The organism is Vibrio xiamenensis (assembly GCF_900100015.1).
Classification (GTDB): Bacteria; Pseudomonadota; Gammaproteobacteria; order Enterobacterales; family Vibrionaceae; genus Vibrio; species Vibrio xiamenensis.
This window is the reverse complement of the sequence record NZ_FNDD01000013.1, coordinates 55,654-113,324: the sequence shown is the minus strand read 5'-3', so window position 1 is coordinate 113,324 and position 57,671 is coordinate 55,654. Positions and strand designations below refer to the sequence as shown.

General features: G+C 47.6%; 50 protein-coding genes (1 of these 50 running past the window's edge). 23 read left to right on the top strand and 27 right to left on the bottom strand.

Annotation, left to right across the window (positions count from 1 at the left end; all coding sequences use genetic code 11):
* Positions 1-52: 52 nt before the first annotated feature.
* Positions 53-322 carry a DUF3624 domain-containing protein gene (locus BLS03_RS12320; protein ID WP_093274215.1) on the bottom strand — a complete coding sequence of 90 codons (270 nt, stop codon included), beginning with the start codon at positions 320-322 and terminating at the stop codon, positions 53-55.
* A gap of 428 nt (positions 323-750) precedes the next feature.
* The gene (locus BLS03_RS12310; RefSeq protein ID WP_093274210.1) at positions 751-1,485 is read right to left on the bottom strand and encodes a glutathione peroxidase; all 735 of its coding nucleotides are present in this window, start codon (positions 1,483-1,485) and stop codon (positions 751-753) included.
* A 162-nt stretch (positions 1,486-1,647) separates the two neighbouring features.
* Between BLS03_RS12310 and oxyR the strand changes: the two genes are divergently transcribed.
* Complete coding sequence (gene oxyR, locus BLS03_RS12305; RefSeq protein ID WP_093274208.1) at positions 1,648-2,535, top strand: DNA-binding transcriptional regulator OxyR; 888 nt, start codon at positions 1,648-1,650, stop codon at positions 2,533-2,535.
* A 99-nt stretch (positions 2,536-2,634) separates the two neighbouring features.
* On the opposite strand, the gene BLS03_RS12300 is transcribed toward oxyR, so the two are convergent.
* The gene (locus BLS03_RS12300) at positions 2,635-5,217 is read right to left on the bottom strand and encodes a penicillin-binding protein 1A (protein WP_093274205.1); all 2,583 of its coding nucleotides are present in this window, start codon (positions 5,215-5,217) and stop codon (positions 2,635-2,637) included.
* Positions 5,218-5,358: 141 nt separating this feature from the next.
* Here BLS03_RS12300 and pilM point away from each other — a divergent pair, with 141 nt between their 5' ends.
* From pilM to BLS03_RS12230, 14 genes are all read left to right on the top strand, one after another.
* Positions 5,359-6,294: a type IV pilus biogenesis protein PilM gene (pilM, locus tag BLS03_RS12295; RefSeq protein WP_093274203.1), complete on the top strand. Its 936-nt coding sequence runs from the start codon at positions 5,359-5,361 to the stop codon at positions 6,292-6,294.
* A complete protein-coding gene (locus tag BLS03_RS12290; protein WP_093274200.1) occupies positions 6,278-6,850 on the top strand; it encodes a PilN domain-containing protein in 573 nt (190 codons plus the stop codon). Before pilM ends, BLS03_RS12290 begins: the two co-directional genes overlap by 17 nt.
* Complete coding sequence (locus BLS03_RS12285; RefSeq protein WP_093274198.1) at positions 6,847-7,428, top strand: type IV pilus inner membrane component PilO; 582 nt, start codon at positions 6,847-6,849, stop codon at positions 7,426-7,428. The genes BLS03_RS12290 and BLS03_RS12285 overlap by 4 nt, the downstream gene beginning before the upstream one ends.
* Positions 7,425-7,919: a pilus assembly protein PilP gene (locus BLS03_RS12280; protein ID WP_093274195.1), complete on the top strand. Its 495-nt coding sequence runs from the start codon at positions 7,425-7,427 to the stop codon at positions 7,917-7,919. Before BLS03_RS12285 ends, BLS03_RS12280 begins: the two co-directional genes overlap by 4 nt.
* 35 nt (positions 7,920-7,954) lie before the next feature.
* On the top strand, positions 7,955-9,670 hold the full coding sequence (locus BLS03_RS12275; protein WP_093274191.1) for a type IV pilus secretin PilQ: 1,716 nt from the start codon (positions 7,955-7,957) through the stop codon (positions 9,668-9,670).
* Between the two features lie 173 nt (positions 9,671-9,843).
* Positions 9,844-10,362 (top strand): shikimate kinase AroK, encoded by a 519-nt coding sequence (gene aroK / locus BLS03_RS12270; RefSeq protein WP_093274188.1) that lies wholly within the window; start codon positions 9,844-9,846, stop codon positions 10,360-10,362.
* Positions 10,363-10,391: 29 nt separating this feature from the next.
* Entirely contained in the window at positions 10,392-11,480 is a 1,089-nt protein-coding gene (aroB, locus tag BLS03_RS12265) for a 3-dehydroquinate synthase (RefSeq protein ID WP_093274186.1), read from the top strand.
* 139 nt (positions 11,481-11,619) lie between these two features.
* Positions 11,620-13,221 carry an AAA family ATPase gene (locus tag BLS03_RS12260; protein WP_093274183.1) on the top strand — a complete coding sequence of 534 codons (1,602 nt, stop codon included), beginning with the start codon at positions 11,620-11,622 and terminating at the stop codon, positions 13,219-13,221.
* Positions 13,222-13,291: 70 nt separating this feature from the next.
* Positions 13,292-14,164, top strand: coding sequence for a Dam family site-specific DNA-(adenine-N6)-methyltransferase (locus BLS03_RS12255; RefSeq protein WP_245696672.1), 873 nt, complete (start codon positions 13,292-13,294; stop codon positions 14,162-14,164).
* 78 nt (positions 14,165-14,242) lie between these two features.
* A complete protein-coding gene (rpe, locus tag BLS03_RS12250; RefSeq protein ID WP_093274181.1) occupies positions 14,243-14,914 on the top strand; it encodes a ribulose-phosphate 3-epimerase in 672 nt (223 codons plus the stop codon).
* A 62-nt stretch (positions 14,915-14,976) separates the two neighbouring features.
* Positions 14,977-15,669, top strand: a complete 693-nt coding sequence (locus BLS03_RS12245; RefSeq protein WP_093274178.1) for a phosphoglycolate phosphatase — start codon at positions 14,977-14,979, stop codon at positions 15,667-15,669.
* Between the two features lie 111 nt (positions 15,670-15,780).
* A complete protein-coding gene (gene trpS, locus BLS03_RS12240; RefSeq protein ID WP_093274176.1) occupies positions 15,781-16,797 on the top strand; it encodes a tryptophan--tRNA ligase in 1,017 nt (338 codons plus the stop codon).
* A gap of 342 nt (positions 16,798-17,139) precedes the next feature.
* Positions 17,140-19,803 (top strand): ExeM/NucH family extracellular endonuclease, encoded by a 2,664-nt coding sequence (locus tag BLS03_RS12235; protein ID WP_093274174.1) that lies wholly within the window; start codon positions 17,140-17,142, stop codon positions 19,801-19,803.
* A 313-nt stretch (positions 19,804-20,116) separates the two neighbouring features.
* A complete protein-coding gene (locus tag BLS03_RS12230) occupies positions 20,117-21,529 on the top strand; it encodes a sugar porter family MFS transporter (RefSeq protein ID WP_093274172.1) in 1,413 nt (470 codons plus the stop codon).
* A 93-nt stretch (positions 21,530-21,622) separates the two neighbouring features.
* Here BLS03_RS12230 and fis read toward each other — a convergent pair whose 3' ends face one another.
* The 6 genes from fis to aroQ all read right to left on the bottom strand — a co-directional run bounded on the left by fis (position 21,623) and on the right by aroQ (position 26,400).
* A complete protein-coding gene (gene fis / locus BLS03_RS12225; protein ID WP_000462885.1) occupies positions 21,623-21,919 on the bottom strand; it encodes a DNA-binding transcriptional regulator Fis in 297 nt (98 codons plus the stop codon).
* Positions 21,920-21,942: 23 nt separating this feature from the next.
* On the bottom strand, positions 21,943-22,911 hold the full coding sequence (gene dusB, locus BLS03_RS12220) for a tRNA dihydrouridine synthase DusB (protein WP_093274169.1): 969 nt from the start codon (positions 22,909-22,911) through the stop codon (positions 21,943-21,945).
* Between the two features lie 138 nt (positions 22,912-23,049).
* Positions 23,050-23,937: a 50S ribosomal protein L11 methyltransferase gene (prmA, locus tag BLS03_RS12215; protein WP_093274168.1), complete on the bottom strand. Its 888-nt coding sequence runs from the start codon at positions 23,935-23,937 to the stop codon at positions 23,050-23,052.
* 131 nt (positions 23,938-24,068) lie between these two features.
* On the bottom strand, positions 24,069-25,412 hold the full coding sequence (accC, locus tag BLS03_RS12210) for an acetyl-CoA carboxylase biotin carboxylase subunit (protein ID WP_093274165.1): 1,344 nt from the start codon (positions 25,410-25,412) through the stop codon (positions 24,069-24,071).
* Positions 25,413-25,426: 14 nt separating this feature from the next.
* Positions 25,427-25,885 carry an acetyl-CoA carboxylase biotin carboxyl carrier protein gene (gene accB / locus BLS03_RS12205; RefSeq protein WP_093274162.1) on the bottom strand — a complete coding sequence of 153 codons (459 nt, stop codon included), beginning with the start codon at positions 25,883-25,885 and terminating at the stop codon, positions 25,427-25,429.
* Between the two features lie 62 nt (positions 25,886-25,947).
* Positions 25,948-26,400: a type II 3-dehydroquinate dehydratase gene (gene aroQ, locus BLS03_RS12200; RefSeq protein WP_093274158.1), complete on the bottom strand. Its 453-nt coding sequence runs from the start codon at positions 26,398-26,400 to the stop codon at positions 25,948-25,950.
* Between the two features lie 459 nt (positions 26,401-26,859).
* On the opposite strand from aroQ, the gene BLS03_RS12195 reads away from it, so the two are divergent.
* Positions 26,860-27,648 carry a hypothetical protein gene (locus BLS03_RS12195; RefSeq protein WP_093274155.1) on the top strand — a complete coding sequence of 263 codons (789 nt, stop codon included), beginning with the start codon at positions 26,860-26,862 and terminating at the stop codon, positions 27,646-27,648.
* Between the two features lie 122 nt (positions 27,649-27,770).
* On the opposite strand, the gene acs is transcribed toward BLS03_RS12195, so the two are convergent.
* The 3 genes from acs to BLS03_RS12180 all read right to left on the bottom strand — a co-directional run bounded on the left by acs (position 27,771) and on the right by BLS03_RS12180 (position 32,385).
* Positions 27,771-29,720 (bottom strand): acetate--CoA ligase, encoded by a 1,950-nt coding sequence (gene acs, locus BLS03_RS12190; protein ID WP_093274152.1) that lies wholly within the window; start codon positions 29,718-29,720, stop codon positions 27,771-27,773.
* 191 nt (positions 29,721-29,911) lie between these two features.
* The gene (locus BLS03_RS12185; RefSeq protein ID WP_093274149.1) at positions 29,912-30,547 is read right to left on the bottom strand and encodes a 3'-5' exonuclease; all 636 of its coding nucleotides are present in this window, start codon (positions 30,545-30,547) and stop codon (positions 29,912-29,914) included.
* Positions 30,548-30,558: 11 nt separating this feature from the next.
* Positions 30,559-32,385, bottom strand: a complete 1,827-nt coding sequence (locus BLS03_RS12180; RefSeq protein WP_093274145.1) for a DUF294 nucleotidyltransferase-like domain-containing protein — start codon at positions 32,383-32,385, stop codon at positions 30,559-30,561.
* A gap of 179 nt (positions 32,386-32,564) precedes the next feature.
* Here BLS03_RS12180 and BLS03_RS12175 point away from each other — a divergent pair, with 179 nt between their 5' ends.
* Complete coding sequence (locus BLS03_RS12175) at positions 32,565-33,758, top strand: 3-phenylpropionate MFS transporter (protein ID WP_093274141.1); 1,194 nt, start codon at positions 32,565-32,567, stop codon at positions 33,756-33,758.
* Between the two features lie 93 nt (positions 33,759-33,851).
* Positions 33,852-37,292, top strand: a complete 3,441-nt coding sequence (locus BLS03_RS12170) for a hybrid sensor histidine kinase/response regulator (RefSeq protein ID WP_093274139.1) — start codon at positions 33,852-33,854, stop codon at positions 37,290-37,292.
* Between the two features lie 29 nt (positions 37,293-37,321).
* Here the strand turns inward: BLS03_RS12170 and BLS03_RS12165 are convergent, their stop codons facing one another.
* The 9 genes from BLS03_RS12165 to BLS03_RS12125 form a co-directional block, all read right to left on the bottom strand.
* A complete protein-coding gene (locus tag BLS03_RS12165; RefSeq protein ID WP_093274136.1) occupies positions 37,322-37,804 on the bottom strand; it encodes a hypothetical protein in 483 nt (160 codons plus the stop codon).
* Between the two features lie 96 nt (positions 37,805-37,900).
* Positions 37,901-39,628, bottom strand: coding sequence for a sodium:solute symporter family protein (locus BLS03_RS12160; protein WP_093274134.1), 1,728 nt, complete (start codon positions 39,626-39,628; stop codon positions 37,901-37,903).
* Positions 39,629-39,640: 12 nt separating this feature from the next.
* Positions 39,641-39,904 carry a DUF4212 domain-containing protein gene (locus BLS03_RS12155; protein WP_093274128.1) on the bottom strand — a complete coding sequence of 88 codons (264 nt, stop codon included), beginning with the start codon at positions 39,902-39,904 and terminating at the stop codon, positions 39,641-39,643.
* Positions 39,905-40,108: 204 nt separating this feature from the next.
* Positions 40,109-40,732, bottom strand: a complete 624-nt coding sequence (locus tag BLS03_RS12150; RefSeq protein WP_093274125.1) for a MarC family protein — start codon at positions 40,730-40,732, stop codon at positions 40,109-40,111.
* A gap of 183 nt (positions 40,733-40,915) precedes the next feature.
* Positions 40,916-41,554: a response regulator transcription factor gene (locus BLS03_RS12145; protein WP_093274122.1), complete on the bottom strand. Its 639-nt coding sequence runs from the start codon at positions 41,552-41,554 to the stop codon at positions 40,916-40,918.
* Positions 41,555-41,710: 156 nt separating this feature from the next.
* On the bottom strand, positions 41,711-43,564 hold the full coding sequence (locus tag BLS03_RS12140) for a protein-disulfide reductase DsbD (RefSeq protein ID WP_093274272.1): 1,854 nt from the start codon (positions 43,562-43,564) through the stop codon (positions 41,711-41,713).
* Between the two features lie 189 nt (positions 43,565-43,753).
* Entirely contained in the window at positions 43,754-45,061 is a 1,308-nt protein-coding gene (locus BLS03_RS12135) for an anaerobic C4-dicarboxylate transporter (protein WP_093274120.1), read from the bottom strand.
* A gap of 133 nt (positions 45,062-45,194) precedes the next feature.
* Positions 45,195-46,646 (bottom strand): aspartate ammonia-lyase, encoded by a 1,452-nt coding sequence (gene aspA / locus BLS03_RS12130; RefSeq protein WP_093274114.1) that lies wholly within the window; start codon positions 46,644-46,646, stop codon positions 45,195-45,197.
* A gap of 180 nt (positions 46,647-46,826) precedes the next feature.
* A complete protein-coding gene (locus BLS03_RS12125; protein WP_093274110.1) occupies positions 46,827-48,740 on the bottom strand; it encodes a sensor domain-containing diguanylate cyclase in 1,914 nt (637 codons plus the stop codon).
* A 202-nt stretch (positions 48,741-48,942) separates the two neighbouring features.
* Between BLS03_RS12125 and BLS03_RS12120 the strand changes: the two genes are divergently transcribed.
* Positions 48,943-49,449 (top strand): FxsA family protein, encoded by a 507-nt coding sequence (locus BLS03_RS12120; RefSeq protein ID WP_093274107.1) that lies wholly within the window; start codon positions 48,943-48,945, stop codon positions 49,447-49,449.
* Between the two features lie 64 nt (positions 49,450-49,513).
* On the opposite strand, the gene BLS03_RS12115 is transcribed toward BLS03_RS12120, so the two are convergent.
* The 4 genes from BLS03_RS12115 to BLS03_RS12100 form a co-directional block, all read right to left on the bottom strand.
* Positions 49,514-49,990: a tRNA (cytidine(34)-2'-O)-methyltransferase gene (locus tag BLS03_RS12115; RefSeq protein WP_093274103.1), complete on the bottom strand. Its 477-nt coding sequence runs from the start codon at positions 49,988-49,990 to the stop codon at positions 49,514-49,516.
* Between the two features lie 77 nt (positions 49,991-50,067).
* Entirely contained in the window at positions 50,068-50,679 is a 612-nt protein-coding gene (locus tag BLS03_RS12110; protein ID WP_093274101.1) for a superoxide dismutase, read from the bottom strand.
* Positions 50,680-50,784: 105 nt separating this feature from the next.
* Positions 50,785-52,170, bottom strand: coding sequence for an envelope stress sensor histidine kinase CpxA (gene cpxA / locus BLS03_RS12105; protein WP_093274098.1), 1,386 nt, complete (start codon positions 52,168-52,170; stop codon positions 50,785-50,787).
* Positions 52,170-52,865 carry a response regulator gene (locus BLS03_RS12100; protein WP_093274096.1) on the bottom strand — a complete coding sequence of 232 codons (696 nt, stop codon included), beginning with the start codon at positions 52,863-52,865 and terminating at the stop codon, positions 52,170-52,172. Before BLS03_RS12100 ends, cpxA begins: the two co-directional genes overlap by 1 nt.
* Before the next feature lie 175 nt (positions 52,866-53,040).
* Here BLS03_RS12100 and BLS03_RS12095 point away from each other — a divergent pair, with 175 nt between their 5' ends.
* The 3 genes from BLS03_RS12095 to pfkA all read left to right on the top strand — a co-directional run bounded on the left by BLS03_RS12095 (position 53,041) and on the right by pfkA (position 55,847).
* Complete coding sequence (locus tag BLS03_RS12095; protein WP_093274094.1) at positions 53,041-53,586, top strand: CpxP family protein; 546 nt, start codon at positions 53,041-53,043, stop codon at positions 53,584-53,586.
* 111 nt (positions 53,587-53,697) lie between these two features.
* Positions 53,698-54,618: a CDF family cation-efflux transporter FieF gene (gene fieF, locus BLS03_RS12090; protein WP_093274091.1), complete on the top strand. Its 921-nt coding sequence runs from the start codon at positions 53,698-53,700 to the stop codon at positions 54,616-54,618.
* Positions 54,619-54,884: 266 nt separating this feature from the next.
* Positions 54,885-55,847 (top strand): 6-phosphofructokinase, encoded by a 963-nt coding sequence (pfkA, locus tag BLS03_RS12085; RefSeq protein ID WP_093274088.1) that lies wholly within the window; start codon positions 54,885-54,887, stop codon positions 55,845-55,847.
* A gap of 66 nt (positions 55,848-55,913) precedes the next feature.
* Here the strand turns inward: pfkA and BLS03_RS12080 are convergent, their stop codons facing one another.
* Entirely contained in the window at positions 55,914-56,432 is a 519-nt protein-coding gene (locus BLS03_RS12080; protein ID WP_093274086.1) for an MgtC/SapB family protein, read from the bottom strand.
* Positions 56,433-56,514: 82 nt separating this feature from the next.
* The gene (gene epmB / locus BLS03_RS12075; protein ID WP_093274084.1) at positions 56,515-57,537 is read right to left on the bottom strand and encodes an EF-P beta-lysylation protein EpmB; all 1,023 of its coding nucleotides are present in this window, start codon (positions 57,535-57,537) and stop codon (positions 56,515-56,517) included.
* Positions 57,538-57,571: 34 nt separating this feature from the next.
* Between epmB and efp the strand changes: the two genes are divergently transcribed.
* Positions 57,572-57,671: the start of an elongation factor P gene (gene efp, locus BLS03_RS12070; protein ID WP_093274081.1), read on the top strand. 467 nt of this gene lie beyond the right edge of the window; the window shows 100 of its 567 coding nt (coding positions 1-100); its start codon is at positions 57,572-57,574; its stop codon lies beyond the right edge, outside the window.

The following is a 57,671-nucleotide window of genomic DNA, read 5'->3' as shown; positions in this document are numbered from 1 at the left end:
TTGTATCTATCACTTGTCTGTTTTTCAGGCCTTATTTCTAGGCTAATATCGCTCACTCTTGGTCATCCTGATTGCTCAGTCCGCGCCGTTTTCGCAGTGGCAGAATCACAAACCGCATCCACAGATGTAAAAACAGCAATGCGTTGAAACCAAAGCCAGCGACCAGCAGCGCGATGGATTGAATCGACTTAGGCTGCTCGCGAAACGCAAACCACCATACTAACCAGCAGATGACCGACAGCGCAGTGAGTTGATCCATACAGCGCTGACAGCGACCAATTTTTTTCCAAAACCAATGGGTTTGACAGTGTGGGCAAGTCATAAATGGGTAGGGTTAGAAATAGCGATGTCACCATGCTAGCAGACAAGTGTGTGAGTGTTGATGGGGGATGGGGGTTTTTGTTGCAATATCTAACCGAAATCGCGATAAGCGGCAGCAAAAAGAATTCCCTCAACACTTCAGGAGAGAGTAACAGAGTGTTGAGGGACTTCTACCTGAGACACAACTGGCTATCGAAACCACAACAAAGGCAGTGTGCGAACCTTTGTGGCGAGATAGCACTTGGCGTTCAGGCCCCACAGCAGTGCAGTGCATACACTTAGTTCGTTGAAGAGAAGCTTCTGCAGGGACAAACCAGTAACAGCCTGTAGAAGCTTCTACTTCAAACTCGATGGTTTCCGCGGCGTAAAAGGTGGCCTCAAACGAGGCCGTTACGCCAGGGGAACGTAAATCTCAATGTGATTGTAAATCTAAGTATGGTTTAGTAGGGCGTCGAGTTCATCACTTCCGCCGACGTGCTGACCACCAATAAAAATTTGCGGTACGCTGCTGCGTCCAGATACCGCATTGAGTGTGATGGCAGTGACGTTTTTGCCCACGACCACTTCCTCATACTCTAATTTATGCTTGCTGAGCGTCTGTTTCGCTTTGATGCAAAACGGGCAATCCGGCTTAGTAAACAGCGTAATGGGCTCTTGAGTTTGGTGCTCCGGTGCAATATAGCTGAGCATGGTATCGGCATCGGAAACCGCAAACGGGTCGCCCGGTTGATCGGCCTCGATAAACATTTTTTCGATGACGCCATTTTTAACCAGCATGCTATAGCGCCAAGAACGCTGACCAAATCCAAGTTTGTCTTTATTGACCAGCATTCCCATCGCTTGGGTAAACTCGCCATTACCATCAGGGATGAAATCGATGTTGTCGGCTTGTTGGCTTTCTTTCCAAGCGTTCATGACAAACGTATCGTTCACCGAGACACATAGAATCGCGTCGACGCCGTGCTGCTGGAATGTGGCAAACAACTGGTTGTAGCGCGGCAGATGGCTGGCTGAGCAAGTGGGCGTGAATGCGCCAGGCAAACTGAACACAATAACGGTTTTGTCTTTAAACAGTTGCTCTGTGGTGACATTGACCCATGCATCGTGTTGGCGAATGGGAAATGTAACCTGAGGGACGCGCTGTCCTTCTTTCGATGCAAACATGTTTAAGTCCTTCACTTGTTTATTGTTTATGCTACTAACCGAGATTTTTGCCACAACCTTAGGTGCGAAACCTTTGGCTTGGCGACATTATCGAAAAAAGTCTTTGATAGCTCTAATCGTTTGGTGCTATGGTTTTGATAGCTTTTTTCTATGGATATGGCAATGAACATTCGAGACTTTGAATATTTGGTCGCTCTTGCAGAGCACAAACATTTTCGCAAAGCGGCGGAAGCTTGTTTTGTCAGTCAGCCAACACTGAGTGGACAGATTCGCAAGCTGGAAGATGAATTGGGGACCGCGCTATTGGAGCGCAGCAGTCGCCGTGTTTTGTTTACCGAAGCGGGTTTGCAGTTGGTGGATCAGGCTAAGCGTATATTGACCGAAGTGAAAACCTTCAAAGATATGGCGAGCGGTCAAAGCGGAGAAATGACAGGTCCGATTCATATTGGCTTCATTCCAACCTTAGGTCCGTATATCCTGCCACTGATCATTCCTTATCTAAAAGAGCATTTTCCGCAGCTGGAACTGTTTCTTCATGAGGCGCAAACCAAGCAGTTAGTGCGCGAGTTGGAAGATGGTCGCCTTGATTGCGTGGTATTGGCATCAGTGGCTGAAACTGAGCCATTTAAAGAAATTCCAATTTACGATGAGCCGCTAAGTATCGCGGTGCCATGCGACCATGAATGGGCGGAACTCGAACGCGTCAATATGGAACAGCTCAAAGGGCGTACTGTGTTGTCATTGGGCGATGGTCACTGTTTACGTGATCAAGCTTTGGGCTTTTGTTTTGCTGCCGGTGCTAAAGATGATGAGCGCTTTAAAGCCACCAGTCTTGAAACGCTACGCAACATGGTAGCGGCGGGCGCTGGGATTACTCTGTTGCCTAAGTTGTCGCTGCCACACGAAAAACGCAAAGATGGCGTGTGCTATTTAGAAGCGTTTAATCCGCAGCCTTCACGTAGTATCGTATTGGCTTATCGTCCTGGTTCACCACTGCGTTCGCGTTATGAACAGCTGGCCTCTGTGATTCAGAGTCGCCTGATTCAATAACATCAATGGTGTGATCGCCACTGCAGCGATTTAAACGCGAATAAAAAGGGTTGGCAATCGCCAACCCTTTTTGGTGTTTGAACCATGATATTGCTAGGATTAGAACAGCTCTTCTGATGGTGATTCAGAGTAGATGCTGTCGGTAATATCGTCGCTTTGATACTCAGTTGGCTCAGTGCCTTCTTTAAAGTATTCAAACATCGAACTGCTGTCCGATTTCTTCGACAACAGACCTGAATCGCGGTCAATGCGCGCACGCACAATGTGCGGCGGAATTTGTTTGCTTTTCTCTGGGGTATTCGCCAATGCAACGCGCATAAAGTCAATCCATGCCGGTTGAGCGGTTTTCGCCCCTGCTTCGGCGCCAGAGATTTGGTCTTTGCCTAAGTTGGAGTTTGGTGTTGTACGGCCAAGTGCACGGTTATGGTTATCAAAACCTACCCATGCTGAAGCTACAATGCCAGGGCCGTAGCCGTTATACCAAGCATCTTTAGAATCGTTAGTGGTACCAGTTTTACCACCGATATCGCGGCGATCCAGCGCTTGAGCACGCCAACCTGTACCGTTCCAACCCGTACCATGGCTCCAGTCGCCGCCACCCCAAATATTGCTAAACATCATCTCACGAACCAAGAACGCGGTTTGCGGTGAAATCACTTGCTTGGCATGTTGTACTACTTCGCTATTGATATCTTGCTCGTTAAAGTCGCCTTGTTGAGTCACGCTTTGATCGCAGTTATCGTCACGGCAGATGGTGTTGACTTGCTCTTTGTAGTCGATTTCGCCAAATGGTGTTTCAACGCGGTCGATGTAGTGTGGTTCTACGTAGTAACCGCCGTTGGCAAAGACCGAAATACCTTGCGCCATTTTAACTGGCGATAAGCTACCCGCACCCAGCGCGATGGTTTCTGAGCGTGGTAAACGTGATTTATCAAAGCCGAAACGAGTCAGGTAGTCACGAGTTTTGTCCAAACCTACCGCGCGCAACACGCGAACGGCCATAACGTTTTTCGATTGTGCTAAGCCGATGCGAAGACGAGTCGGGCCGCCGTAAGTTGGTGGCGAGTTTTTCGGACGCCACGCTGTACCTTGGCTCTCATCCCACTGGTTAATCGGTGCATCGTTGATCAAGCTTGCCAGTGTCATACCGTTATCCAGCGCTGCTGAATAAATGAACGGTTTGATACTTGAGCCGACTTGACGTTCAGACTGAGTCGCACGGTTGAACTTATTGTGGACGAAGTTAAAGCCACCGACCAAAGCTTCAATCGCGCCGTTTTCTGGGTTCATTGCCACAAATGCTGTATTCGCATTTGGTACTTGGCTTAAACGCCAGTGAATCGGAGCTTGTTCGATGGTTTCGCCGTTGTCTTGGCGCTGTTCTAGCTCTTCTTCTTCCACATCGGCGACTTGTGGCTGTTGGTTTTCGTCGATAGCGACGGTTTCACCACGTACCCAAATTTGTTCGCCGACTGCGATAATTTCGCTGCTGTCACTTGGCGCAGGACCTTGACGATCATCGGTGAGGAATTTACGCGCCCACTTCATGCCGTCCCAATCCAGCGTCTGTTCGCCGTGATTTTTCACCCATACTTGGGCGCTTTTATCGCTTACAGCGGTAACCACGGCAGGAACCAATTTGCCGTAAGTTGGCACGCTTTTCAGGTGCTGCTCAATCTCTTCAGTCGACATTGGTGTTTGATCTGCTTTCCACAGCACTTTCTCTGCGCCGCGGTAGCCGTGACGTTCGTCATAGCTAATCAGGTTGTTCACCGCGGCTTTGTTAGCAGCAGCTTGCATTTTTGAATCGACAGTGGTGTAGATGCTAAGACCTGAGTCATACACATCGTCACCATAATGTTCAACCGCCCAAGCGCGCGCCAATTCTGCTACATAAGGTGCGTGAAGTTGAATTTCAGCGCCGTGGTAGCGAGAAACGAGCGTCTCTGCTTTCGCTTGTTGGTACTCTTCCTGAGTGATGTATTTCTCATCCAACATACGACCTAACACCACGTTACGGCGGTTGGTGGCACGCTCAAGAGAGTACAGCGGGTTCATGCTTGATGGTGCTTTTGGTAAACCAGCGAGAGTGGCAATTTCACTCAGGTCGAGATCTTTTAAGTCTTTACCAAAGTAAACGCGAGCTGCAGCGCCAAAACCGTAGGAACGATAGCCTAAGAAAATCTTGTTGATGTACAGCTCCATGATCTCTTGTTTGGTCAGCAGCTGTTCAATATGAATGGCAATAAAGACTTCTTTCACTTTACGCATCAGCTTCTTCTCGTTTGATAAGAAGAAGTTACGAGCAAGCTGCTGAGTAATGGTACTCGCCCCTTGTTTGGCAGAGCCCGACATCAAAACCACGACGGCTGCACGAGTAATACCAATTGGGTCAACCCCTGGGTGCTCATAGAAGCGGCTATCCTCGGTGGCGATTAATGCATCGATAAGATGTTGAGGAATGTCTTCATACTTGACTGGAATACGGCGTTTTTCACCGAACTGTGAGATTAACTTGCCATCTTCACTGAAAACCTGCATCGGAGTTTGGAGTTTGACGTCTCTAAGCGTGGCAACGTCAGGCAGACTAGGTTTGACGTATAAATAGAGGCCAAAAATTGTACCGACTCCAAGAATCATGCAAATCAGTATGAAAATAAAAAATCGCTTTATGAACTTCACCGGAGAATCCCTGATTAGTTTCGGCTTGCTATATGCAAACCCTTGTACTCTAAGCTAAAACTTAGCTCAAAATTGTATTTGTGCTAAATGGTGCGCCCATTTAAACACAAGAGCCAAGCCATTAGTATGGAGCTGAGCTAAATGGGTAGATCAATGATCACTGGCATCGACTTAGGTCATCGCGCAATTCGCGCCGTGACGCTAAAGCCAAACGGCAATCATTTTTTGCTTATGGACTATCGAGAATTGCCAGTAGAAGCGGGTATTTTCTCTGATAACCCCAAGCAAAATTATCAGGAAATTGTAAAGAAACTCAAAGAACTAAGGAAGGGGCTGCCTTTATTTAGCCGCCGAGTCTCGTTAGCGGTACCTGATAACTCAGTAATTAATAAATTAATACAGGTAGATAGCCAACTCATCGCACCAGATCTCGAATTTGCGATCGCTCATGCTCTATCTCAGCAATCGACATTGGCCATGGATGAAGTTGAGTTTGATTATGTCCCTGTGTGTGAGCCAAGCCCTTTATCCGATCATGCAAGCTATCAAGTTTATGCGACCAAGAGTGACTTGATCGAAAACCTGCAAACTTGGCTGCGAGGGGCGGGATTTCAACCCGTGATGTTGGACACCAAAGCGCGAAGCTTAGTTCAACTCTGGCAGTTACAGGCCTCAATCTATCAGCGCTGCGACTATTTACTCCTCAATCTGGAACCACATCAAGCGCAACTCGCGATCGATTTTTTTGATGCTGCTCCATTTATGCGCAGCTTTGCTTGGCGTGAGCATAGCTTAGTCGAGGAGCTAAAACGCACCATTGAGCGTTTATTGGCGCAGCATGATTGCTCAATTTCCGGTGTGTGGCTGTGCGGTGAAGCCGCCGATAGCGAAACATTGAGTTTAACGCTGAGTGACAAGTTACAACTGCCTTGTATTCAGGTCGCGTTAACGGATTTGGTCAAGCAAGAGAAAGCGTTGCAATCTTCGCTTTGCCTGAGCGGTGCATACGGCCTCGCTACTGGATTAGCACTGCGAGCTTTTAGCTGGCTGGGACGGGACGATGCTGGACAACATTAATCTGCTGCCTTGGCGAGAAATGGCTCGCCGCCGTTATAAACGCCAATTTTGGACCTGTTTTGTTGCCGCTATGCTAGTGATATTGCTTGTGGTTTGGGGCATTGGCGCTGTGCTTGATGGGCAGGTTACTCTGCAAAACCAGCGTGTCGCGACTCTTAATCAGTATTTACGCGATCAGCAAAGCGAGCAAAGCCATTACCAGCAACGTCAGCAGCGTTATCAGTTATTAAACGAGCAATTACAGACCCTACAACGTTTTCATCACCAACAACATGCCCCAATTCAGGTGATGACATTACTTACCCGCTTGATTAGCGATGGTGTGTATCTCGATAAGCTCGAAGTCAACCGCAACCGAGTATCGTTAGCGGGAATAAGCGACTCGACTCAAAATTTAACTAGCACGGTTAGCCAGCTTGAGAGTAATGAGCGGGTGGCTGAGCTCAAGATTCATCGCATCGAACATGATTCAATGCGCTTTAGGCAGCGTTATGCCCGTTTTGAGTTGTCTTTTACATTGCAATCGCGTGCTGTGATTCAAGGTGGCGAGCAATGAGTCAGCTTTTACACTGGAACCTTGAAGACATTGCCGATTGGCCGCGCGCGCATCAAAGTTTGGCGATTTTGCTGTTTGGACTGATGTGTTTTGGCGTTGCGGGTAAGTTTTACCTTGAGCCCAAGCTCAATCAACTTAACGCAGCCAAGCAGCAAGAAAACGTATTAAGCCGCCAGTTTAGCGCGCTGAATAAACAAGCCGAAAAGTGGCGTATGCTGGAAACCGAGCTCGCGGTTAGCGAAACAAAAGCTGAACTGCTGGCGAGCAAACTCAAGTCTCCTTACCAGCAGGCTGCGGTTGTTGACGCAATTAATCGCCACGGTCACGAATATGGCCTTACGTTTGAGCAGATTCGCTGGGGCAAAGTTCAAGCGGACAATGGCTATGTGCGCCAAGGCATAACGATTGAGTTGCAGGGTGACTACCACGCTATTGGCAAATTTATCGCCGCACTGGCAGCGCTGGACTATCTGATTGTGTTTGAGCATTCCACTTGGCAGCGAGCCTCAGCCAATGCATCACGGCTTAAGTGGCGTGCTCAGGCTTATTTATACCAAGTGATGCAGGAGCAGCCATGATCAATCGTGTCCCGATTTTGGTTATCTCAACCTTGTTGCTCATAGCCTGCCGCGCTCAGCAAACGCCGCTTCTGCTTCCGAACAAGGTCGACGTTAATCCTACATCGACAGTGCCGATATTCACTCTTGGCGCAGTGAGTTATCCGTTTCAGCTTGAGCGTTCACCTTTTTCAACGCCTAACGGTCAGTTTGAACAACAAGAGCAACTATTAGCATCGTGTCAACCAAAGCCTGAGAACGCGGCTAAGCCGCCGACTTCGGCATACAATCGTTACCCTTTGGCTGAACTGATATTTCAAGGCGTGATACGTAACTCAACCAGCCGAGTCGCGCTTTTTTCGCTGCCAAGTGGCGAGGTAGTGGCAGTAAAAGCAGGGCAGCGGATTGGCGCTGAATATGCGCAGCTTACGAGCATTGAGGCTGAGCAAATCGCGCTGAAGCTCAGCTGTGATTCGCCAGTGGTGACTTGGTCGCTAACCAATCAACAATAAATCAAATCAACAATAAATCAAAACGGATGGAACCGATGATAAAACCTTGTCAGGCTTATTGGCGAATGGCCTTGGTTGTTTCTCTACTGTGGCCTTGTTGGGCGTTGAGTCAGAGTCTCAATCAGTTGCAACAAATTGATTTTCAATTAGATCCGCAGCGTCATGCGCAGGTGGTATTAAGGTTAAGTAACGCCAATGTGGTGGTCGATGCGAAAAAACAGCCACCAGGGCTGGTGGTGAATTTGCCTAACACCCAAGTGAGTAACCAACAATTGCAGCTGTTACAGGTGAGTGATTTTGCCACTTTGGTGACCAGTATTGAGGTCAGTCGAACCGAACTCGGCAGCAAACTGACTATCAACACGACAGATGATTTTAGCTTTCATCACGCGCTACTTGGCAACACGTTACACTTAACCTTAGCGCCGCAAGCGTCAAAGCCTCTGTTTGCAAGCCTTGAGCGAATGTCGATGAATTTTCAAGATATTGAGCTCAGGCGCGCGCTGCAATTGGTCGCCGACTATAACGATTTTAATCTCGTGGTATCCGACAGTGTGGCAGGCAATCTGACGCTGCGTCTTGATGACGTACCTTGGCCGCAAGTGTTTGATTTAATTCTGCAAGTCAAAGGTTTGAAGAAACATCTGCAAGGTAATGTGGTGCTGGTGACGACATCAACGGATACCAGCGTCACTTCAGCGGTGCAAACGCCAATGGCAACTAAAGTCATACGGCTGAATTACGCCAAAGTCGACGAGATTGCTACCATGCTGGCGGGAAGTCCGCATCCAAGTTTGTCCTCGCCGATGGCAACGCAAAGTCCCGAGCCTCAAAGCGCACCATTATTGCTGCCAGTCACGGGCACGGCTTCAGCACTGTTAACGGCGCAAGGCTCTTTTGCCGTCGATCCTAGAACCAATACCGTGGTGCTGCGCGACACGCCAGCGCAACTTGAGGTGGTGAGTGAAATGATCAAAGCGCTCGATGTGCCGGTTAAGCAAGTCCAGATAGAAGCGCGAATTGTGTCGCTTAGTGAAGGCAGTCTTGACGAACTCGGCGTACGCTGGGGCGTGATGGCGCAACATGGTGAGACTCGCGTCGGTGGTTCTATCGAGGCTAACCATCCATTGGCTGGCACCACCGATGAGATCAATCTAGACCAAGTGCTTAATGTTAATCTCGCCGCAACAGCGGCTAATACCTCGTCAATCGCATTTCAAATTGCAACTTTGGGAACCAATACCTTGCTAGACTTGGAGTTGTCGGCGCTGCAAAGTGAATCCAAAGCAGAGATTATCTCTAGTCCCAGCTTACTTACTACCAACAAACAGCCAGCGTATATCGAGCAAGGCACAGAAATACCGTACGTTGAATCGGCTTCGAGTGGCGCAACATCAGTCGCGTTTAAAAAGGCGGTGCTGAGCTTAAAAGTGACGCCGCAAATTACACCTAACAATCGCTTAGTCTTGGATTTAAGCGTGACTCAGGATAGACCCGGTGAAGTGGTTAAAACGGGCACTGGAGAAGCGGTGGCGATTCACACTCAGCGCATTGGTACTCAAGTGTTAGTGAGCAGTGGTGAAACTGTGGTGCTGGGTGGAATTTATCAACATAGTTTTAGCGATACGCTCGATAAGGTTCCGTTGTTGGGGGATTTACCCATAGTTGGCTCATTATTTCGCCGTAGTTATCAAAAAATGGGGAAAAGTGAACTACTTATCTTTGTAACACCGAAAGTTGTCACTCAGTAAATATAATAAAATCGAAAATAAATTTGCATTAGTGACACCTTATCTAGATAATTTCGGGTCTTATCACGAATTATCTGTGAGGAATAGGTGCCACAAGCACTTTTTATCGCCAGTCAAACACTGGCCATCTTGTGGCGATGTCATTGAATTAACGTTGTAAATTACTGCTTAACATGGCTGAGAAACGCAATATTTTCCTTGTTGGCCCTATGGGTGCCGGCAAAAGCACAATTGGTAGACACCTTGCTCAACAACTGCATATGGAGTTTGTTGATTCTGATACTGTGATCGAAGAGCGCACTGGCGCCGATATCGCTTGGGTATTCGACGTGGAAGGTGAAGAAGGCTTCCGTATTCGCGAGGAAAGAGTGATCAACGACCTGACCGAAGAACAAGGTATTGTTCTGGCTACAGGCGGTGGTTCAATCAAAAGCAAAGAAAACCGCAATCGCCTGTCTGCCCGCGGTATTGTGGTGTATTTAGAAACAACTATCGAGAAGCAACTTGCGCGCACGAACCGTGACAAGAAGCGTCCATTATTGCAAACCGACAATCCACGCGAAGTTCTCGAAGAATTGGCCGGTGAGCGCAACCCTCTTTACGAAGAAATCGCAGATTATACCGTTCGTACCGACGATCAAAGTGCAAAAGTGGTAGCCAACCAGATCGTAAAAATGCTAGAAGAAAGCTAAGTCGTTTTTATCTAGATTTGGAGAATACCATGGAACGGATTACGGTCAGCTTAGGCGAACGTAGCTACCCAATTTCAATCGGTGCCGGATTATTTAATGATCCGGCCCACTTTTCTTTCTTACCTGCTAATCAAAAAGTGGTTGTCATCAGTAATGTGACAGTCGCGCCTCTTTACGCTCAAACCATTATTAATCAGCTGAAGCAGCAAGGTTGCCAACCGTCTTTGCTTGAACTGCCGGATGGTGAAAAGTACAAATCACTCGATACCTTTAACTTAGTGATGAATTTCCTGCTGGAAGGCAACTATAGCCGTGATGTGGTGATCGTCGCATTGGGTGGTGGTGTGATCGGCGATCTGGTTGGGTTTGCTGCGGCATGTTACCAACGTGGTGTCGACTTCATTCAGATTCCAACCACTCTGCTTTCACAAGTTGATTCTTCAGTGGGGGGCAAAACCGCGGTCAATCATCCTCTGGGTAAAAATATGATTGGTGCGTTTTACCAACCTAAATCGGTGATCATTGATATCGACTGCCTTAAGTCTTTGCCTGAGCGAGAATTTGCGGCGGGCATGGCCGAAGTCATCAAGTACGGCATCATTTATGACAGCGAGTTTTTTGACTGGTTGGATAACAACATGGATGCGCTGTACGCTTTGGATGAAACCGCATTGACGTATGCGATTGCTCGTTGCTGCCAAATCAAGGCCGAAGTGGTCGCGTTAGACGAAAAAGAGTCAGGTATTCGCGCATTGCTGAACCTAGGTCATACATTTGGTCATGCTATAGAGGCCGAGTTAGGTTATGGTAATTGGTTACATGGTGAGGCAGTTTCATCAGGTACAGCAATGGCGGCAAAAACCGCTCAGCTTCAAGGTCTTATCAGTGAAGAGCAAGTCGAAAAAATTGTCTCTATACTGAAAAGAGCTCGTCTGCCAGTCCACACACCGGAAAGCATGTCTTTTGCTGATTTCATGCGTCATATGATGCGCGACAAGAAAGTCCTTGCTGGTGAACTGCGGTTGGTATTACCCACAGACATTGGGCGTGCTGAAGTGGTCAAAGGAGTGCCTGAGTCAGTAATTCAACAAGCAATTGATGACTGCCGCACACTCTGAGTTTACTTCACGAAAGTACTGATTTTACTTCGCAAAAGTACCGGTGTTTTCACAAGTACCGAGTTTACTTTGCCAGTAGCATGAGTCAGTAATCGTTCCATGGTAAGTGAAAGTACAATAAGTCAGTAGGATGACGTCAATGAATGTAACGCATCAACCTCGCGTGTTGGAGCTTGATACTCAAACGGATCTTTTAGAAAGATTACGACTATTAACCAATTATGGTTCTAATTTTGTCACTGTGGGTGGCGCCTATGGTTCAGGAAAAACCTGGCTGGCGCAGCGTTACTTAGAAGCATGGGCACAAGACAAAAATCAGTCTTTGCTCATGTGTCATCCTAGCCAAGATGACGAATCGCGCCGTAGTACGGTGCTGACTCAACTTCTCTCCGAACCCCTGTTTAATCCTCACGACAGCCTAGTCGATAGTTTTTCACGCCTGATGAAAGATCAAAGTTGCAGCATTGTGATTGTGGTCGATGATGCTCATCTGCTTAGTGAGACACTGCTGTCGGAATTGTGGATGCTGGTGCTGGAAGCACAAAATACCCCGAAATGGGATATCAGCGTGGTGATGTTTGCTCAGGAAAATACTCTGGAGCCGCTGTTAACTCGTCTGAGTTATGGGCAAGAGCATAAACCGATCGATTTGGAAGTCGAGCCGTTAAGTCGCGATGATGCCGACAGATTCTTTGAACAACTCGTGATACGCTTTGTCGAAGACAACATGGAAAAGCGGGTTAGAAACGCTTATCGTAAAGCAGGACGTTTACCGGGAGAAATTATGGCGTTGGGTGAGCAAAAGCCTGAGAAGCGAATTGTCATTCGTTCGATTGTCGGGTCGCCATTTATGATCAGTACGATCATTTTATTATTATTAGTTGTCATTGGTGGTGGTTATTGGTGGATGATGACCAAACAGCCATCAGCGCAGCAAAAAGCTCAGCAAATCGAGCGCCAAATGGAACAAACCGTGATTCCAACCTTGGATTCATCGAACTCTCCTGACAACAACATGGAAAACGTCGAGGCGTCGCTCTCCAATTCATCAGATGATGGTGCGGATGATGACTCGGCCGCTCTGCCGCCAGATGTGACCAGTAGCACGACCAGCGTTGATAGTCAGGGCAATGGTCAGCAACGAGTGGTCATCACTTCGGATGTAGTTGATGCACTGCTTGATGGCAAACCAGAAGAAGTCGACACATCGGCAATTGGTCAAGCCATCGACGCAGCGAAGTTGCAAGCGCCACAAGTGGCGAAAAGCGAGGCCGAGCCAACCTTAACGCCAATCGATCCCGCTGCTTTGCCAGAACCTAGCGCCGCTCAAGAAAAAGCGCCGGCACCAGTTGAAGTTGCGACAACCGCTAGCACTGAACCTGAGAGCCCGGAGCCTGCTGCAGAAGCAACACCACAAGCGCCACAAACCGTGATCACTTTCTCTTATACTCGCGAAGCGTTAAAAGCGTTTTCTCCACGTAGCTATACGTTGCAGCTAGCGGCGTTAAGCTCAGTGGAAGAAGTGCAGCAGTTCCTCGACCGCCATAAGCTTAAAAACAACATTTACATCTACCCAACCGTACGTAACGACGTCGATTGGTTTATTGTTTCGTTTGGTAACTTCCCAACCATTCAGCTTGCGCGCGATGCAGTAACGACCTTGCCAGCAGATGTTCAAAAGCTTGAACCTTGGGCAAAATCGTTAAGTCAGGTACATCGTGAGATCGACCGAGTGAAATAACGCTGAGCTGAGGAATAAAATATGTTACATTTCGCAGCCTTAATTTGCGGTTGATAGATAAGAACAGTTAATGAAGAAGCAGCGGGCGTTCCTTAAGTGGGCGGGTGGAAAATACGGTCTGGTTGAAGATATACAACGTCATTTACCAGAGGCGCGCAAATTGGTGGAACCTTTTGTCGGCGCAGGGTCTATTTTCCTCAATACCGATTACGAACACTATTTGCTGGCGGATATTAACCCCGACCTTATCAATCTGTATAACTTACTTAAACAGCAGCCAGAGCTCTATATTAGCGAGGCTAAGCGTTGGTTTGTGGCTGAAAATAACCGCAAAGAAGCCTACTTGGATGTGCGCAGCCAGTTTAATCAAACCAACGATGTGTTGTATCGTTCGTTAGCTTTTCTGTATATGAACCGCTTTGGTTTTAACGGCTTGTGTCGTTACAACAAAAAAGGCGGTTTTAACGTGCCGTTTGGCTCGTATAAAAAACCGTACTTCCCTGAACAAGAGCTGGAGTTCTTTGCTGAAAAGGCTAATAAAGCCACGTTCGTGTGTGAAAGCTACCCAGAAACCTTTAAGCGTGCGCGCAAAGGCAGTGTGATTTACTGTGATCCACCGTATGCGCCGCTCTCCACTACCGCGAATTTCACCTCGTACGCAGGCAACGGTTTCTCTCTTGATGACCAAGCTGCGCTGGCGGATGTGGCGGAACGTTCTGCCAGAGAACGCGGTATTCCGGTGCTTATCTCCAATCACGACACCACCTTAACTCGCCGTTTGTACCATGGCGCTGAGCTCAATGTGGTTAAAGTCAAACGCACCATCAGCCGTAATGGCGCTGGGCGCAATAAAGTCGATGAGTTGCTGGCACTGTTTAATCCACAAACCATTGATACATTGCTGACCAACTCCGCGCATAATTCCGGGCTCACGCAAAACTAGGATCTCAACGCCGCCTTAGGTAGAATCGAATTTCACTGTTTCAACATTGATGCGATTTATTTGCCATAGAGGTTAGGTATGAAAGATTTTCTGATTGCTCCATCGATTTTGTCCGCCGATTTTGCGCGTTTGGGCGAAGATGTCGAAAAAGTACTCGCTGCGGGTGCCGATGTGGTGCACTTTGACGTGATGGACAACCACTATGTGCCCAACCTGACTTTTGGTGCGCCAATCTGTAAAGCGCTGCGTGACTATGGCATTACGGCGCCGATTGACGTGCATTTAATGGTTAAACCGGTTGACCGCATCATTCCTGATTTTGCCAAAGCTGGCGCGTCGATGATCACCTTTCACGTCGAAGCCTCTGAGCACGTTGACCGCACCCTGCAATTAATTAAAGAGCACGGCTGTAAAGCCGGCGTGGTACTTAACCCAGCCACACCACTGAGCTGCCTTGACTACATCATCGACAAAGTCGACATGATTTTGTTGATGTCGGTAAACCCAGGCTTTGGCGGCCAATCTTTCATTCCTCATACTCTGGATAAATTGCGCGCGGTACGTGAACGTATCGATGCCTCAGGTCGTGAAATTCGCCTTGAAATCGACGGCGGCGTCAAAGTCGACAACATTCGTGAAATCGCGGAAGCCGGTGCTGATATGTTTGTGGCTGGCTCTGCGATTTTCGGTCAACCCGATTACCAAGCCGTGATTGATGAGATGCGCGCTCAGCTTGCTGAAGTGCAGTAACGATTAAACACATAAACATAACCGCCATCATCACGCGCAACACTTTCAATTAGGATACTGTTTTGAGCTCAACTTTAGACAACATCAAACTGATCGCATTCGATCTCGACGGTACGCTACTCGATAGCGTGCCAGACTTAGCCGTGGCGGCTGACCAAGCAGTGCAGCAACTCGGATTTTCGGCGGTAACCGAAGCGCAGGTACGCGACTATGTCGGCAATGGCGCTGACATTTTAATTGGTCGCGCTCTGAGTCAAAGCCTTACGGTTGACCCGCAACTCGACGATGCACTTAAGCACCAAGCGCGCGAATTGTTCGATGAATATTACGCCGCAACTGGGCACAAACTCAGCCACTTATACGCCAACGTAAAAAGCACTCTACAAGCGCTCCATAAAGCGGGCTATACCTTGGCGGTGATCACCAATAAGCCGTCGCGTTTTGTGCCGGATATTCTTGCTCAGCACGGCATTGCGGAACTGTTTAGCGATGTGCTTGGCGGTGATGCATTTGCTGACAAGAAACCTAATCCGGTGGCGCTCAATTGGCTGTTGGAAAAACACCAATTAACCGCGCCGCAAATGTTGATGGTCGGTGATTCGAAAAATGACATTCTTGCTGCGCGCAATGCAGGGTGTCGCTCGTTTGGTTTGACTTATGGTTACAACCACGGTGAGCCGATTGCCAACGCTGGTCCAGACTTTGTCGCAGACGACATTGCCGATCTGCTTAACTTGGTTCTCGTTTCTGCATAAACCGCTGAAAAGAGCTAGCAAAATACTCACTAATGAGTACACTGCTTAAACCGTGCAACCTTGGTGCACGGTTTTTCATTTAACGATTAAGAAGTCAAAGGAATCATTCTCATGAGCAAACCCATCGTATTGAGTGGTGTTCAACCGTCAGGTGAACTAAGTATCGGTAACTACTTGGGTGCTCTCCGTCAATGGCAACAGATGCAAGATGATTACGATTGCCACTACTGTGTCGTCGACCTTCACGCAATCACGGTTCGTCAAGATCCGCAGGCGCTGCATGAAGCGACATTAGATGCACTGGCTATTTGTCTTGCTGTTGGTGTTGATCCGAAAAAGAGCACGCTATTTGTTCAGTCACATGTACCAGAGCATGCTCAATTAGGTTGGCTTCTTAACTGTTACACCCAGATGGGTGAGCTGAACCGCATGACGCAGTTTAAAGACAAATCAGCACGTTACGCGAACGATGTGAACGTTGGTTTGTACGATTACCCAGTACTGATGGCGGCGGATATTCTGCTTTACCAAGCCAATCAAGTGCCGGTCGGCAGCGATCAGAAGCAGCATCTAGAGCTCGCGCGTGATATCGCGACTCGCTTTAACAATATCTACAGCCCAGATGCGCCGATTTTCACCATTCCTGAGCCGTACATTCCGCAAGTGAATGCGCGCGTAATGAGCCTTCAGGATGCGACTAAGAAAATGTCGAAATCGGATGATAACCGTAAGAACGTCATCACTTTGCTGGAAGAGCCAAAATCGATCATTAAGAAGATCAACAAGGCGCAGACAGATACTGAAACTCCGCCACGTATCGCTCACGATGTTGAGAACAAAGCGGGGATTTCAAACTTAATGGGGCTGTACTCCGCCGCGACCGGTATGAGCTTTGCGGAAATCGAAGCCAAATACCAAGGTGTTGAAATGTATGGTCCATTTAAGAAAGATGTCGGTGAAGCTTTGGTGGCCATGCTTGAGCCAGTTCAAGCAGAATATCGTCGTATTCGTGAAGATCGTGCTTACTTAGATTCGGTCATGAAAGCCGGTGCTGAAAAAGCGTCACAAGAAGCAAGCAAGACACTTGAGCAAGTATTTAAAGCCATTGGCTTTGTTTCACGCGCATAAGGCGAATAACAATACAGAAAGCCCAGCTTATGCTGGGCTTTTTTGTGCCTAAAATTTACTTTTCTAGTAAGAAAGTTTATTTAAATCAGTATGTAACATAAATGTCGCTTTCCTATCTTACCCTTAATGTTGAAATTCTGATCAAATCATAATTATCAAATTATTCAATGAGATCTAACTCTCGCTAACTTGGATGTTCAGTTTGATTTTTCAGCAATAACTTGAACACTCATTACGCAAATTGTTTTTGCAGACTTATTTTTTGTGACATGGAAGCGCTTTTTACGCCAAACCAGCAAGCAACTGTTTGGTGCGAAGTGGTAGGAAGCCAACGGGGAAACTATGGAAAGTAAATGGGCTAGAAGCCTGACAGCGCTGGCTGTCGGAACGTGTATGACCACATCTGCGTATGCTGAGGTGGTGATCTCTCAATATGTGGAAGGCAGCAGCTATAACAAGGCAATTGAAATTGCCAATACTGGCGATGAAGCCGTGACTTTAACGGGCTATGGTATCGCCAAGCAGTCCAATGGTGGCTCATGGGGCAGCGAAACCAGCTTGGATGGCGTGACCATTGCCGCTGGCGATGTGTATGTGGTAGCCAACTCAAGTGCCAGCGACGAGATTCTCGCACTCGCCGATTTAACGGAAAGTTCGATCACCAGTTTTAATGGCAATGACGCGATTGGTTTGTATTTAGATGGCGAGTTAGTGGACGTGGTCGGGACGGTCGATAGCTCTGATGATTGGGGTAAAGATGTCACCTTAGTGCGTTATAGCGATGCGCTGACGCCAAGTGCTACATACGATTCATCGCAGTGGCAAAGCCTAGACAAAGACGATATCGATGGCTTGGGTTCGCTGGATGAAGTGGAACAAGGCGAGGCCTTTACCTGTACCCTTGATGATGGCAGCACGCCAACATTCACTTCGATTCACGATATTCAGGGTGAAGGTGCAACCTCACCCTACATTCCCGATGATGCTTACATCAGTGATGATGAGTATTACGTAAAAGGCGTTGTCAGCGCAGTCACCACCAGTTTAACCAAAGGCTTTTATCTGCAAGCGCTGCAAGACGACAATAACCCCAAGACTTCGGAAGGTTTGTTTGTGTATACCAATCAATCCAGTTCGGATCTTGAGCCGGGTGATGTGGTGTGCGCCAAAGGTAATATTCAAGAGTATTACAATTTAACTCAGCTGGTGGCGGAAGATAGCCAGTGGGAGAAATTGAGTGAGCAAGATGCGCCAGAGGCGCAAGAGATCGAAATGATCGACAGCGACGAAAGTTTTGCTGATACCTTGGAGCGCTATGAAGGCATGTTGGTCAAAACCACCTCAGACTTAGACATGCGCGTCACTCGTACTTTTAGCTACGACTACGACTCGTATCGCAACAATATGGTTCTTGCTCATGGCGAGCTGAATATGCAGCCAAACCAGCAGCATGTTGCAGGCTCTGATGCTTCTTTGCAAGCGAGCGAAGATAACGCCAATCGCCGTCTGTTTGTTGAATCCGACAGTAAAACTTCAACGGCCAGCATTCCTTACTATGCAGACTTTGGGCTTACTGATGCCGATCAAGATGGTTCAACCGAAGACTACATTCGCATCAATGATACGGTTGTTGGTATGCAAGGGGTCATATCATACAGCTACAGTGAATACCGCTTGATCGTGACTAACGATCTGACCAGTGACAATTTCGTCCACAACTCAGACCGTACAGCGGCACCAACCGTTTCCAGTGATGGCGATCTGCGTATCGCCAGCTTTAACGTGCTTAACTACTTTAACTCGCCATACGGTGGGGATGAAAACCAATACGGTGACAACCGCGGCGCTGACAGCTATGAAGAGTTTGAAGTCCAACAAGCGAAAATCGTCAAAGCGATTTCGGCTCTCGATGCCGACATCGTTGGCTTGATGGAAATTGAAAACAACGGCTTTGGTGAGGGCGGCGCAATCACCCAGTTGGTGGAACAGCTGAATGCCAGTATTAGTGACGAGTCTGATCAGTACACGTTTGTGGCGGTCGATTCCAATGATGATGGAGTGACCGATGAAGACGATTCGGTGGGCACCGATGCCATCGCAGTTGGCGTGATTTATCGCCCAAGCGTGGTGACACTAACCACGTCTCGCGTGATTAACATGCCATATCAAGACGCACCGGCAGTTTACGATGAAGAGGGCGATGTCGAAGAAGATGGCGAAAACTATCAACGCGATACCTTGGCGCCGACCTTTACCTTAGTCGATGGCGGTGAAAGCATTACCGTCGCCGTTAACCATTTGAAATCTAAAGGTTCGACTTGTTGGGAAGATGTCGCGTCAACCGAAGAAGGTGGTCAAGGCGGTGAAGATGCTGATTTCCAGGGCTCATGTGAAAACTTTCGCGTTGCTGGTGCGGTAGCACTTGGTGATGCGCTGGCTGCGATTGATGGTCACAAAGTGATTCTGGGTGATATGAACTCCTATGCCAAAGAAGATCCGATTTTAGTTCTCACTGACTACAGCGCAGAAAAGTATGGCAAAACCATTACCGCAGCGCGCAACACCTATATTGATGGCGTCGAGCAGTTTGGCGACGATGGCGCAGTCATCACCACTAGCTATGGCTACATCAATGCGGTTGAACTGTTCCACGATGATAGCTGGAGCTACTCATATAATGATGAAGTCGGTACTCTTGACCACTTACTGGTGAGCCCAAGCTTGCAAGAGTATGTTGTCGATGCCAATGATTGGCATATCAACGCGGCAGAATCGACAGTGTTTGATTACAACGATGAGTACAAAGGCGATGATTTCCCTAAATACAGCGATGTTTACCGCGCCTCTGACCACGACCCAGCCGTACTGGAGTTAAGTTTTTCATCCAGCGATGACACGGGGACTGAAACCGGTTCTGAGGATGATAACGATACTCTCGCGGGTTCAATGGGAGGCAGCGTAATCCTGAGTCTGATGCTATTGATGGCTTGGCGTCGCCGAGCTTAAGCATCCTAAGCAAATGCGTTAAGGCGCCAAATTTTGTTGTATCACTGACCAAACCTAAGCCCAACTGGCGTAATGCCGTTGGGCTTTTTTATGCGAATTATGCTTAGAAAAAGTTGTTTGTGAATTTATATTCACAGCTTTGAATTATCGAGAATCTATAATTTAGTGGCTAAATTTTCATCTTTTATATGTTTTATTTGGCTAAATAAATACATAGAAGCGCTCACTTTGCCACTGTGAGAGTTAAGCAAGTGTTTCCATATTCAAGTTGGCTGATTATCTAACCACCCTATTGATAAGGAATAATTATAATATGCTTAATTACAACACGCTTGTTTCTGTTGCTGCGTCCTTGGCTGGGCTGCTATTTGGTTTGGATATTGGGCTTATATCCGGCGCGTTACCTTTTATTACGAATGAATGGTCAATCACCATTCATCAACAAGAGTGGATCGTCAGTACCATGATGCTTGGTGCAACGCTTGGCTCGATTTCAAACAACTGGCTTTCTGCCATTCTTGGCCGCAAACGCAGTTTAATGTGGGGCGGCATTATCTTTGCGCTTGGCACCCTAGGCTGTACCTTTGCATCGAACATTGAAGTGATGTTGGTCTTTCGCGTTGTCCAAGGTTTTGCGATTGGTATCGCCTCGTTTGCTGCGCCTTTGTATCTTTCTGAAATGTCAGATAAATCCGTGCGTGGTCGCCGCATCGCGACTTATCAGCTGATGGTCACGGTGGGGATATTGTTGGCGTTTCTTTCGGATACTTGGTTTGCTCAAACTGGCAATTGGCGCATGATGTTTGCAGTGCTGTTGATTCCAACCGCGATTTTGGTGGTATCGGTGTATTTTATACCGCGTTCACCACGCTGGTTAGCTTCTCGTGGCTATATGCAAGAAGCTCAGCAAGTATTGCTTACCCTGCGTATGGACGAACGTGCGGCGAGCACAGAATTTCAAGAAATTATTGCCAGCTTAAAAGTGAAGCAGTCTGGGTTTGCGCTGTTTAAAGCCAACAAGAACTTTCGTCGCAGTGTTGGGCTTGGCATTGCATTGCAGTTTATGCAGCAATTTACTGGTATGAATATCTTGATGTACTACGCGCCAAAGATTTTTGAGATGGCGGGTTTTACCAGCAATATGCAGCAGATGTTTGGCACAGTATTGGTTGGTGTGGCTTTTGTTGCTGCCACCTTTATCGCGATTGCTATGGCCGACAGTTGGGGACGTAAACCAGCGCTCAAAATCGGTTTTACTGTGATGGGTCTTGGCATGTTCTGCTTAGGGTTATTGCTTAAATCGGTTCTCACAGGCCATGCGCCGGTGTATTTCTCTTACTTAGCTGTGGTAACCGCCATTGTGTGTATTTGCGGCTATGCGATGAGTGCAGCGCCTATGGTGTGGATTCTTTGTTCGGAAGTGCAACCGCTCAAAGGCCGTGATTTTGGTATTGCCTGCTCAACCACCATGAACTGGATTTCCAACATGGTTCTTGGTGCTACTTTCCTAACGTTGCTAAACGGTATCGGCACGGCGCAGACGTTCTGGTTGTATGCAGTGTTTAACTTTATCTTTGTTGCAGTCACCGTGTTGTTCGTACCGGAAACCAAAGGGGTGACACTGGAGTCGATAGAAGCCAACCTGATGGCCGGCAAAGAGCTGCGCTACATTGGTTTATCACAGCAGGAGCAAGAGGGCTTAAAATCGCAGCACGCTCACTCTTAGATAGCTGAATTACTGGCGCGTACCCCAAGCACCAAACAAAGAAAAAGCCACCTTAGAGGTGGCTTTTTAATTTACAAAAATTCGGGCTGAATTTTAGTTCATGCCGTATTTTTTCAATTTCTTACGAAGAGTACCGCGGTTGATGCCCATCATAGTTGCTGCGCGAGTTTGGTTACCGCGAGTGTACTGCATGATGGTGTCTAATAGTGGCTGTTCAACTTCAGCTAAAACTAACTCATAAAGCTCAGTGACTTCTTGGCCATTCAGTTGAGCAAGGTAGTTTTTAAGAGATGCTTTAACAGAGTCACGTAAAGGCTTCTGCGTAATTTGATCTTGTGACGTTACTGTCGTTACTGTTAATGCTTCTGAAGTCAGATTTTGTTCGAACATATTCGGTCTAGCTCTTCTCTTAATTATGATGCAACGTTATCAAAATAACCTTCCAGCACCTCAAGTTGCTCGTTGGCGACTTCAAGTGCGTTGAAGGTACGGCGAAACTCACTCGCTTGTTCATGCTCTTTTAGGTACCAACCCACGTGCTTACGCGCGATGCGAGGGCCTAAATACTCTCCATAAAATTCATGCAAAGCGTGAACGTGACCAAGCAAAATGCTTTTTACTTCCGTAACCGGAAGCTCTGGCATTGTGGTGCCGTTTTCCAAATAGTGGCGGATTTCCTGGAAAATCCATGGTCGTCCTTGGGCAGGACGACCAATCATTAAAGCGTCGGCGCCAGTGTAATCCAGCACATGCTTCGCCTTTTCTGGGCTATCGATATCACCGTTAGCGATAACCGGAATTGAAATGGCTTGCTTCACCGCTTTAATGCTGTCGTATTCGGCCTCACCTTTGTACATACAAGCCTTAGTTCTGCCATGGAGAGCAAGAGCTTGAATGCCGCAGTCTTCGGCTAATTTAGCGATATGGACACAGTTTTTGTTGTCGGTGTCCCAGCCAGTACGGGTTTTCAATGTCACAGGAACATCGACCGCATCCACTACGGTTTTCAGAATCTCTTCCACAAGTTCTGGAAACTTTAGCAGCGCGGAGCCGGCTAGCTTCTTATTCACTTTTTTGGCAGGGCAACCCATGTTGATATCGATGATTTGAGCACCGTTCTCAACGCTGAATTGCGCTGCTTCTGCCATCAACTGCGGATCGGCACCGGCAATTTGTACCGAGCGAATGCCCGACTCGCCTTCGTGTACCATGCGCTGTTTCGACTTTGACGTTTTCCACAGTTTTGGGTTTGACGACATCATTTCACTGACAGCCATTCCCGCACCATATCGAAGACACAACTCTCTAAACGGTCTGTCGGTCACACCCGCCATCGGGGCTACGATCAGGTTGTTAGTTAGTTGGTAATTTCCGATTTTCAAAACGTCGTCGCAGTTGTGTAGCAGTAAGGGCGCGCATTTTACGCATTTTTTCGGTGCGTGAAAAGACTATTATTTGAGCATTTACAATTTGTTTTTGTAAATAGTATGTTTTTCAATCAATTAACGCGCAAACTCTTGTTATCCTTGTTTGCTACCTGAGATGCGACACCACTCATTTTGCTCTTTTATGCTGTCAAGAGAAAATTCGTCGCGGTAGTAATCAGCGACATCTTGCGCTTGAGTATCGAGTACGCCAGACATGGCTAAAACGCCGCCGGGTTTGACCAAGCCTTTAATCACTGGTGACAGTTCGCGAAGTGGGCCAGCAAGAATGTTGGCGACGACCACGTCGGCGATCAAATCTTGTGGCTGATCTTGCGGTAGGAAGACGTTGAGTTGCTCAGCAACGCCATTACGCTCTGCGTTGTCTTTAGACGCCAGCAGCGCTTGTGGATCGATATCGATACCAATCACTTGCTCGGCGCCTAACTTAATCGCCGCGATGGCGAGAATGCCAGAACCACAGCCGAAATCGATCACGGTTTTGCCGGCTAGGTCCAAGCCCTCTAACCACTCAAGACATAGCGCGGTGGTTGGGTGAGTACCTGTGCCAAAGGCAAGGCCCGGATCAAGCATGACGTTGATGGCATCCGGTTCAGGGATCTCGCGCCAGCTTGGGCAAATCCACAGGCGTTCGCCAAACTTCATCGGGTGGAAGTTATCCATCCATTCGCGTTCCCAGTCTTTGTCTTCAAGCTGCTCAACTTTATAGGCGAAATCTTGCGCGAGAAGGCCGCTGGCGGTAATTTGTTCAATAACCCACTTACTATCCGCTTCGGCGTCATACAGCGCTAAAATGTCGGTGTCGCCCCATAAACGGGTCTCTCCCGGTAGGGGTTCAAATACCGGAGTATCTTGCGCATCTAAAAACGTCACCGATAGGGCGCCGGTTTCTTCCATTAGCATATCGCCGATCTGTTCGGCATTCGCGTTGGTTGCATTGAGTTTGATTTGAATCCAAGGCATGGCAATAGCTCTTTCAATGATTGAATTGGCGCAAAGTGTAGCAGAACTGTGCGCTGAGTTTGAATTTATATCGTGGGCAAATAAAAAATGCCCACCGAAGTGAGCATTTTGTTTACTGTCGAGGCTGGCAATTAGTGCATGCCCAACTTCTTCTCTAGGTAGTGGATGTTAGTACCACCGTGCTGGAAGTTTTCATCTTTCATGATCTCTTCCTGAAGAGGAATGTTGGTTTTGATGCCTTCGATGATCATCTCACCCAGTGCATTACGCATACGAGCAATGGCAACGTCGCGGTTTTCACCAAAGGTGATCAGCTTACCGATCATTGAGTCGTAGTGAGGAGGCACAGTGTAGCCAGAGTAGATGTGCGATTCCCAACGTACGCCCATACCGCCTGGAGAGTGGAAACGCTCGATCTTGCCTGGGCAAGGAAGGAAGCGCTCTGGGTCTTCGGCGTTGATACGACATTCCACAGCATGGCCGCGAATCTTGATGTCGTCTTGAGTGAACGATAGTGGTTGACCTGCGGCAACACGAAGTTGCTCTTTGATAAGGTCAACGCCAGTGACCATTTCAGTAACTGGGTGTTCTACCTGGATACGGGTGTTCATCTCAATGAAGTAGAACTCGCCGTTTTCGTACAAGAATTCAAACGTACCCGCACCGCGGTAGCCGATTTCCACACATGCTCGAGTACAACGTTCACCGATGTATTTACGCATCTCTTCAGTGATGCCTGGTGCTGGTGCTTCTTCAACCACTTTCTGGTGACGACGCTGCATTGAGCAGTCACGTTCACCTAGGTGGATAGCGCCGCCTTGACCGTCGGCAATCACTTGCACTTCCACGTGACGAGGGTTTTCTAGGAATTTTTCCATGTAAACCATGTCGTTGTTGAATGCTGCTTTTGCTTCTGCACGGGTCATAGCGATCGCTTGAACCAAGTCTTTCTCGCCGCGAACCACACGCATACCACGACCGCCGCCGCCGCCAGAGGCTTTGATGATCACTGGGTAGCCGATACGCTTAGCGTGGGCTTTGTTTTTTACTTCATCGTCGTCGAGAGGACCATCAGAGCCAGGTACACATGGAACGCCCGCTTTTTTCATTGCGTTGATAGCTGACACTTTGTCGCCCATCATGCGAATGGTTTCTGCTTTTGGACCAACGAAGATAAAGCCGCTGCGCTCAACTTGCTCAGCGAAGTCTGCGTTTTCTGATAGGAAACCGTAACCTGGGTGAATCGCAACCGCACCTGTCACTTCCGCCGCTGAAATGATGCGCGGAATGTTTAGGTAGCTGTCGATACCACGAGCTGGACCGATACAAATAGACTCGTCTGCAAGCAGAACGTGTTTTAAATCGCGGTCAGCGGTTGAGTGGACAGCAACGGTTTTGATGCCAAGTTCTTTACAAGCGCGAAGAATACGAAGTGCAATTTCACCTCGGTTCGCGATGACTACTTTGTCTAGCATAAGGCAAGCCCCGCTTATTCGATGACAACGAGAGGTTGGTCGAATTCAACTGGTTGGCCGTCTTCAACTAGGATTGCGGTCACAACGCCTGATTTGTCCGCTTCAATTTGGTTCATCATTTTCATTGCTTCAACGATACATAGAGTATCGCCAGCAGAAACTGATTGGCCCACTTCTATAAATGATTTCGACTCTGGGCTTGGAGAGCGGTAGAAAGTACCAACCATTGGAGAAAGAACTTGGTGACCCGCAGGTGCTGCTGGAGCAGGTGCCGCCGCAGGTGCTGCTTCTGCTACTGGAGCAGGTGCAGCAGCCACTGGTGCTGGCGCCGCTGCGTATTGCATAGGAGCCATTGGAGCAGGAACGCCGTTACGGCTGATGCGTACCGATTCTTCACCTTCAGAGATCTCTAGCTCGGCAATGCCCGACTCTTCAACTAATTCGATAAGCTTTTTAATTTTACGGATATCCATTTTTTCTTTCTCTTTTATCTTGTGAGTAAGACAGCCCCAATGAGGGCTGGGAGTGTCTGTGTTTACTTTGACTGCGTCAATTTATGTATGGCGGCAGTTAAAGCGAATTCGTAACCTTTAGCACCAAGACCGCAAATTACCCCAACGGCTTTATCCGAGAGGTAAGAGTGATGACGGAATGGCTCTCTTGCGTGGACGTTTGATAAATGCACCTCAATAAAAGGGATCGAAACGCCAAGCAACGCGTCGCGTAGTGCCACGCTGGTATGAGTAAATGCAGCGGGATTGATAATAATAAAATCCACTTTACCGTGAGCGGTATGTACCGCTTCGATAAGTTCATACTCACGATTGGATTGAAGGTGCTCTAATTCCACGCCAGCTTGCTGGGCTTGAGCCGATAAATTCTCTACAATATCAGTCAAGGTTTGTGAACCGTAATGAGTTGGCTCGCGTAATCCTAAAAGATTAAGGTTCGGACCGTTTAGGACTAGAATGCGTAACTTTGTTGACATTTTGCAGCTATCTTCCTTTATCGTGAGTTAAAACCGGATACTCCCACATTTTGTTCAAATCGGCATCTGTTTTAAATGAAAAACGTGTCGATTTTTAGAAATTGACTAAGATTATAGCCAATTCACAACAAATCGCAGCAATTTACTGGTCTAATGACCTGCTTTTCTCCCATTTGTTCCCTATTTTTGGTAAATCAATTTTCTGAACTTTGAACTGCGTTCGGAATTTGTACAGAGGGAAAAATGTTTCAATTCCTCAATGCTTTCTCATTCTTTTATTTGAGTCTTGAATGACGGCAAATTGGCGTTCTTAATTCAAGTACTCTGGCGCAATTTATTGGTCTTTATTTGCCGAATAAAGCCCTATATATTGTGCGACCATTTTTTATCCATTAGCCATGCTCTCAATGTTTGAGGTGCTGTTGTATGTTGCAACTGGCTGGAAACATAAGGGTCCACATGATGAAAAAGATTTTATTAGCCGCGTTGTTAGTACCGGGGATCGCTTGTGCTCAAGGCCAAGTGATACAGAACAAAGACAAGCTCGACGATGATCCAACCAAAGTGATCACCAAAGTGGGTGTGTCTTACGCCAACAACTTTGATTTTGACGACAGCAATGTGGCGTTCTCTGGATCGCTTGCTCTCGATGACGCACGCAAACTTAACGCTCGTGTAAACCATGATGCGAGCGAGTGGCGTATTGGTGGTTCATGGCTATTTCCGGTCGGTATTGTGAATTTTAACTTTGGTAAGAATGAGTACACCAACGGCGCAACTCAGACTAACTACAGTGTGGGGAGCTTCATGCCGCTGAGTTATTTCGGCATTGAACCTGCCGGCATTCAGTTGTTCCCAATGGCGGGCTATACCTATAACGACGGAGAGTCACCAAAGTGTGGTGGCAATACCGGCGACAAGTGCGCATCAGAAAACTTCAATGGTACGCCGTCGCCAGAAAATGGCTTCAATATGGTGACGTCAAGCAGTCACAGCGGTTATCTTGGCGCGTTTGGCTTGAAAGCATTAACGCCGAAATTCACTTTACTTGGCTTTGTCGCCGGTTCTTATGGCTCGAAAAACGATGAAGGCGAGAACTACAAAGGCGCGTTTGGCGGCCTTGGTGGTGGTTACCGAATTGACAAAAATAACTCGATGAACGCGTTTGTATTTATGCAAGATAACAACACCTATCTCGATGAAGCCGACAAGCGTATTGTCGCCTCTTACACTTACCAGTTTGATTAAGTTTGCCCCTTGAGCAGCAAGTCGGTAAAGAATAGAAAAGGCACCTCAGGGTGCCTTTTCTATCTGTGATGGCGCAAGCTAGCTCGACACTTGCGCGCTCAAAGTTGGTGAGTTCGAATGGTTTAACAAAGCTCTGCTTGCTCGGCAATCAACTTGTCGACCACACTTGGGTCTGCCAAGGTTGAAGTGTCGCCTAAATTACTGGTGTCGCCAGTGGCAATTTTGCGCAATATACGACGCATGATTTTGCCAGAGCGTGTTTTCGGTAGCGAGTCTGTCCAGTGCAGCACATCGGGCGTTGCAATTGGGCCTATCTCTTTACGCACCCAGTCTTTGACTTCTTTATGCAGCTCGGCGCTTGGCACTTCACCATCAATTAAGGTGATGTAGGCGTAAATCGCTTGGCCTTTAATATCGTGCGGAATCCCGACGATTGCCGCTTCGGCAATTTTCTCATGGGCGACCAAAGCCGACTCAATCTCAGCGGTGCCCATGCGGTGGCCGGAGACATTGAGGACGTCATCGACACGACCTGTGATCCAGTAGTAGCCATCTTCATCGCGGCGCGCGCCGTCGCCAGTAAAGTACATGCCTTTGAAGGTCGAGAAGTAGGTCTGCTCAAAGCGGTCATGATCGCCATATACAGTGCGCATTTGGCCTGGCCAAGAGTCAAGAATCACTAAGTTACCTTCGGTTGCACCTTCGACAATGTTGCCAACGTTATCAACCAGCGCAGGTTGAACACCAAAGAATGGTCGTGTTGCTGAGCCCGGTTTAAGGTCAGTGGCACCAGGAAGCGGAGTAATCAAAATGCCGCCGGTTTCAGTTTGCCACCACGTATCGACGATCGGCGATTGGCTGTTACCAATGGTCTTGTAATACCACTCCCACGCTTCAGGGTTAATCGGCTCACCGACTGAACCCATGATGCGCAAGCTGCTACGAGATGTGCCTTTGATTGCTTCATCGCCTTTGGCCATTAGGGCGCGAATCGCGGTTGGCGCAGTATAGAGAATATTGACTTGGTGCTTATCGACCACTTCACTCATACGGCTGGTATTTGGGTAGTTTGGTACCCCTTCAAATAAAATGGTTTTCGCGCCGTTAGACAGAGGCCCATAAACCAAGTAGGTGTGGCCCGTAATCCAGCCCACATCGGCGGTACACCAGAATGTTTCGCCAGGTTGGTAGTCGAACACGTATTTAAACGTCATGGTGGCGTACACCAGATAACCGCCAGTGGTGTGCAGCACCCCTTTAGGCTTACCAGTCGAACCCGAGGTATAAAGAATGAAAAGTGGGTCTTCAGCTTTCATCTCTTCTGGTGGACAGTCACTTGAAACCTTTTCAGTCGCTTCATGCCACCAAACGTCGCGAGCCTCATTCCACGCTACTTCGCCGCCAGTACGTTTTAACACCACGACTTTGGTATCGGCACTGATTTCCGGATTGGTCAGAGCTTGGTCGACGTTTTTCTTCAGCGGTACTGCGCGACCGCCGCGCACGCCTTCGTCGGCGGTAATAACCAGTTTAGCGTTGGAATCGACAATCCGGCCAGCGAGTGCATCCGGTGAAAAGCCACCAAACACCACAGTATGAACTGCACCGATGCGAGTACAGGCCAGCATCGCAACCGCCGCTTCAGGGACCATTGGCATGTACAGACACACCACATCACCTTTTTTCACCCCTTGAGCTTTAAGCACGTTGGCAAAACGGCAGACTTGTTGGTGCAATTGGTTAAAGGTTAGGGTGGTATCTTCTGCGGGGTTATCGCCTTCCCAGATGATCGCCACGTCATCGCCACGCGTGGCAAGGTGGCGGTCGATACAGTTGGCCGAGACATTCAAGGTCCCGTCTTCAAACCAACGGATGTCGACGTGGCCAGTATCAAATGAGGTGTGTTTTACTTTGCTAAAAGGTTTGATCCAATCAACAATCTTGCCGTGTTCGCTCCAAAATCCTTCTGGGTCTTGTACCGACTGCTGATACATCGTTTGGTAGGTATCATTATCCGCGTGTGTATGGGCTTTAATATTGTCTTGAACCGGATAAATATGAGCTTCACTCATGGCTTCTCTCCTTGTGAATTCAGCAAGTGTCTTTTCGTTGGGCAAAATTTTGGTATTACTTGCATGCGAAGGTGTGCCTATAACTGTCAGCCAATGGCCTCGATTCGACAATTAGACTTTAGGATTACGCTTTGGCGTAAAAGGATAAATGAGTGAATTCGCTCCCAATTTTATGCGAGACAAGCCCGTGTTTACTGCGAGTTTGGGACATTGAAACTGGGCAGATCACCCTTGGTTAAGCGCACATAAACCATCGCGGCGGCAATCGCATCTTCGAGTGCGTTGTGCTTGTCTTCTTGCATTGGTAAATCGAGATGGCGACAAATGGCTTCAAGGCTAAGGTCGAAATAGGCATTAGGCAGATGCTGCTCGAGTTTATCGTGATAGATCTGGCTGACTTCAATGATCGGATTGGGCAGTGGAAAGCCAAAGTGCTTTAAGCAGGCGAGGTCGAGAATCTTTTTGTCGTAGCGAATGTGATAGCCGACCAACGGACGCTTGCCGATAAAATCGATCAATTGAAGCAGGGCGCTGCGCTCATCTAACCCATCAATCAAGTCTTGATGACGAATGCGATGAATCTTGATCGAGCCGCTATCGAGTGATTGTGGCGCACGCAGATGTACTTCAAACGGTGCGCTGGTAATGATGCGATTGCCGATGATTTTGGTCGCAGCAATCGTCACCAGTTCTGCACGTTTAGGGTCAAGGCTGGTGGTTTCGCAATCCACCGACACGAACTCGCCGCTGGTTACGCCATCAAACAGAGTTTGATAAGGCGAGCCTCGCAGTTTGTAGTGCCAGTATTTACGCCACAGCCAGTTCATCAATGCCTACCTTAATCGCGAATTTGATAATGGTAAGCCAGCAGTTGCTTGAATTTCTTCACTACGTGGAAAGCATGACGCAGCAAATCGCGCTCCGAGCGTTCTAGCTGTTTCAGGTCGATACGGCTGTGGGCATGCTGCTGGTTCAGTTGCTGATTTAGACGCAGCTTAAACAGCAGTTTAAGGGCTTCACTAAGGTTATCGGCAGTCTCTGGCTCAAGCACTTTTTTATCGCGCAGCGCCTCGATGCGCTCAAAGGTGTTTTTGTTGGCTATCGCATATTCGAGTGCTAAGGCGCGAACGCCGTGAACAATCGGGAAAATGCCGCCGCTTTTGACATCCAAACCCTGCTTGTCATCTTTGACGTTGCCAAATAAGGTTAGCGGCGTAGAAAACTGCAGCGCTGGTTGAGTAAAGGTTTGCAGTATCAACATGCGATTGGCCATCAATTTGGTGAGGTGATCGCTAACCGGCGTGAGTAAGTCGCGATTACCGGCGACAGCGGTGGCATCGGCCATAATCGCAAGGTCTAACATCTCTTCCGGGCGCATGTCTTGAACCCATTTGGAAATGGTGGCCTTCCAATCGCTCTGATTTTTCACCCATTTGGCGTTGTTGACCATCACTTTACCCGGGCACAGCGGATAGCCAAGTTGCTGCAGGGTATGGGTGAGGTTTTGCATTATTGAGTCACAGTGATGCCACTCAAGCCCGTCTTTAATGATCAAAGCGTTGTCTTGATCGGTTTTTAAAATTTGTTCGCCGCGCCCTTCGGAACCTAGCACTAACAAGCAGCAGTGATCGTGCAGCGCCGGGGGCACCACCAGTTCAAAGGCTTTTTCGATAATTTGTTCATTGACGGCCGAAATTAGCTGCATGATAAAGCGAGTGCGAATGCCATTGCGCAGCAGTACTTCGACCAATTGACGTTGGCGATTTGAGGCGATAGCGAGCTCTTCGATACTCGTGGCGCGAGCAATACTCAGAGTTAGCACATGGGAGTGGGTGGAGAAGGCACTCAGAATTTGAGTCATGTCGAGCATGCCAATCGCTTGTTTGCCGTCGCAGACCATCAAACGTTTCATTTTATTGCGCGTCATAGTGATCATGGCGTTAAACAAAAACTCGCCGCGTTCAACATGAAACACCGGAAACGAGGCAATCTGAGCGACGGGTGCATCGCGACTGACGTTTTCTAGCATCACAGCGTGCAATAAATTGGTCCGCGTGACGATTGCGTAAGGAAGAGCATGACTAGCGTTTGTTAGCCTCGGATCATCCGCGGCAAGTGCGATCAGCGCCGAGTCGCGGCCATTGTCTTTGAGAATTTCGGTGACGCTATGCAGCGCTTCATCTGGGCTCAGAATCAACGGCGGATGGTAAATCTCTTCGGTCACTTCAGTGAGAATAAATTCGGCCAGATTTTGCTGCTGATGCGCGGCATCGAGCAGGGCTTGGCGTTTGGCAAGGTTATTATCGAAGTACGCCGCAAATTCACCATTTTGTTGATAAAGTTCGAGAAATACCTGTTTGGGCAACAAGTACGTCAGCGTATCCTCAAGAGCAACATAGTGATGCTTGGTGGTGCCCTCAAACAGTGAGCGGACGTCAAACAGATCGTCGTTAGCGTAGTGAGCATACACTTCTTGGTTATCGCTGGAGCGCTCCTCGACTGCGCCTTTGATGACCACATGCAAATGACGGCTTTCAGACCCAGCCTGCAGTATTCGTTCACTTTGTCGAAAATAGGCGACATCAAGCGCGGTTCGCAAACGGCTTTGCTGCGATTCGGTTAAACGGTCAAACGGGGGCGATTGGGTATTGAATTTGTCCGGCATTCGAGGTGCTCACTCATCCATAATGCATTTTAGTGTGGCAAATTTACGCCCAACCTCCAGACGACTTTGGTCGTATTAGTAGAGAAACGGGAAACGCTGTTTGTCTAACAATTCCCTTTTTCAAGAACTCATCTCAGTAGATAATGTGCGCGTTTTTCAAAAATGATTAGGATTGATACATGTTTAAGCCGACTCCATATGGATGGATATCGCAATATTTCTTGGGCTTTTTCTTTGCCTATGGTGTTTATTTGCCGTTCTGGGCTCTGTGGTTTAAAGGCCAAGGTGTATCGGCTACGGATATTGGCTTGTTGGTCGGGATTGGTCTTGCAACTCGCTGTGTCGCAAACATTGTATTAACGCCTCGAATTCATCGCGCTGAACACTTAATGCCTGCGCTGCGCGCGATTACTTTCGCCGGTTTACTTTTTGTTGGTCTGCACTTTTTTACCGGCGGCAGTTTTTGGTTGATGGCGCTAGCGACCGTGCTGTTTAACTTGTGCTGCGGGCCGATCATTCCACTTTCAGACTCAGTTGCAAACTACTACAACCGATTGAAATTACTCGATTATGGCCGTGCGCGTTTGTGGGGGTCCGTCGCTTTTATCGCAGGTTCAACCGTGGTGGGTTATCTGATCCATCTTTACGGTTCAGATATGATTTTGTACACCGCGTTGGCCGGTTTTAGTATCGCGATTTTGCTGTCGCTGCGCAGCACCAATCCGATGCCTGTCACTCAACAAGATGCTCATATGGCGCGTCCCAAACTGAGCCACTTGCTGCGTGAATGGCCAGTATTGAAGTTCTTGATTTTGATGTCTTTGATTCAAGGTAGCCACGCGGCTTACTACAGTTTCAGCTCAATTTACTGGAAACAGGCGGGTTACTCGGAAGACATTATCGGCTACTTATGGAGTTTAGGTGTTGCATCAGAAGTGTTTATTTTCGCTATGAGCAAGCGCCTATTCTCTGGTTTATCACTACGCGCATTGTTCTTCGTCGCGGCAATTGGTGTGATCGTGCGTTGGGGCCTGACCGCTTCAACCACCTTATTGGCGGCGCTGGTTCTGATTCAACTTTTGCACGGCGTGACTTTTGCGTTAGCCCACGTCGCGGCGATTCAATACATTCAGCAATCTGAGCAGAATAAAATGGTGGCGCTGCAGTCGCTATATAACGCGATTCCTCTAGGTGCCTTTACTGCACTGATGACCACCTTTAGTGGTTGGGCTTATGAGCATTGGGGTGCTCAGGTATTTTGGGTGATGGCTGGTATGGGCGTACTGGCGCTATTTATTAAGGTCACTCCCGCAAAAAATAGTTCAACGCTCAGAGATGTGATCGCCAAACCTGAGGTTGAAGCACAGAATTAAAGTTGCTGCGTTGTGTTTAAACCGACTCCTTAGTTAAATAAAAACTCCTCCTCGCTGGGGGAGTTTTTTTATGGGAAAAACTGAGGGTTAGCAATGCAAGGATGGTTTGTGATTCCAGTCTCTTTGGCGTATCTAGGCATTCTGTTTTTGATTGCGTGGTACGGCGATAAGCGCAAAGGATGGCTCGCGCAGTGGCGTCCTTGGATGTACAGCTTGTCGATTGCAGTGTACTGCACCTCGTGGACCTTCTTTGGCACTGTTGGCCAAGCGGCTGCTAACCCTTGGTCATTTCTACCGATTTATTTGGCTCCGATTTTGGTGTTCACGCTTGGCTGGCGTATCTTGGCGCGCCTGATTTTGATCGCTAAGCGCGAACACATAACGTCGATTGCCGACTTTATTGCTGCCAGATACGGCAAATCACAAGGTTTGGCGGTGGCAATCACCTTTATTGCAGTGATCGGCATTCTGCCTTATATCGCTTTGCAACTGCGCGCGGTGACCATGGGGCTAGACATCATAGCGCCGGATTTCACCCAGCAAGTGGGCGCCGATGGTGGTGATGTGTCGCTGTTTGTGGTTGCTGCGCTGGCGGTGTTTACCATTTTATTTGGTACGCGCCATATTGATAATACCGAGCATCACCGTGGCATGATGATGGCGATTGCATTTGAATCGATCGTCAAACTGGTGGCATTTTTGCTGGTAGGGGGCTTTATCTTAAGCCTTGGCATGAGCGATACCAGTTTCAGTTTTAATCAGATTATTTCTTCAACCTATCAAGCGCCAAACCTACCAACATTGCTGATTCATACGCTACTGACCATGATGGCGCTGCTGTGTTTACCACGCCAGTTTCACACCATGATTGTCGAAAACGAACGCGCGCAAGACTTACACACCGCGCGCTGGGTCTTTCCCCTTTACCTCATCTTGATCGGCTTATTTGTATTGCCGATTGCTTGGGTCGGTCAGGGCATTTTGCCAGACAGTTTGGCAGACACGTATGTGGTCAGCATTCCGATGCATGTTGGCGCCGAGAATATTGCACTGTTTGCATTTCTTGGCGGAACGTCGGCCGCCAGCGGCATGGTGATTGTTTCAACCATTGCGCTAGCAATCATGGTCACCAACGACATGGTGATGCCGCTATTGCTGCGAAGAATGAAACTGTCGCAGCGTAATCATCGTCATTTCTCGCGCTTTTTATTGATGATTCGCCGCGCTCTAATCGTGCTGATTTTGCTTGGCGCGTGGTTTTTCTATCAAGCGCTGGACGGAATTCAGTCGTTATCGGCGATCGGTTTTCTCTCGTTTGCGGCGATTACCCAATTTGCGCCAGCGTTAATTGGCGGTATGTACTGGCGCTTGGGCAATCGCAAAGGTGTGTATGTCGGGTTGGGTTTTGGTTTCACTCTGTGGCTAATTACCTTAATGTCGCAAACCGGAATTTTGGCCGGTAACGCCGAGACCAACCCGCTGTTATGGGTGATTACACCGCCGAAAATACTGGCCAGTTGGGGGATTGATAGCGCCGACTGGGGTATGATTTCCAGCGTGATGCTCAATGCGCTGTGCTATGTGATTGTCTCGTTACTTACCCGCTCAAGCTTAAGTGAGCGTTTACAATCCGCCGCTTTTGTCGGTACGCCGCTGCCGGAAAGCGAAAACATCAGTTTGTATCAAAGCCGTGTGACCGTCGGGGAGCTAGAGATGCTGGCGTCGCGGTTTGTTGGTCGCTCGCGAGTGCGAGTGGCATTTCGTCAATACTGGAGTCAGCAGCGCGAAACCTTAATGCCCAACCAGCAAGCTCCTTCCTCTTTAATTCGTCATACCGAACGGGTATTGGCCGGCGTATTTGGCGCCTCTTCGGCGAAGTTAGTTCTGACTTCGGCGCTGCAAGGGCGCAATATGCAGCTTGAAGAAGTGGCGACGATTGTCGATGAAGCGTCCGAGTTGTACGACTTTAGTCGTGGCTTATTGCAAGGCGCGATTGAACATATTGGTCAAGGCATTGCGGTGGTGGATAAACAATTGCGGCTGGTGGCGTGGAATCAGCGCTATCTTGAACTGTTTGATTTTCCGCCGGGGCTGATTCAAGTCGGTAGGCCGATTGCCGACGTGATTCGCCATAATGCGCAGCAAGGTTTGTGCGGTCCGGGCGACCCGGAAGATCATGTGCGGCGGCGAATTTACCATCTGGAACAAGGCTCTCGTCATACCTCGTCACGTATTCGCCCGGATGGGCGAGTGATAGAAGTGCAAGGTAACCCTATGCCAGGCGGCGGTTTTGTGATGAGCTTTACTGATATCACCGTGTTTCGCGATGCCGAGCGGGCGTTGCAACAAGCCAATGAAACTCTGGAAGAGCGAGTTAAAGACCGTACTCAAAAGCTCGAAACATTGAATAAACAGTTGGTGGCCGCGAATCAACGCTCTGAACTGGAATCGCAATCCAAGTCGCGATTTTTGGCGGCGGTGAGCCACGATTTAATGCAGCCACTCAATGCTGCTCGGCTGTTCGCTTCTTCATTTTCTGAAGTGGCACCAGACACGCAAACCAAAACACTCGCCGAACACATTGAGAGCGCGCTTGGTGCTGCTGAAGATTTGATTGGTGACTTGCTGGACATCTCGCGCCTTGAATCGGGCAAGCTCGATGTCAATCCGCGCCGTTTCCCAATTCACGATGTACTGACTAACCTCAACGCTGAATTCAGCGCGCTGGCTCGCCAGCAACAGGTTGAGTTTAAAATGGTTTCTTCCTCGTTGTTGGTCAATTCTGACCCTAAATTGTTGCGCCGCGTGGTGCAAAATTTCCTCACCAACGCGTTTCGTTATAACCCGCAGGGTAAAGTGTTGCTAGGGGTTAGACGCTGTGGCGAGCAAGTGCGCATCGATGTGTGGGATAACGGCATCGGTATTGAACAAGATAAGCAGCAAGAGATCTTTGAAGAGTTTAATCGCGGCTCACAAGTGCGTTCGGATCAAGGGCTTGGGCTTGGGTTGGCAATTTCAAAAGGCATTGCTCATGTGCTTGGCCATGACATTTCGATGCGTTCTTGGCCGGGACAAGGTAGCGTCTTTTCTATCACGCTGCCAAGAGTGGATGCGGTGGAAGCGATTCCTGTCTCTGAACCTTCGCCAAATGCCTCCCATGATTTGCAAGGTGTGCGAGTACTGTGTGTGGATAACGAGCCAGATATTCTACTTGGAATGGATAATTTGTTATCGCGCTGGGGCTGTGATGTGCGTTTGGCGCATGACATTGTGGAGAGTTTGCAGTGCTTAGATGACCAGTGGCAGCCGCAAGTGGTGCTGTCGGATTACCGTTTGGACGATGGCCGCACTGGGCTTGAAGTGTTGCAGCAGTGTCGCCTGCGCATGGGCGAACGTTTTATCGGTGTGATTATCAGTGCTGACCGCACGGAAGAGATGCTGGAAACCATCGCAGCGCAGCGATTTAGCTTTATTGCCAAACCAGTCAAGCCTTTGAAATTGCGCGCGGTGCTAAATCGAGTGACTGCGGCATAGTACTGCGGCATAGTGCCGCAGCCTAGAATTTATTGATTGAGTAACGTTTGGTAGTGGACGAACTTGGTTTGTGTTTCGCCGTAATACAAGGTGTTGTTGGCTTTGACCACCACGCGTAACCAATCGCTATCGGCGTTTGGTGCGGGTAATGTTAACTGCCAATTTTGATGGCCATCGTCGCTGGGTTGCATGGCGACAGGTTCGCCCGCACTTTGCTGATCGCTGACAAGAGAAAGCTGGGCATTTTCAAGTGGGTATTGGGAGTAAAGGCTTAATACCAGTTTGTCTTCGCTGACCGATTCACTACGAAATTTAAGTTTAAAATCGCCGTTTTCCATGTTGCACAATCCACTGGTGTAACGACAGTTTGATTGACTGGCGAGTTTATAACTTTCCCCTTCTTGTGCGCTTTGCGGCTTTTCACTGACCGCTAAGTCAGTGCCGACATAAGCGATAATTGACAGAATCGGGGCAATCAAAAGGGCGAGGATAAAGTGCTTGTTTTTGAACATATTTAGCTTCCTTGCGGCGACGTCTTAATGGCTAAATTACAGCAATTCATTGAATAAAAAAGCCCCGTGCGGGGCTTTTGTGGTTTAGGGTCAAGATTAGTGAGATTGCGCTGTACCTGCACCGGCTGGAACGCGAACATGCTCAACCAAATCTTTGACTTCTTGTGGTGTTTCCGCTGTTACACGTGACACTGCAAACGCAACGATGAAGTTACAGATGGCACCGACCACGCCAAAGGCGTTTGGCTCAATACCTAGGAACCAGTTGCTGCCCCAGCTTTCTAGGTAAGTCCAATCAGGAATAAATAGGATCCCTTTGTGTTGGAATACGTAGAACAGAGTGATACTGATACCTGTGATCATACCGGCGATAGCGCCCTCTTTGTTAATGTTCTTGCTAAAGATACCCATCATCAAGGCTGGGAAAATCGATGAGGCAGCAAGACCAAAGGCTAGGGCTACCGTACCGGCGGCAAAGCCCGGTGGGTGTAGGCCGAGATACCCGGCGACCGCAATCGCCACCGCCATCGAAATGCGACTCGCCAGCAGCTCTTTTTTCTCCGAGATATTTGGATTGATTACCCCTTTAATCAAGTCATGGGATATCGCTGATGAAATTGCCAGTAGCAGACCCGCTGCGGTTGAAAGTGCAGCCGCTAGGCCACCTGCTGCAACCAGTGCGATGACCCAATTTGGCAGTTTCGCGATCTCTGGGTTGGCCAATACCATGATGTCGTTATCCACTTTTAGCTCGTTGGTTGCTGCGCTAGAAGTGTATTGGATTGCGCCATCGCCATTTTTGTCATCAAAGCTAAGCAGACCGGTTTTTTCCCAGTTTTTGAACCAATCAGGGCGTTCGTCATACACCAAGTTAGTGGTTGGTGTTGGATTAACGGTATCCATTAAGTTCAAACGTGCCATCGCTGCAACCGCAGGTGCTGTGGTGTATAGAATGGCAATGAAGAACAGTGCCCAGCCCGCAGAGGTACGTGCATCACGCACTTTTGGTACGGTGAAGAAGCGAATGATAACGTGTGGCAGACCCGCAGTACCGATCATTAGCGACATGGTGTAAGCAAACATGTTGAGCGTATCGCCCCGCACTTGGGTGGTGTATTCACTAAACCCGAGTTCGGTCACCACTTGATCGAGTCGGTCGAGCAAGTATTGGTCGCTACCCGCCATGGTGCTACCGAGACCAATTTGCGGCAAAGGATGACCCGTCAGCTGCAGAGAGATGAATATTGCTGGAATGGTGTAAGCAAGAATGAGTACGCAATATTGAGCAATCTGAGTGTAAGTGATGCCTTTCATACCGCCCATAACGGCATAAATGAACACGATACACATACCGATGCCAAGCCCGGTCGCGTAGTCCACTTCCAAGAAGCGACCAAACGCCACGCCAACCCCTTTCATCTGACCGATAACGTATGTGACCGACGCAATGATTAAACATGCTACGGCAACCACGCGCGCGGCGTTAGAGTAAAAGCGTTCACCGACGAACTCCGGCACGGTAAATTTGCCGAATTTACGTAAGTAAGGGGCGAGCAGCAGTGCAAGAAGCACGTAGCCGCCTGTCCATCCCATAAGGAATACTGAACCGCCGTAACCCATGAAAGCAATCAGACCGGCCATTGAAATAAACGATGCCGCTGACATCCAATCGGCTGCGGTTGCCATGCCGTTTGCAATTGGGTTAACCCCGCCGCCTGCGACATAGAACTCTTTGGTTGAGCCCGCTCGAGCCCAGATTGCGATGCCGATGTAGAGCAAGAAGGTTGCCCCGACGACTAGATAAGTGATGGTTTTTAAATCCATGACGAAGACTCCTTACTCGTCCACGTTAAATTCGCGGTCAATCTGACGCATCTTCCACGCGTAGTAGAATATGATGGCTAAAAATGCGTAGATAGAACCTTGTTGAGCGAACCAGAAACCAAGTTTGTAGCCGCCAAGTTGAAATTGATTCAGAACATCGACAAATAAAATGCCGCAGCCGAAAGATACGACAAACCAGATCACCATTAAGGTCACCATGAGTTTTACGTTCTTGTCCCAATAGGCCTTGGCTTTTTCCTGACTTTCAAACGCCATTGCCGTCTCCTTAGAATGTATTGTTGTTAATAAAATGTTTCAGGAATTACAATAGCAAGGGTTGTGCAACAGCGCTTTTCAACTTTAGTCGGGCTCTAGATATGAAAAACGCCCGATTAACGGGCGTTTATGTGAACAAGGCTCAGAAAGTGCAATGTTAATGGAGTGTAAAATTAGCCAAAGGTCTAATTCAGCCTACAGGCTTTAGAGATAAAAATTTTTAATCCCCAGTAGCAGGTTATTCACCGCCACCGCCGCGAGAATCAGCCCCATCACACGGCTGATGATTTCGGCGCCCACATCGCCAATCCACTGGTGAATTTTGTTCGCACCCATCAATAAAACCAGCGTAATCAATAGCACAAACACCATAACACCGGCCGTCAGTGCTTGATCAGTGAGCGCATAGCGATGGTTATCGGTGAGCATCACAATCGCCATCATCGCGCCAGGAGATGCGATTGAAGGAATGGCTAGTGGGTACACTGCAAGGTTTGCCAGTTCTTTGTGATGAACTTCTGTCGATAAACGTGTTTCGCTTTGCGGTTTGCCTTCGCCAAAGATCATGGTTAAGGCGAACAGCAGTAATACTAAACCGCCTGCGGCTTGAAACGCAGGAAGTGGAATTTGCATCGCTTCAAGTAGCAGCTGACCCGCGATGAGAAAAAACAGTAACACTCCCGTGGCAATGCCGACGGCCTTGAGCGCGACTAAGCGGCGCTGTTTAGTGGTTAAATGCGTGGTTTGCGATAAATAGACCGGGACAGTACCAATAGGGTCAATAACCGCCCAAAGTACGACAAACTGCGTGATCAAGATACTCAACACTAAAAGGCCTCCATAAGTAAAGGAGCGGCACATCTTTTGAAGCACGACTTCAAGAAGATTAGATAAAATGAAACAAGCCAAAATAATGGCTGAGGTGAATGGATAGTGTATCAGTTAGAGTGAATATTAGGCGATGTTTATAAGTCAGGGAAATTGAAACAATTTCCCCACTGAACCTTTGGTTTAGAGTTGAGTTTCAAGCTGTTGAAGCAAAATTACTGCTTGAGTACGGTTTTTTACATCTAACTTGCGAAAGATTGCCGTCATGTGAGCTTTGATCGTCGCTTCAGAAACATTGAGTTCGTATGCGATCTGCTTGTTGAGCAAGCCATCAGACAGCATGGTCAGCACTTTATATTGCTGAGGTGTCAAGGTGGCGAGTTTGTCGCTGAGGTTGTCACTCTCTGGCGCGTTGATAATTAGCTCTTCAGGAAAGAAAGGTTCGCCATTGAGCACAGTATTGAGCGCACTAACCAGTTCACGCATGTCGCTGGATTTAGGAATAAAACCAAATGCGCCGTGGCGTTTCACTTGGGTCACCACCGCGGGTTCTTCACTGGCTGAAATCACCACAATGGGTAAGTCTGGATATTCGGACCGCAGTTGAATCAGCCCAGACATACCATTGGCGCCAGGCATTTTAAGATCGAGCAGGAGTAAGTCTGGGTCGATATCGGATTTGCTAAGCAAAGTTAATAGCGCGTCTAAGGAATCGGCTTCCAGAAGATTGGCACCACTGATGGCCATGTGAACCGACTGGAACAAGGCATTGCGAAACAGTGGATGGTCGTCAGCGATGATGATGGTATAGGTAGAATCCATGACGTTAATTTCTTTTAACCAATTCGTTAATGAAATTATTGTCAGCTTTGACAAATTGAACAATGTCGACAGATTAAAAGTCTGAACTGAATCGACTTTTATTATCAAAATTGCATATAAAACTTGGCACTGGTACATCGACCAGTGCCAAACCGTTTATAAACCGTGTTTTTCGAGGTGATCGAGAAATGGCTGCGCTTTGATAAATCCGGTTAAGCGTGCGTTGGGTAAAGGATTGCCTTGCGCATCCCAGAACTCGATAGTGGGCAGGCCGAGCACTTTCATATAACTCATTAATTCGATGTCATTAGGCATGCTCTTCGTGACATCCGCTTGTAACAAAACAAAGCCTTTTAGCTTGTTTTCTACGTTTGGTTCATGAAAGGTGTATTTCTCAAACTCTTTACATGCAACGCACCAGTCGGCATAAAAATCAAACATCACTGGTTTTTGCGCTTGTTTGGCTTGATCAAGCTGCTGTTTCAGCTCTTCAAGTGTGCTAATGCGATGGAACGCAATGGCTTGAGTTTTTTCACTTGCAGGTGAGAGCCAAAGGTTAGCAACTGGCACTGCTGAAGCCACGAGGCCGAGAATGGCAAGCACGCCAACCAGGCTTTGTTTCCAACCGCCAAAGGTTAAACTGTTTTTGACGTGATATAGCCAGCCAAAGCCTGCAAGCCCAAGCGCTGACCACAGTAGCGTGGCCCAAAACTCGGGAATTAAACGCTCGAGCAAGAAAATCGGAGCCGCGAGTAAAACAAAGCCGAACAAGGTTTTGATGCGATTCATCCAATCGCCAGCTTTCGGTAGCAGTTTATTGCCAAACACCGCGGCGATGATTAATGGAATCCCCATGCCCAGCGCTAAAGCGTAGAGCGCCACTGCGCCAGTTAGCAAATCACCACTTTGTGCGACATAAAGCAATGCCCCAGACAGCGGCGCGGTGGTGCAAGGTGAGCACACCAATCCTGAAATCGCACCCATGGCAAAAACGCCCCAAACGCGACCGCCTTGCTGCTGATTACTGAGATTATTTAACCAAGTTTGCACTCTGCTAGGTAGTTGAATGGTGTAGAGACCAAACATCGACATCGCTAGCGCAATGAACAGCACACTCAAGCCAATCAATACGTAAGGGTGTTGAAGCGCGGCTTGGAATTGTAGCCCAGCGGATGCGACGACCAACCCCAGTAAGGTGTAGGTCAGTGCCATGCCTTGTACATAGATAAACGCTAGCCCTAAAGCGCGTTTTTGGCTCAGTTTGCCACTGCCGAGTACGATACTAGTGAGGATTGGATACATCGGCAGAACGCATGGAGTGAAAGCTAAACCAACACCCAATGCAAGAAACAAAAATGGTGTCCACCAATGCTTAGCCAGTTGCGAAGCAAGACCGGATTGCTCAGATGAACTCTCAGTTGATGAATTCACTTTTGCAGGGTCAAAACGTGCAGGGTCAAAACGCTGTTTTTCGCCTGGTCGAACTGGCGCAATGATTTCGTGACGTGGTTTTTCTGTCGCGGTTGATGTTGCAGTTGGCGATTTAGCAATCGCATTGAGTTTTAAGCTGCGAGTTTCAGGCGGATAACAAAATCCTGCCTTGGCACAGCCCTGATACTGAATCATTAACTCGCCGTTTTCGGCAACGGATTGCAGCGGAATTTGCACAAAAAGTGGTTCGGTATAGATGTGAACATCACCAAAGAACTCATCTTTATGTGGTGTGCCATCCACCATTTCTGCATCGCCAATGGTGGCGTTTTGCACGCTAAAATTAAGGCGCTCTTGATATAGGTAGTAACCGGGTTTGACTTGCCAATCGAGATAAATGCGGTCGCCTTGCTGATAAGCATTAAACGGAAATGCTTCGTCAACGGTGACAAATTTATGCTCGCCGCTGGCGAGTGCATCCAGCGGAGAAGAACTTGGCGAGTTAAACGCAGCATAGCTTGGCAAAGCGCTGAGCGCCGCGGTGATTAACAATAAAAAACAGCGAATTAAGCGGTGCATAATCAAATCAAAACTGAACATTCTGTGGGCTAGTGTAACCCAATCAGACCGAATTAATCCGTAAGAAGTTTCAATTGAGGGGCGATTTAGTCGAGGAAATTGGTGTGCGTATCACAGAGTGGTTAAAACGCAATGGCGAAAGATGCGCAGCTTGAACGCCACGCATCTTTTCCGTGATTGGATGAGAAATTATAAAATGACACTACCAAAGGCAAAGCCAAGTACCACCGCTGAGATGATGGTGATTACGCCTGGCACCATAAATGGATGGTTAAACACATAGCGGCCAATTCGAGTTGAGCCTGTGTCGTCCATTTCGACAGCGGCAAGCAGAGTTGGGTAAGTTGGCAGAACAAACAGCGCGCTGACGGCAGCGAAAGATGCCACTGTGGTAAGCGGAGATACGCCGATGGCTAACGCAGCAGGCATCAATGCAACCGTAGTCGCGCCTTGAGAATAAAGCAGCATCGAGGCCAAAAACAGCACGATAGCCAGCATCCAAGGGTGTTGACCAAGCAGTGAGCCGGCGACGTGTTTGATGTCATCCACATGAGCGTTAACAAAGGTTGAACCAAGCCAAGCGACGCCAAGTACGCAGACACACGCTGTCATGCCAGAGCGAAACGTGGCAGCGCTTGGAATTTGTGATGCGTCGATTTTGGTAAAAAATACGATTGCCGCAGACGCTGCTAGCATCACCGAAATGATCGCTTCGTTACGTCCCAGTGCTGGGTCGGTAATTAAACCAACAGAGTTTGAAATCGCAGCAGCGTAGCCGACCACGATTAAAATCGCCCCTAAAAAGATAAAGGTTGCGGTTTTAGCAGTAGGTAAAATGGTTCTTTTCTGCTGAGTCTCTAAGCGAATTTTACCTTCTGCTAAACGCTGCTGATAAATCGGGTCTTGCTTTAATTCACAGCCCATAAAGTTGGCAACAAATGCGCCGATCATACAAGCGATAAAGGTACTTGGAATGCACACCGCCAGTAGCATCAAGTAATCGACGCCAAACGGAGCCAACATGGCGGCAAATGCGACAACCGCTGCTGAAATTGGCGAGGCAGTAATCGCGATTTGTGATGCCACAACGGCAATAGAAAGTGGGCGAGAAGGGCGAATACCTTGTCCCTTGGCAACTTCGGCGATAACCGGTAGGGTCGAAAAGGCAGTATGTCCGGTGCCCGCCATTAAGGTCATCAAGAAGGTGACGATGGGCGCGTAAAACGTTATACGGGTTGGGTGTTTACGCAGAAAGTTTTCGGCAATCTCAACCAGCCAATCCATACCACCGGCCAACTGCATTGCGGCAATGGCGGTGATAACCGACATGATGATCAGAATAACATCGACAGGAATTAATGCTTGGCTGGTTGGAACTCCCAGCAGTAAAGATAACACGATCACACCGGCACCGCCGCATAGGCCAATCCCGATGCCGCCGATGCGTGCACCACAGTAGATAAAGAGCAGTACAACAACAAGCTCTGCAACTAACATTTTTTACCTCATGATTTTGCTTATTAATCCATCAAATTTTTGGATGTTGTGTTGGTGATTTATTGGTATTTCGTACGGTTTTTAGGCAAACAAAAAGGGTCCGATGTAGCGGACCCTTTAGCATGCGCTGTGATTATTGATAACGTTTGGCTTTGTATTTCGGATGTAGGAAGTTATCGACACACAGAATATCGTCGATCTCTTCTTCGCTAAGTAAGCCGCGTTCTAGTACCACTTCACGGACGCTTTTACCCGTTTCGGCACAAATTTTACCGACAATATCGCCCTCGTGGTGGCCGATATATGGGTTGAGATAAGTGACGATACCAATCGAGTTGTAAACGTAGTTCTCGCATACTTCTTTGTTCACTGTGATGCCATCGATGCATTTATCACGTAAGTTGACGCAAGCATTAGATAGCAGCGAAATGGATTCGAACATGCTTTGTGCAATCACAGGTTCCATCACGTTGAGCTGAAGCTGACCACCCTCGGCGGCAAACGAAACTGTGTTGTCGTTACCGAGAACTTTAAAGCACACTTGGTTAACCACTTCAGGAACCACAGGGTTAACTTTGGCAGGCATGATGGAAGAACCCGCTTGCAGTTCAGGTAGGTTAAGCTCATTTAAACCAGCGCGAGGGCCAGAAGAAAGTAAGCGCAAGTCGTTACAGATTTTTGATAATTTCACCGCTAGGCGTTTAAGCGCGCCGTGGGTCATCACGTAGGCGCCGCAGTCAGACGTCGCTTCAATCAAATCTTCGGCGGCAACGACGTCAAGCCCAGTGACTTCAGCAAGGTGTTTTACCGCCAGTTCCTGATAGCCTTCAGCCGCATTTAAGCCAGTACCGATCGCCGTTGCACCTAAGTTAATCTCAAGTAGTAGCTTGGATGTGTATTCTAGCGCGCGAATTTCTTCGTTTAGAGTCACCGCCCAAGCGTGAAACTCTTGGCCTACTGTCATTGGCACTGCGTCTTGCAATTGGGTACGACCCATTTTCAGAATCGTGCTGAACTCTTGGCTTTTGAGTTCAAAGGCACCTTTAAGGTATTCGATGGCTTCAATCAGTTTGTGGACTGAGTTGTAAACCGCAATACGAAAACCCGTTGGGTACGCACAGTTGGTCGACTGGCTGCGGTTTACATGATCATTGGGATTGATAAATTGGTATTGACCTTTTTCTTTACCCATCAACTCTAAAGCGACGTTAGCAATCACTTCATTGGTGTTCATGTTCACTGAAGTGCCAGCACCACCTTGGAATACATCTGATGGAAATTGATCCATGCATTTACCGGTTTGCAGAATCAAATCACAAGCTTCAATGATGTAACGGGCAACATCGGTCGGAATTACGCCTAGCTCTTTATTAGCAAGCGCTGCGGCTTTTTTGGTCATCACCATTCCGCGTACAAATTCAGGTACATCAGAGATAGTGACGTTAGAGATATTGAAGTTTTCAATCGCGCGTAGAGTGTGAATGCCGTAGTAAGCATCCGCTGGAACATGACGTTGACCAAGTAGATCTTCTTCGATACGGGTCGCGTTGCTGGCTGCCTGAGAGGCGTCAGTAATAGTCGACATAAGTGGATCCTTAGGTAATTATTTGGTTTGCAAAAGCTATCAATCGCCAATCACTATTTAAGAATCCATTCGCTAGAATATTTGGCTATAAATCTGTCCCGACTTAGTGGCTACATAATACTGTGATCAACGCTGAAATATAGAGGGAAAGACGGCTTTTTTATCACGGTGTGATAAATGTCAGTCGCTAAATTGAGTTTTTATAATATGAAGTTGCTCTTTGCCGTGAATAGTAACGCAGTTTTTGCCTTTAGCCTTAGAGCGATAAAGGGCTTCATCTGCGTGACTAAAAGTATGTTCAGAGTTGAGTTCAATTTGGGCGATGCCAATGCTTACCGTTAAAGAATAAGCTTCGGAAGATGCGATGGTTTGACACACTCGGCGCATCAGCAGTGCGGCTTTGTCGGTATCTGCATGTTGAATAATCACAGCAAATTCATCACCACCAATACGAGCAATAAAGTCAGTGTCTCTGAGCAGTGCAGTAAGCTTATCGGCCACATAGAGAATGATTCGGTCACCGACCGAATGCCCTTGAGAGTCATTGATGTTTTTAAAGTTATCGATATCGATGATCGCTAAGCAACTTGGTGGTTGGTCAGGATAGCGCTGGTAGAGTTTTGAATAATGATCCAATACGGTATGGAACTTACCTTTATTCCATAACTCAGTTGCGGGGTCGCGCTCGGTTTGGCTTTTTAGCTGCTTGATGCGTTCATATTGCTCAGAAATATCGGTAATTGAATACACATAATGACGCATTCGATTCCAGCGCATGGGGGATGAACTAATTTCACTTTGGCAGATACGTTGTTGGCCACTTGAGGTTAAAAAGGTCATTTGCCCTTTCCAGTTTTCTGCGATGTGCAGTTCCTGTTCAATATTTTTTGCTTGTTTCGGGTCGAGCGTGAATTTAAATATATTGGCGTTGATGATCTCTGGTGATTCTTTTTCAACAATTTCACAGAAGCGGCTAGTGGCGCGAATAATGCGATGTTTGGCATCGGTTATGACAATAGCTGTACCGCTAGATAGAACCAGTTCGGCAAATTTTTGGTCAAGTAATTCACGCTGTTTAGCATCCCATACCATGGCCAAAATACCGCTCAGCATTCCGGCGAATAACCAAATAATCAACGCTTCTTTTTCCATCGCCACGAGTTGTTTATCGAATAGGTTTTGAATTTGTTGATGCGGCACGTGCGTGAGCATAATCAGCGGACTTTTAGACATGAACAGCGTCGAGTCCAGCGGCTTAAAAACATAAAGTCCCATCGATGACATGTAATAGCCTTGTCTCGATGGTGCGGCTTGAATGGCACGCCACAAATCTGTGTTTTCGCTGCGTAAGTTGTAGTGATAACGCTCTGCGATGAGGTCGCCAAACAGTTTATTGCTTTGATTACTTAGTCGGTAAAACCCCAGATCATTGATAAAATCAATGTCTTGATTGCGTTCATGAGTGGTGAGTTCTCTCACGATGCTCAGGACGTCGAGGTTAGCGATGAAATAGCCATAGCGTTGCTCTTGGTTGGTAATCGGATGAATCATTCGATAGCCGGGCAAGTAGGGCAGAACCGGACGTCCGTGCTCATATTCGATATCCACACCGACAAAGCCTGTGGTGTCGTTGGGGAGAGATCTGGCGTACGCCACATAATCTCGATGGCTTTTGTCTTGCAGTTCCGCATCCGGTACCACATAGGGTTTGTTCGTGTTGTTGTTGATTTCAACGCGAATCTTTTCTTCGCCTTGAGCGTTGAGATAGCGGAGTTGGTAAAAATAAGAAGAGTTGACGGCTACCAGTGCCCATTGATTTTCAATATAGCGTTTGAGATCGGGTCGATTGGTGCCCGCAAAATCTTTGATAAGTGATGAAGAATAAAGCTCGTGAAAGGTATTGTTGAGGTTATTTTGAATGCGAGAAGCCCTCGTATCTACGTACGATAGCATCTGCTGGTTTTCTGTGGTTAGCCTTGCGACCAGTAGTTGGTATGCCTTATCGGACAAATGCAGATAAAAGCCGCCAATTATTAGTGAAGCGCCTAACCAAATGACCACCATCTTAGTTGTCGTAGAGGCGATTCGTTTCATCGAGTTACTTATGCTGATGTGTTAGTTAAAATCTAGTCTTTTATTATTGATTAGCAACTTTTGATTGAGAATTAAATTGCATATCGCTTCACTCTAGTTCACTTATTGGACAAGAAAAGTGCGATTGGCTTTTTGTCCTACAGCGCAAAGCTTGAAGTTGAGTGCGGTTAGCACTAATGTGGTGGGCAACTGAGGAGGGGCTGTGTTTCCGATACTACTGATACTATTTATTGTTGTGCCGATCATCGAAATCGGTCTGTTTATTCAGGTGGGGGGCTTTCTTGGCGTATGGCCGACCATCGCTTTAGTGTTGATTACGGCTATGGTGGGCGCCTCGTTAGTGCGAAGCCAAGGTATTCGCACTCTGCTTAATGTTCAATCACGATTGCAAAAAGGCCAATTGCCTGCGCAGCAAATTCTGGAAGGTGTGCTGTTAGCCGTCGCTGGAGTGCTACTTCTCACTCCCGGGTTTATGACCGATGCGCTGGGGATGGTGGTGTTATTGCCAATACCACGCGCCATGTTGGCGAAGTATTTGATGGCGCGAGTGGTGGTAAAAGGTGCAGGCGCCTTTTCAAATCGTCAATTCAATTCATTTGATGACAGCCAAGGTCCATTTACGCATCAAGACCCAACGCAAGGGGATACCTTTGAAGGGGAATATGAGCGTAAAGATGACGACGATAATCACCATCATCGCTTGAAATAAACATCTACAGCGAATAAAAAAACAGGCATTTGCCTGTTTTTTTATGTTTTCAGCTCGCCAAAAATTACTGTGCGCCGTCAAATCCCATTTGGCGCCATGCTTCAAAGGCAATAATGGCGACCGCATTAGAAAGGTTGAGGCTGCGCGCCTCTGGCATCATTGGAATGCGAATACGTTGCTCAAAAGGTAAGCTTTCAATCACGTCAGCAGGTAGGCCGCGGGTTTCAGGTCCAAACAGCAGGACGTCGCCGCTTTGATATTGCGGATCAACGTGATGACCTGTGGTCTTTGTCGTGCAGGCGAAAATGCGAAATAGCTGCTCGCGAGCGCTGAGAAAATCTAAGAATGCTTGATAGTTTTTGTGACGTGTTACACGCGCCAAATCATGGTAATCCAGCCCTGCTCTGCGAACTTTTTTCTCTTCTAAATCAAATCCTAAAGGTTCGATTAAGTGCAGGTTTGCGCCGCAATTGGCACATAGGCGAATAATGTTACCCGTGTTTGGGGCGATTTCCGGTTCGTAAAGGGCAATATCAAACATAGTCGACGTGAGTTAAGTAAGTGATGGCGGGCAGTATAAGGTGACTTGGCACACGCGCCAAGTCACTCAAACAAAACTTATTGAGCCAATGCGGCTTGATAATGCTCGTTAACCGCGTTCCAGTTGACCACATTCCACCACGCATCAATGTATTCCGGGCGGCGGTTTTGGTAACTGATGTAATACGCGTGTTCCCAAACATCAAGGGCGAGAATTGGCTCACCTTGTTCAGCGTTAACGTCCATCAATGGATTATCTTGATTGTTGGTTGAGACAATTTTTAGCTCGCCGTTTTTTACAATTAGCCAAGCAAAACCAGAACCAAAGGTATTGATCGCCGCTTGAGCAAACTGCTCTTTAAACTCAGCAAAACTGCCAAACGTATTGTTGATGGCGGTTTGCAGCTCACCGGTTGGTTCACCGCCACCATTTGGTGACATGCAATTCCAATAAATTACGTGATTGTAGTAACCACCACCGTTGTTACGAACCGCAGGTGACTGCTTGGAGATATTAGCGAAGATCTCTTTAAGGCTGGTGGATTCAAGCTCACTGCCTTTAATCGCGGCGATAAACTTGTCAAAGTAAGTGCGATGGTGCTTGCTGTAGTGCACTTCCATGGTTTTGGCGTCGATATATGGTTCTAAAGCATCGTAAGCGTAAGGCAGTTCTGGGAATTCATGTGACATGGTAAATCCTCCTTGGTTGGAGGATTTACTGTAATGATAACTGTTCTCATTATCAACATTAAACTTTGTATGGGTACTTGATGATAGTTTCAAGCACGCCATTCATTATTGATTGAACGCCAAGGGCAGTTTGATGTCGAGTTGCAAACCGCCCAATTCACTGCGACTCGCGATAATGGTGCCATTGTGTTGACGAATGGCGTTTTCAGTAATTGCGAGCCCCAATCCGGTACCACCACTATGGCGATCTCTGGCGGTTGATACGCGGTAGAATGGCCTAAAAATCGCCGCGAGTTCATCATCAGGGACGCCGTTACCGTTATCTTCGACTCGAATATGCACGTGGTCTTGATTGTCGAGCAGAGTCACCACGACTTTATCTTTGCCGTAGTAAATCGCGTTACGCACGACGTTATCAATGGCGCTCATCAGCAGCTTGGGATTACCAGAGATAGACTTTTCTGGAATCGAATTATAAACCAGAGATTTACCTATCTGCTCGGCTTCAAATTGAGCATCAGAAAGAATTTCTTCCCATAAGCTTTGCAGTGGCTGCACTTCTCTAGTTAAGTGGCTATCAGCCTGAACACGTGACAGCTCAAGCAGTTCGCCGATCATCTTTTCCAGACGCTGGGCTTCGGTATCGATGCGAGTCAGTTCCTGACTATCGCCTTGTTTACGAGTGGCCAGCGCGGTTGCCATTCTTAAGCGCGTGAGTGGCGAACGCAGCTCATGGGAAATGTCGGAAAGCAGTCGTTGCTGTCCTGAAATCATCTGGTTTACCGCTTCGACCATCTGGTTGAAACTGGCGCCCGCTTGACGAAATTCTTTGGTACCTTTTTCCAGTTCGGGATCGACAACAAACTCGCCTTTTGCAACCCGCTTGGCGGCTTGTTCCAGTTTACGTGCTGGTTGGCTTAATCCCCATGCAAGCCACAACAACAGTGGGGTACTGACGACCATTACGGCAAGGAGTAAGGTTAACGGTTTATCAAGCAGAGTAAGTAAAAACGGTGGTGGCTGATCCCATTTGAAACCGACATAAAACAGCAAATGTTGGTTGGCAAGGGTAATCGGTAGCGGCCCGGCAATTAATAATCGGCCATAGAGCTTTTGTTTGGGTGTGTCTGGGGCTTCTGCAGTCGTGATGAAGTTTTGCAGTGCACGCTCTTTAAAGTCGTGACGATTGCGAACGCTAAGAATTTGGCCATTTTGATCGGTGATGTAATAGCGCACTTTGTTATCCCGCGGGTTGCCGCGAGGATCTTCAAGCTGAAACAGAATGCGCGCGAGGTCATTTTCATGTTCAAACTGGTGCTCGATGTCGCCAACAATTTCTTGTAAATGACTGAGATGGTCGGCGCTGATTTCACGAGCTTTACGCGGATCAAAATGAGGTAACGATAGCGCTGCCATCAGTACCAAAAACATCGTAAACCAAAAAATGGAGAAGATGCGTCCGTAGAGACTCGTGATTCGAGGTATGCGCATTATTCCTCCTCAACTAATAAATAGCCACGCCCTCGTAGAGTTTTAATACGTGGTTTGAGATCTTCGCGCTCTGGCAGTTTTTTACGTAAGTTCGAGACGTGCATATCGATGGCGCGGTCAAACGCTGCCAAATGTTTGCCAAGTACATCGAGACTCAACGTTTCTTTGGTCAGCGTTTCGCCTGGATGTTCGACAAAATAACTCAGCAAAGCGAATTCGGTGGTGGTGAGTTCTAAAAGTTGTTCGCGGCAATAAGCTTCTAAACGGCCTGGGTAAATTTTTAAGTCTTGATATTCCAAGCAATCGCTGCCTTTCTCACTATTCGTCGAGGTTTGGCCTTGAGTTCGGCGTAGAATAGCGCGAATGCGGGCGAGCAGCTCACGATCACTAAATGGCTTAGGTAGGTAATCATCGGCGCCAAGTTCAAGACCGATCACGCGGTCGATCTCTTCGCCTTTGGCTGTAAGCATCAGCACTGGAGTTTGCCAGTCGGCGCGCAGACGTTTTAACGTCTCGGTACCGTTAAGTTTGGGCATCATTACGTCTAATAAAATCAGATCCACACTGTCGTCGACGAGTTCTAAACCCGCTAAACCATCATTGGCTTCTGAAACAGTAAAACCCTCAAAACTAAGCACTTCTTTGAGGAGACTGGTGAGCTCTGTGTCATCATCGATGAGAAGAATATGGGACATAATGTTACCTTTTTGTGGTTATCTTTATAGGTCTATATTACTGGCAAATTGGCGTAAGACCGCTCACTCTTTACGAATCTTTACTGTCTGCAAACGTTGCTTTACTTCGAATGGATTATTCTACACTCAAGCGCTGTGAAACAGTCCTAACCAATAGAAATATAAAGGTATGAATATGAAAACGACAAAAAAACTTATGCTAATTGCTTTAATGGCTCCGTTCGCGTTGGGTTCTGCTAGTGCTTTGGCGTCTGGCGAGAAAACTCCACCACCTCCAGGTCCAGGACCTAAAGGTTTTGACCAAATGTGCCACGGCGGTTTTGAACGCGGTATGTTTAAAGAGCTGGGTTTAAGCGACGCGCAAAAAACGCAACTGAAAGAGATGCGTGAAAAAGGTCGTGAAGCGATGAAAGATGAAATGGAGAAAAACTTTGCCACTCATCGTGAAGAAATGAAAGCCTTTCAGGCTCAAGAACAAAAATTGGTGTTAGCAGATAACTTTGACCAAGCTGCTGCTAACGCTCTGGCTAAACAAATGGCAGAGAAACAAGCTGAACGCCGCGTTGAAATGATGAGCAAACGTCATGACATGCTAAGTGTACTCACTGCTGAGCAAAAACAAAAATACGCTCAGTTGATGCAAGATCGTCAGCAATCATGTGAACAAAAAATGGCGGATCACATGAAACACAAACGTAAAATGGCGACTGACCAAGAATAACTTTCAACGAGATATGAACAAAGGCGACCGATTGGTCGCCTTTTTGCTTTCATACGCATTTCACGCCATAACGGTTATACTTGCCTCACTTTGTATCAACCAAATTTAGTTATGAAACAAGAATATGCACGTTTAGTCTCAATGGCCGCTTGGACAGCAACGGTGGTTGCAACCTTGCTGCTGTTGGTTAAACTCGCCGCGTGGTGGCTGACCGGGTCGGTGAGTTTATTGGCGTCGTTAATTGACTCCATGCTTGATATTGCCGCGTCGTTAGTCAATTTAGTGGTGCTTCGTTATGCGTTGCAGCCTGCCGACCATGAGCACTCTTTTGGGCATGGTAAGGCTGAATCATTGGCTGCGCTGGCTCAAGCGATGTTTATTTCTGGCTCGGCGATGTTTCTGATTTTAAATGGTGTGGACCGTTTCTTTCGACCGCACGATTTGCAATCTCCGCAATACGGGGTCTACGTCAGTTTGTTTGCCATCATGGTCACCTTTGCATTGGTTCGTTTTCAAAAACATGTAGTGAATAAAACTGGCAGCCAAGCGATAGAAGCCGATTCACTGCACTACCAATCTGATTTATACATGAACGCGGCAATCATGGTGGCATTAGTGCTTAGCTGGTTGGGCATCAAGCAAGCCGATGCGGTGTTTGCGGTTGGAATTGGCGCTTACATTCTGTTCAGTGCTGGCAAAATGATTTATCACGCGACCCAAACTTTGCTTGATCGCCGTCTGCCGAGTGAAGAAGTTGAAAAGATTCTTGCCATCAGTTCTTCGGTGGAAGGAGTATTAGGGGTACACGATTTACGCACGCGAATTTCAGGCCCAGTGCGGTTTATTCAGCTGCATTTAGAAATGGAAGATAAGATGCCGCTGGTTGAAGCTCACCATATCTCGGATAAGGTTGAGGAATTATTGCTTGAGGCGTTTCCCGACTCCGACATTCTGATTCACCAAGACCCATACTCCATCATGCATGGCGAGAAGAACGCGGAAAGTCTCAACATTGAAGGTGCGAATAATTAGGAAAGTTGGTGGGTTTTTGACTAGCTTTCTACAAAGGGCTAATTGGTTTGATACTGATATTTATCAACGAAGTTGGCTCTGAAACTGTAATAGTCTTACAGAAGTAAAAAAGTTACGTACATATGGATAAATATCAGTAGTAATCCTGCTAAGTACGAGTAACATAAACAACAAATTACACAATTATTTGATCATTGGCTTTAAGCGAATGACGTTCTTATTTTTAACTTATTTTTTAAACTTATTCCCATAAATCGAGGGTGAGCATGATTAAGAAAATCGGTGTATTAACAAGCGGTGGTGACGCACCTGGTATGAATGCCGCAATTCGCGGTGTGGTACGTACAGCGTTATCTGAAGGCTTGGAAGTTTACGGTGTTTATGACGGTTATTTAGGCCTGTATGAAGACCGAATCGTGAAGCTTGAGCGCTCGAGTGTTTCTGATGTGATCAACAAAGGCGGGACTTTTTTAGGTTCGGCTCGTTTTCCTGAATTTAAGGAAGAATCGGTTCGCGCGAAAGCAATCGAAAACTTGAAAAAACACGACATCGACGCACTTGTTGTAATCGGTGGTGACGGCTCTTACATGGGCGCAAAGAAACTGACTGAAATGGGGTATCCATGTATCGGTCTACCTGGCACCATCGACAACGATATTGCAGGTACCGATTACACAATTGGTTACTTGACTGCGTTAAACACAGTGATTGATGCCATTGACCGTCTGCGTGATACCTCTTCTTCACACCAACGTATTTCGATTGTTGAAATCATGGGTCGTCACTGTGGTGATTTGACTCTGATGTCAGCGATTGCCGGTGGTTGTGAATACATCATCAGCCCAGAAACTGGGTTAGATAAAGAGTCGTTGATTGCGAACATTCAAGATGGCATCAAGAAAGGCAAAAAGCATGCGATTATCGCACTGACTGAGCTAATGATGGATGCGAATGTGCTAGCTAAAGAAATTGAAATGGCGACCGGTCGTGAAACTCGCGCAACGGTACTTGGTCATATTCAACGTGGTGGTCGCCCAGGTGCGTTTGACCGCGTTTTGGCTTCACGTATGGGTAACTACGCCGTTCACCTTCTGCAAGAAGGCCACGGTGGTCGCTGTGTTGGTATCGTTAAAGAGCAGTTGGTTCATCACGATATCATTGATGCAATTGAAAACATGCGTCGTCCAAGTCGTGATGACCTATTCAAAGTTGCTCAAGAGCTGTTCTAAGTTCACTCGAATAACAAAAAACCACCTAAGATTAGGTGGTTTTTTTATGTCTATTGCCAAATTGAGTTATTCGATTTCAGGCACTTCTTCAATCACGCCGCGGCGAGGACGTTTGCGGCGTTTAATACGTTGATGAACACCGCGCCTTAACGCTTGAATACGGTTTTCGGCTTTATCGACGCCAAGTAGTACCGCAAGAGCCAGAACGGTGAGCAGCACCGATTGCTGTAAATGCCCAAGGCCAATCATCATCCCTAGCGCCGCCAATACCCAAATCACCGCCGCAGAGGTGACACCATGAATTTTACCGTCTTGGGTCATCATCACGCCGGCACCAAGAAAACCGACACCGGTAATGATCTGTCCGAGTACGCGGGCTTGATCCAAAGTATTAGGCGATAGCGATACCGCCATCGACATAAACAAATAGGTACCCGAGATGATTAATATCGCAGTACGTATGCCAACCGGCTTACCCCGAGTTTGACGTTCGGCACCGATTAATACGCCATTAATCGCGCAGCAAAGCAATGCTGACCAGCTAAATGGCCCGAGATCGAACCAGGATGAAAGTTCGGTTTGCATAATGTTCTCCCAATGAAATTGGCGGCAGTATGCATACAAACCCCTAGTCAGGCGAACAAAATATTTTTGTTGTTTCGATTAATTATTCAAGATAAAGATCAAGCGGAGTTTTGCTTGGTTTGCCACCAATTTCACGCGTAAGTTTAGGCACTAAATAGCCCGAAACTTGAGTGATCAAGCCCGCCATAATGGCTCTAGCTTGTTGGTCGCTGACATAAAAATGCGCCGCGCCTTGCACTTTATCGAGGACATGCAGATAGTAAGGTTGAATGCCGGCGTCAAATAGCGCTTCACTCAAAGCCACTTGCTGCTCGACGCTATCGTTAATGTCTTTAAGTAGGACGCTTTGATTGAGTAGCGTCACGCCCGCCGCTTTCAATTGCACCATCGCCTGGTGCAGTTGGTGATTGATTTCGTTGCTGTGGTTGATATGGGTCACCAAGATAACTTGCAAACGGGTTGTTTTTAATAGTTCGCACAGCTCAATAGTGACCCGGGCTGGAATCACCACAGGTAAGCGAGAATGAATACGCAGGCGCTTGATGTGTTTGATCTGTGCGATTCTTTCAACCAGCCAGGCCAATTCGTTGTCTTTGGCCATCAATGGGTCGCCACCTGACAAAATCACTTCATTGAGTTCGCTGTGGTCGGCAAAGTAATCTAATGACTGTTGCCAGATGGCTTTGTTGCCCGGATTTTCCTGATAGGGGAAATGACGGCGAAAGCAGTAGCGGCAATTAATCGCACAGCCACCTTTTACAATCATCAATGCGCGATTGTGGTATTTGTGCAACAGCCCGGGGCGAACCGTGTCTTGTTCATCAAGTGGATCGGTGGAATAGCCGTCATGTACTTCAAATTCGTCCGATAAAGGTAAAACCTGACGTAATAAAGGGTCTTTAGGATTGCCTTTTTCCATTCGATCGATAAAACTCTGCGGCACGCGCTGCGCAAAAAGCTTTCGAGCTTCAAATCCGTGTTGCCATGGCGAAGGATCTATCTGTAATGATTTGAGCAAAGTTTCAGGATCAGAGATCCCATTCGCTAGCTGTTTGAGCCAGTTTTGCTCAACAGCGTCAACTTTTCGGGTTATGATATGCGGCATTAAAAATTTAACTCGAAGATGGTAAGAGGAAATAATGGCTACTGTTAGCACGAATGAATTTAAAGGCGGTCTTAAAATTATGCTTGATAATGAGCCGTGTGTCATTCTCGAAAACGAGTATGTGAAACCGGGCA

Bases quoted from the DNA above. Each gene is read 5' to 3' on its own strand.
- BLS03_RS12320 (WP_093274215.1), bottom strand. From the start codon at position 322: ATGACTTGCCCACACTGTCAAACCCATTGGTTTTGGAAAAAAATTGGT.
- BLS03_RS12310 (WP_093274210.1), bottom strand. From the start codon at position 1,485: ATGTTTGCATCGAAAGAAGGACAGCGCGTCCCTCAGGTTACATTTCCC.
- oxyR (WP_093274208.1), top strand. From the start codon at position 1,648: ATGAACATTCGAGACTTTGAATATTTGGTCGCTCTTGCAGAGCACAAA.
- pilM (WP_093274203.1), top strand. From the start codon at position 5,359: ATGGGTAGATCAATGATCACTGGCATCGACTTAGGTCATCGCGCAATT.
- BLS03_RS12290 (WP_093274200.1), top strand. From the start codon at position 6,278: ATGCTGGACAACATTAATCTGCTGCCTTGGCGAGAAATGGCTCGCCGC.
- BLS03_RS12285 (WP_093274198.1), top strand. From the start codon at position 6,847: ATGAGTCAGCTTTTACACTGGAACCTTGAAGACATTGCCGATTGGCCG.
- BLS03_RS12280 (WP_093274195.1), top strand. From the start codon at position 7,425: ATGATCAATCGTGTCCCGATTTTGGTTATCTCAACCTTGTTGCTCATA.
- BLS03_RS12275 (WP_093274191.1), top strand. From the start codon at position 7,955: ATGATAAAACCTTGTCAGGCTTATTGGCGAATGGCCTTGGTTGTTTCT.
- aroK (WP_093274188.1), top strand. From the start codon at position 9,844: ATGGCTGAGAAACGCAATATTTTCCTTGTTGGCCCTATGGGTGCCGGC.
- aroB (WP_093274186.1), top strand. From the start codon at position 10,392: ATGGAACGGATTACGGTCAGCTTAGGCGAACGTAGCTACCCAATTTCA.
- BLS03_RS12260 (WP_093274183.1), top strand. From the start codon at position 11,620: ATGAATGTAACGCATCAACCTCGCGTGTTGGAGCTTGATACTCAAACG.
- BLS03_RS12255 (WP_245696672.1), top strand. From the start codon at position 13,292: ATGAAGAAGCAGCGGGCGTTCCTTAAGTGGGCGGGTGGAAAATACGGT.
- rpe (WP_093274181.1), top strand. From the start codon at position 14,243: ATGAAAGATTTTCTGATTGCTCCATCGATTTTGTCCGCCGATTTTGCG.
- trpS (WP_093274176.1), top strand. From the start codon at position 15,781: ATGAGCAAACCCATCGTATTGAGTGGTGTTCAACCGTCAGGTGAACTA.
- BLS03_RS12235 (WP_093274174.1), top strand. From the start codon at position 17,140: ATGGAAAGTAAATGGGCTAGAAGCCTGACAGCGCTGGCTGTCGGAACG.
- BLS03_RS12230 (WP_093274172.1), top strand. From the start codon at position 20,117: ATGCTTAATTACAACACGCTTGTTTCTGTTGCTGCGTCCTTGGCTGGG.
- fis (WP_000462885.1), bottom strand. From the start codon at position 21,919: ATGTTCGAACAAAATCTGACTTCAGAAGCATTAACAGTAACGACAGTA.
- prmA (WP_093274168.1), bottom strand. From the start codon at position 23,937: ATGCCTTGGATTCAAATCAAACTCAATGCAACCAACGCGAATGCCGAA.
- accC (WP_093274165.1), bottom strand. From the start codon at position 25,412: ATGCTAGACAAAGTAGTCATCGCGAACCGAGGTGAAATTGCACTTCGT.
- accB (WP_093274162.1), bottom strand. From the start codon at position 25,885: ATGGATATCCGTAAAATTAAAAAGCTTATCGAATTAGTTGAAGAGTCG.
- aroQ (WP_093274158.1), bottom strand. From the start codon at position 26,400: ATGTCAACAAAGTTACGCATTCTAGTCCTAAACGGTCCGAACCTTAAT.
- BLS03_RS12195 (WP_093274155.1), top strand. From the start codon at position 26,860: ATGATGAAAAAGATTTTATTAGCCGCGTTGTTAGTACCGGGGATCGCT.
- acs (WP_093274152.1), bottom strand. From the start codon at position 29,720: ATGAGTGAAGCTCATATTTATCCGGTTCAAGACAATATTAAAGCCCAT.
- BLS03_RS12185 (WP_093274149.1), bottom strand. From the start codon at position 30,547: ATGAACTGGCTGTGGCGTAAATACTGGCACTACAAACTGCGAGGCTCG.
- BLS03_RS12180 (WP_093274145.1), bottom strand. From the start codon at position 32,385: ATGCCGGACAAATTCAATACCCAATCGCCCCCGTTTGACCGTTTAACC.
- BLS03_RS12175 (WP_093274141.1), top strand. From the start codon at position 32,565: ATGTTTAAGCCGACTCCATATGGATGGATATCGCAATATTTCTTGGGC.
- BLS03_RS12170 (WP_093274139.1), top strand. From the start codon at position 33,852: ATGCAAGGATGGTTTGTGATTCCAGTCTCTTTGGCGTATCTAGGCATT.
- BLS03_RS12165 (WP_093274136.1), bottom strand. From the start codon at position 37,804: ATGTTCAAAAACAAGCACTTTATCCTCGCCCTTTTGATTGCCCCGATT.
- BLS03_RS12160 (WP_093274134.1), bottom strand. From the start codon at position 39,628: ATGGATTTAAAAACCATCACTTATCTAGTCGTCGGGGCAACCTTCTTG.
- BLS03_RS12155 (WP_093274128.1), bottom strand. From the start codon at position 39,904: ATGGCGTTTGAAAGTCAGGAAAAAGCCAAGGCCTATTGGGACAAGAAC.
- BLS03_RS12145 (WP_093274122.1), bottom strand. From the start codon at position 41,554: ATGGATTCTACCTATACCATCATCATCGCTGACGACCATCCACTGTTT.
- BLS03_RS12140 (WP_093274272.1), bottom strand. From the start codon at position 43,564: ATGCACCGCTTAATTCGCTGTTTTTTATTGTTAATCACCGCGGCGCTC.
- BLS03_RS12135 (WP_093274120.1), bottom strand. From the start codon at position 45,061: ATGTTAGTTGCAGAGCTTGTTGTTGTACTGCTCTTTATCTACTGTGGT.
- aspA (WP_093274114.1), bottom strand. From the start codon at position 46,646: ATGTCGACTATTACTGACGCCTCTCAGGCAGCCAGCAACGCGACCCGT.
- BLS03_RS12125 (WP_093274110.1), bottom strand. From the start codon at position 48,740: ATGAAACGAATCGCCTCTACGACAACTAAGATGGTGGTCATTTGGTTA.
- BLS03_RS12115 (WP_093274103.1), bottom strand. From the start codon at position 49,990: ATGTTTGATATTGCCCTTTACGAACCGGAAATCGCCCCAAACACGGGT.
- BLS03_RS12110 (WP_093274101.1), bottom strand. From the start codon at position 50,679: ATGTCACATGAATTCCCAGAACTGCCTTACGCTTACGATGCTTTAGAA.
- cpxA (WP_093274098.1), bottom strand. From the start codon at position 52,170: ATGCGCATACCTCGAATCACGAGTCTCTACGGACGCATCTTCTCCATT.
- BLS03_RS12100 (WP_093274096.1), bottom strand. From the start codon at position 52,865: ATGTCCCATATTCTTCTCATCGATGATGACACAGAGCTCACCAGTCTC.
- BLS03_RS12095 (WP_093274094.1), top strand. From the start codon at position 53,041: ATGAAAACGACAAAAAAACTTATGCTAATTGCTTTAATGGCTCCGTTC.
- fieF (WP_093274091.1), top strand. From the start codon at position 53,698: ATGAAACAAGAATATGCACGTTTAGTCTCAATGGCCGCTTGGACAGCA.
- pfkA (WP_093274088.1), top strand. From the start codon at position 54,885: ATGATTAAGAAAATCGGTGTATTAACAAGCGGTGGTGACGCACCTGGT.
- BLS03_RS12080 (WP_093274086.1), bottom strand. From the start codon at position 56,432: ATGCAAACCGAACTTTCATCCTGGTTCGATCTCGGGCCATTTAGCTGG.
- epmB (WP_093274084.1), bottom strand. From the start codon at position 57,537: ATGCCGCATATCATAACCCGAAAAGTTGACGCTGTTGAGCAAAACTGG.